Raw genomic sequence first — 54,233 nt, 5'->3', positions numbered from 1 at the left:
CGGCGTACGGGCGGACGTCCGGCCACACCGTCTGCGCCTCGCGCAGGAAGATGTCCGCCCCGGTGGGGCCGATGCCGGGGAACTCGGTGAGCAGCCGGCGCAGGGCGGTCCGCTCACCGTCCGCCTCGCGGTGCATCCGGCGCAGGTCCCCGTGCCAGCGGTCCAGGCAGAGCCGGGCACCGGTGCCGAGCATGGTGGCCGTCCGCTCGTCGTACCGGCGGTAGTGGCCGCGGCCCAGCGCGTCGACCCGGTCCTGCCAACTCGCCGCCTCCATCGCCTGCGGGGTCCGGTAGCCGGCCTTGAAGAGCTCCCGCGCGGCCGCCAGGGCCACCCCGGCCCGGATCCGGGTGCTCAGCAACGTGGCGAGCACCAGCAGCTGGTAGAGCGGTCCCGGGCGGTCGGCCAGCCGGATCCCCGCCTCCTCGGCGTACGTCCGGCCCTGCCGGTCCAGCAGCGCCCGAGCCACGTTGCGATCGTTCCGCATCCCGGGGGTGTACCCGTCCCGGGCCGGCGCAGACACCGGGCGGCGCGGTGGAGCCGGAATGCGCCCGACGGCGGCGGGTAACCGGGAACGGTGCGCGGCCCCACGTCGCGCGCGACCGGAAGGAGAGACCCGTGGTCAATCCGCAGCAGGAGGAGTTCCGCCGCAACAACAAGGGCGCCACGAGCCAGGACAGCAAGGGTCCCCGCGCGACGGGCCATCCGCGCTATAGCGGCTCGTCGAACGGGGACACCGGGCGGCCGGTCCCGAAGGGACAGATCTCGCCGTACGGACCGGCCGCTGAGCCGGTGGCCGACGACGAGAGCGACGTTCGCCGCTAACCACACGGTCAGGATGGCGGTCGTAGCCGGTTCCAGGTGGCTACGGCCGCCATTCCGTACGCCAGATGCGGGATGACGTCGGCCAGCCAGTCCTGCGCCCGCCAGGTACGCGGGTCCGAGATCCGCAGCACCGTGATCGAACTGTCCGTGGCGGCCATGACGCCGCCACCGAGCAGCCCGGCGGCCAGCGGCAGCGGGATCCGGCGGCGGGCGGCGAGCAGGCCGAAAGCGACCCCGCCGGCGATGCCGGTGGCGTACCCGAGAACGGGCCCGAGGCCCGAGCGGCGGGTGGCCGCCCGGTCCTCGGGCCCGAGGTCGACGTGTGCCGCGCCGGCGAGCCGGCGCACGGTCTCCTCCGGGATGCTGCTCGCCGGGCGGGCCCGCACCGCGATGTCGAGGTAGCTGACCACGTTCAGGGCCGCGCTCCCTACCGCACCGGCGATGGCGCCGTCGACCAGGGGCGCGGCTCTCACTTCGGGTCGCCCGGTTCGCGCTCGCCCTTGGGCCCGAACGTCCGTTCCCCCCGAACGATGCCGCGTTGGCCCCGGTCGTCCTGCAGCATCCGGTTGGCCACCTGGTTGGCCTCCGCGTCCGCCGCCCGCCCGGACTGTTCGATCAGATCGCGCAGCCGCGCCCGTTGCTTGTCGTACGCGTTGCTGCCCGGCCGTGGTCCTGGCATCGCTGCCTCCTCGTGTCGGCGTGCCCGGGTCGTCTACCCGGCGGTGCCGGGGTCATTCGTGCCGGCGACGCTCAGGCGGGGGAGCGGACGACGGCGACCGGGCACCCGGCGTGGTGCATGACGCCCTGGCTGACCGACCCGAGCAGCAGCCCGCTCAGTTCACCCCGGCCCTGGCTGCCGACGACCAGCAGTTGGGCGTCGCGGGCGGCGTCGGTGAGCGCGGCGACCGGGCGGCCGTGGACCGCGGCGCGGGTGACGGGCACCTCCGGGTACCGCTCGGTGAGCCCGGTGAGGGACTCGGCGAGCACCCGGTCCTCCTCGCCGCGCAGCTGGTTCTCCTCGTACACCAGGGGTTGCATGTCGCCCGGGCCGCCGGAGACCGGGTGGGTGTAGGCGTGCACGGCGTGCAGCCGGGCACCCCGTAACGCCGCCTCCGCCACGGCGAACTCGACCGCGGCCCGGGACAGCACCGAGCCGTCCACCCCGACCACGACCGGTCCGGCCGCGCGGTCCTCGCCGCGGGCCACCAGCACCGGGCACTGCGCGTAGGACGCCACCTGGATCGCCACCGAGCCGATCACCAGGGAGGCGAAGCCGCCGAGGCCCCGGTCGCCGAGCACGATCATCGTGGCGGTGGGGGACTCGCCGACCAGCACGGCGGCGGCCTCGCCGTCGATGATCTCGCCGGAGACCCGCAGCCCGGGGGCGGCCGCCTCCGCCGCGGCCACCGCCTTGGCCACCAGCTCCTCCGCCTGCCGCCGCAGGCCGCCCGACGGTCCCTCGGCGAGCTGGGACGCCGGCACGCGCAGCAGCGGCCAGATGAAGCCGTGCACCACGCGCAGCGGGCGGTGCCGTCGGGCCGCCTCGGCCGCGGCGAGTCGGACGGCCCGCAGCGCCGGCTCGGAGCCGTCCACGCCCACCACCACCGCCGCGCCGTTCGCCGAGTTCACCGCTGCACCTCCTGGCCGCCGGACGCCCGCGGCCAGTATCGCGGCCGGTGGCGCTCCGCCGGGGCGATACCGCCGGAGCCGAGCCGTGGGTACGCTGTCGACCATCGCCCCAGCAAGGGAGACTCGTCGATGGCCGAGCCCGACCAGCCGAGCATCGCCCGCATGATCGACTTCTGGCTCGGTGGCGAGCACCACTACCCGGTCGACGTGGCCGCGGCCCGTGCCTTCGAGGAGGCGTACGCGCCCTGCGCGGTGATCTTCCGCGCGCTGCGCGCCTTCCTCGGCCGGGCGGTCCGGTCGATCGCCGACGCGGGGGTGGACAGCTTCCTGGTGTTCGGCGCCGGGGTGCCGACCCGGGGCAACGTGCACGAGGTGGCCCCGGAGGCGACCGTCCTCTACACCGACGTCGACCCGGTGACCATCCGGCTCGGCCAGCGCATCCTGGCCGGCAGCGACCGCGCGGGCTACGGGTTCGGCGATGCCACCGACATCGGCACGATCGACCCGGCCCAGTTGCACCGGTTCGTACCGGGGTGGGGGAGGAGGCCGGTCGGGGTGGTCTTCCTCGGGCTGGCCGCGTTCCTCGACGACGAGACGCTCGCGCGCACCCTGGGCGAGCTCTACGAGGCGGTCGCCCCGGGCAGCTTCCTGGCCGTCGACTTCGACGCGGAGGAACTGGCCGCGTACCCTCGGGCCCTGGCCATGATGGGGCCGATGTTCCGGCTGCGCCCGCCGTCGGCGTTCGGTCCGCTGCTCGGCCGCTGGGAGCCCGGCGCGGACGGCATCGTGCCGGTCGCCCGGTGGCGGCCGGACGGCGAGCCGGCCGACGTGCCGGACGCCTTCTTCGGCGCGGTGGCCACCAAGCCCGTCGCCTGACCGGCGCCGCCGCCAGCCGGATCGGACGCGGCCGGGCGCTGCCGTTGTGTGGTCGGTCGCCCGGGCGGAGCCGGGCGTCCGGGGTGTGCGCCGACCTCCGTATGATGCTTGCCCTGTAGCAATAATCGTCCCGGAGGATGCACATGCCGGATGCGGCCGGACAGGTGTCGCGTGCCCTGCGCCTGGCCCCGCCCGACCAGTTGGCGGAGGCCGCCGACCGGGCGATCCGCGCAGCGCTGGGGGCGTCGCGCACCGAGGTGTTCGTGGCCGACTACCGGTTCAGCGGGCTCTGGCCGGTGTTGGACCCGGAGCTGCCCGAGGCCGGTTTCCTCGCCTGCCAGGGCGTGGCCCAGCGCTGCTTCAGCAGCCAGCAGCCGGTGCTCGACGGCGGCGAGGACGGCCGGTGCCGGGTCTACCTGCCGCTGTCGGTCTGGGGCGAGCGGCTCGGGGTGCTGCTGGTCGAGCTGCCCGCCCACCCCGACGCGGCGTCGGTGCGGGTGGCCGGGGACATCGCGGGCGAACTGGCGGTGGCGTTGCGCGCCGCCGACCGGGAGACCGACCGCTACCGGCGCGTGCGGCGGCGGGAGCGGCTGAGCATGGCCGCGGAGATGCAGTGGGACCTGCTGCCGGGGCGCAGCGTCGCGCACGACGCGTTCCTGCTGGCCGGTCAGCTCGAACCGGCGTACACGGTTGGCGGCGACCACTTCGACTGGTCGGTCGACGGCGAGCGGCTCACCGTCACCGTGCTCAACGGCACCGGGAACGGACTGGCGGCCTCGCTGCTCACCGCGGTCACCGTGAACGCGATGCGCAACGCCCGCCGCTCCGGGGGCAGCCTGGTCGAGCAGGCCGAGCTGGCCTCGGACACGATCTTCTACCAGCACCGCGGCGACCGGCACGTGGCGACGCTCCTGCTGGAGCTGGACACCCGGCACGGCGTGGTCCGGGCGGTGGACGCCGGTTCGCCGCACGTGCTGCGGCTGCGCGGCGGGACGGTCACCCCGATCGCCCTGGAGCAGCAGCTGCCGCTGGGCATGTTCGCCGAGACCCGCTACGACGTGCAGGAGTTCATTCTCGAGCCGGGGGACCGGCTCTTCGTGGTCAGCGACGGCGTGTACGCCGCCGAGCCGGCGGGCCAGGAGCCGTACGGCGACCGGGCCATGGCGCGGTCGATGCGCTCCACTCGGCTGCAACCGGCGACGGAGGCAGTTGGTACGGTGATGCGCGAACTGCACGCGTACCACGTCGACGCGGACCTCCGGGACGACGCGGTCGTCGTCTGCCTTGACTGGCGCGGTTCCAGCCGGCCGGGCGACGGGCGTGAACGGTGACCGGAGCGGCGAGGCGAACACGAGCGGGACGATCGCAGGGGAGATCGGGTGGAGCGACCTCCGAATCTTGCCGCGGCCATCGATGCGGCTGCTGAGGCGCTCGTCGGCGTGCTCGACTCGGCGACGTCCCGGCACACCGTCGGCGTCTCGCCGACCCAGCTGCGGGTGCTCTCCCTGATCATGACGCACCCGGACACCAACGTGAACCGGCTGGCCGAGCTGCTGGACGTGGTGCCGTCGTCGGCGAGCCGGCTCTGCGACCGGCTGGAGGCGGTGGGGCTGGTGCGCCGGGCGGCGGATCCCCGCGACCGGCGGGAGGTGCGGCTGATCCCGACGGCGGCGGCGGAGACCCTGCTGCGGGAGCTGAAGGATCGCCGGCACCAGGCAGTCCAGACCGTCCTCGACCGGATGCCCAACCGGGTCCAGCACGAGCTCCTGCTGGCCCTGCTCGCCTTCAGCCAGGCCGCCACGGCGGCGGCGCCGCAGACCAGCACCGACTCGACCGCCCGCACGGCCTGACCTTCCCATCGCCGATGGACGAACCGTTTCACCTGCCCTTCACCGCTCAACTAGTGTCCTAGGATGCCCTACGGGTAGTGCGGGTCCGCACAAAAGCGAGAACCACGCAACAAGGGCACGCGGCACCCGAGCCGGCGCGAGGAAGCCCGATATAGTGGCAGCGCAACTGGCCGGCCCACGACCGACACGGTCGTGGGCCGCATCGGGGGAGGTCCCAGCCCGGGATCGCAGAGGGCGCCGGCGCTGACCGGCCGGCTACGCGCACGTTCCTCCGCCGGCGGCCGATCACCGTCGGCCGCCGGACCGTGCTGCGAAGGGAGGGGTTCGGTGTCGCGTCGGCCGGCTCGCACGGAGCATTCGACTTCCGGCGGTACGACGGCGGTCGTGGGGGACCGCGTCCTCACCCTGCCGAACCTGATCAGTCTTGTCCGGCTGGTCGGCGTACCGCTGTTCCTCTACCTCTTCCTGGTGGTCCGCGCGGACGTCGCGGCCGTCGTGGTGCTCGCGATAGGCGGCACCAGCGACTGGGTGGACGGCTGGATCGCCCGCCGCCTGGAGCAGGTCAGCCGGCTGGGGGAGCTGCTCGACCCGCTCGCCGACCGGCTCTACATCCTGGCCACCCTGCTGGCATTCACCGCGCGGGAGGTGGTGCCGTGGCAGTTCACCGGCGCATTGCTGGCCCGTGAGCTGCTGCTGCTCGGCTCGTTGGCGGTGCTGCGCCGCTACGGCTACGGCCCACCGCCGGTGCACTACGTGGGCAAGACGGCCACCTTCCTGCTGCTGGCCGCGTTCCCGATCCTGCTGCTCGCCGCGGCGGCACCCGGTGTGGCGACCGCCGCCGGCGCGATCGGTTGGGGGCTGGCCTGGTGGGGGCTGGTGCTCTACTGGGTGGCCGGCGCGATGTACGTGGTGCAGGCCGGCCGCCTGGTGCGGGCGATGCGGTCCGGGGGTGCGCCGGCATGAGCGCGGCTCCGCGCGAGGGCCGGGATCCGTCGGCCCGGGTGTACGCGCCGGACTTCCTGACCGACCTGTTCCGCAACCCCTTGGATCCCGGGTACGCGGACGCGGCGGCCCGCCGTCGGCAGGACCCGCCGTCCGCGCTGCGCCGCTGGGCGGCCCGCCCGGTGACGCTGGTGGTGGTGCTGGCGATCGGGGTGCTGTTCGCCGTCGCGTACCGGGAGACGGTCGCGGAGGAGCCCGGCCGGGCGAAGGCCCGCGCGGGTCTGATCGCGGAGATCAAGCAGCGGGAAGCCGAGACCGACCGGTTGACCGCCCGCGCGGACCAGTTGCGCGAGGAGGTGAGCCGGCAGCGGGACGCGGCGTTGAGCGGTTCGCAGGCGTCTCGGTTGCGGAACCTGGAGGCGGGCACCGGCCTGGGCCGGGTGCGCGGCGACGGGGTGGTGGTGCGGCTGGCCGACGCCGCGGCGGACAAGGACGCGGTGACGGGCGCGGACGCCGGTCCGTCCCGGGTGTTGTACTCCGACCTGCAGAAGGTGGCCAATGCGTTGTGGGCGGCGGGCGCGGAGGCGGTCGCGGTCAACGGGCAGCGGCTGACGGCGACGTCGACCATCCGGTCGGCGGGGGAGGCGATCCTCGTCGACTACCGGCCGGTGACGGGTCCGTACGAGGTGTCGGCGATCGGTCCGGGTGCGATGCGGGACCGGTTCGACGACAGCCGGGCGGCGAGTCTGATGCGGGAGGTGGCCCGGAGCACCGGGCTGTCGTTCGGGGTGCGGGAGGCCGAGGACCTCACCCTGCCGGCCGCTCCCCAGCCACGGCTACGCTACGCCGAGCCTTCGGTCAGTCCGAGCCCGTCGCCGTCGGGTTCGGGTGCCGTGGGCTCGTCCAGTCCCGGGCCGGCCGGCTCGGGGACCTCTCTCCGCCCCTCCGGAGGTGTCCGATGATCGCGGTGCTGGCGCTGATCGCCGGTGTGGTTCTCGGGATCTACCTGGATCCGACCGTGCCCGCCGCCCTTCAGCCGTACCTGCCGATCGCTGTGGTGGCCGCGCTCGACGCGGTGTTCGGTGGGGTCCGGGCGAAGCTCGACCGGATCTTCGACGACAAGCAGTTCGTGGTGTCGTTCATCTCGAACGTGCTGGTGGCGGGTTTGATCGTGTATCTGGGCGACCAGCTGGGGGTGGGCGGTCAGCTCTCCACCGGGGTGGTGGTCGTGCTCGGGGTGCGCATCTTCGGAAACGTGGCGGCGATCCGCCGGCACCTGTTCCGGGCGTAGGTTTGTGGCGATGACTGAAGAGCACAGGGAGACCGGGACCGGTTGGCCGGCGCCGGCGGAGCCGGGCCGGCCGGAGGGGCCGGCTGGTGAGCCGGATCCGCGGCCGGACGCGCCGGATTCCGACGAGCTGAGCCCGCTGGCACCGGACGAGCCGGTGGAGCGGGACAGGGACGCGCCGGAGCCCGCGGCGGATTCGGCGGCGGAGCCGGGTGCTGCCACGGTTGAGCCGGGCGAGGTGGCCGAGCCGGGTGCTGCCGCGGCTGAGCCGGGCGAGGTGGCCGATCTCGCGGGGCCGGCGCAGCCGGTGGCGGGCGGGGTGGGCCGGCGGCGGCTGACGTCGGCCGGGGCGATGATCGCGGTGCTGCTGGCGTTGCTGGGGTTCACCCTGGTGGTGCAGTTGAAGACGACGTCGACGGATCCGACGCTCGCGGCGACGCGGGAGGAGGACCTGGTGCGGATCTCGTCGGATCTGGATTCCCGGGAGCGGCGGCTGCGGCAGGACATCGAGGCGTTGGAGGAGAGCCAGCGGCAGCTGCGCTCGGGTGAGCAGGGTCGGCAGGCGGCGCTGGAGGAGGCGACGCGGCGGGCGGACGAGCTGGGCATCCTGGCGGGTACGTTGCCGGCGGTGGGTCCGGGTCTGTCGGTGCGGTTCGTGGGGGGCGAGAAGGCGACCTCGTCGACGCGGATCCTGGACGCGGTGGAGGAGCTGCGGGGCGCGGGCGCGGAGGCGATGCAGATCGCCGGGGCGGACGGCACGTCGGTGCGGATCATCGCGTCGACGTACTTCGTGGATGCCGACGGTGGTGGCCTGGTGGTGGACGGGCGGCGGTTGAGCGCTCCGTACACGATCTTGGTGATCGGTGAGCCGGCGACGATGCGAACGGCGTTGGGCATTCCCGGCGGGGTGGTCGCATCGGTTCGGGATGCCGGCGGTAACGTCTTCGTCGAGGATCGTCCGGCTGTGGATGTTTCGCAGCTGCACGCGCCGATCAAGCTGGAACACGCCCGCCCGGTTTCCTGACCGGGCGCGGCCGGCGCCGGTTCCCCCCGGTGCACCGATGGATGAAGGACGCAGCTGGTGATTCCTGAGGATCTGCGGTATACCGCCGAGCACGAGTGGGTGGCCGGTGGTGACGGCGGTGCCGTCCGGGTCGGCATCACGCACTTCGCGCAGGACGCCCTGGGTGACATCGTGTTCGTCCAGTTGCCGGACGAGGGTGCGGTGGTGGCGGCGGGTGAGCCGCTGGGTGAGATCGAGTCGACGAAGAGCGTGTCGGAGATCTACGCGCCGATCAGCGGCACGGTGGCGGCGCGCAACGAGGCGCTCGGCGACACCCCTGAGTTGATCAACACGGATCCGTACGGCGCGGGGTGGTTGTTGGAGATCGCCCCGGAGGATCCGGCGGCGCTCGAGGGTCTGTTGACCGCTGACGCGTACCGCGAGCTCACTGAGAGCTGAGTGTTGCCCGGGCGGGTGGGGGCGTCGTCTCCGCGCGTCCGGTTGCCCTGCATTTCGGCGCTGGCTAGGCTCGCCCAGTCGACCGAGAACCCAATAGTTGAGCGTTTGTGGAATGCGCCTTCCCGGGCACGGGGAGCCAGCCGCCGGGTGTCTGTTTGCCCGGCGGCCAGACCCGCCATTACCCGACGCCGACCGAACAGATCCGTGAGGTGGTCCCCATGACGCGCCCAGACGACGAGTTCCCCCCACTCGACGTCACTTCGACGCTCAATCTCGGTTCGCTCGACGAAGTGCTGGAGGGTCCGGACACCGATGTGGTGCCGAGCCGGATGTCCGGCTCGTTGCCGCCGGGGATGGCGCTGCTGGTGGTTCGCCGGGGTCCGAATGCGGGCGCCCGGTTCCTGTTGGACCACGATGTGACAACGAGTGGCCGGCACCCGGACAGTGACATCTTCCTGGACGACGTGACGGTGTCGCGGCGGCACGCGGAGTTCCACCGGGACGGCGGTACGTTCACCGTGCGGGACGTGGGCAGCCTGAACGGCACGTACGTGAACCGGGAGCGGGTCGAGGCGGCCACGTTGAGCAATGGTGACGAGGTGCAGATCGGCAAGTTCCGGGTGGTGTTCATCGCCGGTCCGCGCCCGGAGGAGGAGGCCGGCCGGGGGTGAACGAGCCTGCGGCTTCGACGCCGTCCGGGGCGCCCGGGTCCCGCCCGCTGATGAGCATCGGCGAGGTGCTGGCGCAGCTGCGGGTGGAGTTTCCGGACACGACGATGTCGAAGCTGCGGTTCCTCGAGGCCGAGGGTCTGGTGGAGCCGCAGCGGACGGCGGCGGGGTACCGGAAGTACAGCTGGGACGACGTGGCGCGGTTGCGGTTCGTGCTGACCGCGCAGCGGGACCAGTATCTGCCGTTGCGGGTGATCCGTGACCAGTTGGCGGAGTGGGACGCGTCGGGTGCGGCGTCGGGCCGGCAGCGGCCGACGTTGGTGGCGGTCGGTGCCGATGGTGAGGTGCCGGGTCGGGGTGAGCAGGAGCCTGTCGAGTCGGCGGAGGTGCGGCTGGGGCGGGCGGAGCTGGTTTCCCGGAGCGGGATCGACGAGTCGACGTTGGCGGAGTTGGAGCGGCTCGGTGTGCTGGTGTCCGATCCGGCGGGCTGGTTCGACGCGGACGGCTTGATCATCGCGAGTGCGGTGGCGGGGTTGGCGGCGTACGGGATCCAGCCGCGGCATCTGCGCGGGTACCGGACGGCGGCGGACCGGGAGGTCGGTCTGTTCGCGCAGTTGGTGGCGCCGTTGGCGCGGCAGAGTGATCCGGCGGCGCGGTCCCGGGCGGCGGAGACGGCGCGGGAGTTGGTGGCGTTGTCGCAGCAGTTGCACGCGGCCCTGGTGCGGGTGGGGTTGCGGTCGACGTTGGGTCGGTGACGGTGGGTCGGGCGTCGTGGGGGCGCCCGGCCCGGTCCGCCGGTGCGGTGGACGAGCGAAAGATCTGCCCCGGGAAGCGTGTCGTAGGCTTGCCGGGGTAACCCTTTCCGGCAAGGGGCGTGGTGCACGTAGCGCATGGGACTCCCGTGTCGCGGTCCGTGTACCGTGCAGGGAAGGGCGCGGTGCGGGCGTAGGTGACAACGACACGGAGGCGGCGGTGCGCGAGCTGAGCGTGGTCGGAGTTCGGGTGGAGCTGCCCAGCAACCAGCCGATCGTCCTGCTGCGGGAGGTCGAGGGGGACCGCTATCTGCCGATTTGGATCGGCGCGGTCGAGGCGACGGCGATCGCCTACGAGCAGCAGGGGGTCAAGCCGGCTCGGCCGCTGACGCATGATCTGCTGCGGGACGTGCTGGCGGCGTTGAAGGCGCCGTTGCGGGCGGTGGAGATCACCGAGTTGAAGGAGAACGTCTTCTACGCCGATCTGTTGATCGGGGACGGCGTGCGGGTGTCCGCGCGGCCGAGCGATTCCATCGCGCTGGCGTTGCGGGTCGGGGCTCCGATTCGTTGTGCGGAGCAGGTCCTCAGCGAGGCGGGGATCGTGATTCCCGACGAGCAGGAGGATGAGGTGGAGAAGTTCCGGGAGTTCCTGGACCAGGTGCGGCCGGAGGATTTCGCGGGCTGAGTTCCGGTTCCGGCGGGTGTGGTGCCGCTGGCCTGCCGTCACGGTGAGTGACGAGTTGGTGTCGTAGGTGATCTTCCGGGCGGCTGCGCGGCGTGTCGCGTCTGTTCCTCGGTGGTAACTCCTGAGGGCCGCTATAGGGTTGCGGTATCGAGGGGTGCGCGTCCCGGAAGCGACGTGTCACCGCACGGGCGGGGAGGTTGTCCGGATGCACGAGCCGCGAGATCCTGATCCGGGTACGGCGCAGCAGTCGGTCGCGGTGCCGCCCGAGCCGGGCGGTGACGGGGCGGTGGGCTACCGGGGCGTGACGGCGTGCCAGGCGGTGGGTATCAGCTACCGGCAGTTGGACTACTGGGCCCGGACGGGGCTGGTGGTGCCGAGCGTGCGGGACGCGTCGGGCTCGGGGACGTCCCGGTTGTACTCGTTCCGCGACCTGGTGGTGTTGAAGGTCGTGAAGAGGTTGTTGGACGCCGGGGTGTCTCTGCAGAACATCCGCAAGGCGATCGACGCGTTGCGGTCGCGCGGAGTGGAGGATCTGGCGGGGATCACGCTGATCTCGGACGGCACGACGGTGTACGAGTGCCGGTCGCCGGAGGAGGTTGTCGACCTGTTGCAGGGCGGCCAGGGCGTGTTCGGCATCGCGATCGGTGGGGCGTTCAAGGAGATTCAGGGTTCGTTGTCGCACCTGCCGGCGGAGCCGGCGGTGAGCGGTGGCGGGCAGGGGCCGGTGGGGGCCGCGCCGGAGGCGGCGGAGCCGGTGGGTGACGAGTTGGCGGCGCGTCGGGCGCGGCGGCGGGCGGGCTGACCCGTCGGCGGGCGGTGACACGCCCGAGGTGTTTTCGGATCGCGTCGTGGCGGAGGCCCGGCGCGATCTGTCGTTGGTGACTGGCGGTGTTCCCTTGTGGACGGCTGTGGTGGGCTCGCGTGGGTCCGGCCGGTGGGACCGCCGCGGGTGCGGGTGTCGCGGGTGGTCAGGGGGCGTGTTGGGGGCCACCGGGGGGCCGGGTCGCCGGGGGAGTGTCCCGTGCACGGCCACCCGGATCGGTGACGCGCGGTCGCGGTGTGGTGGCGACGGGTGGGGGCGCCGTCCGCGCCGTTCGTCACGCTGGGTGAGCGGATCCTGTCGGGAATCCGATAGGCGGGCCGTGACCGGGACGGCGTCGCGCGCTATGGTCCCTGACGGTCGCTGCTTCGCGTCGATGTGCCGACACGCGCGGCGGCGCGGAGCCGGCGGCCGTTGCCCCTCGCGGCGAGCCCGCGTGACCCTCCCACCCTGGAAGGACCGACCGTGACGGTTACCGAAGAAGTCACCCCTGTCTCCCACTACGAACGCATCGGCGGCGCGAGTTCGGTCAAGGCGGCCGTGGAGCTGTTCTACGACAAGGTCCTCGCCGACCCGGAGCTGGCCGGCTACTTCGCGACTGTGGACATGCCCGAGCAGCGGCGGCACCTGGCGCTGATGCTGACCGTGGTGCTCGGCGGGCCGAACGAGTACGCCGGCCGTGGACTGGCCGAGGCGCACCAGCCGTTGGGCATCCCGGCGGCGCACTACGCGAAGGTCGGTGAGCATCTGGTCGTGACGCTGACCGAGCTGGGCGTGCCGGCGGACATCATCGCCGACGTGCGGACCGTGCTGGGGCAGGTGCAGGACCAGGTGGTGTCCGCGGACGCCGGGGCGGGCGCCTGAGCGTGGATGCGGCACGGCTCAAGCAGAGCTGGGCCCTGGTCGCCGCGAACGGCGACCAGGTGCCGCTCTACTTCTACTCGACACTGTTCCTGGCCTATCCGGAGACCCGGCAGATGTTCCCGACCAACATGGCCGGGCAGCGGGACCGGTTGGTCACCGCGTTGGGGCACATCGTGTCCCACGTGGACGAGGTGGACCAACTGGTCGGTTTCCTGCAGGATCTCGGGGCCGACCACCGCAAGTTCGCGGTGCGGGCCGAGCACTATCCGGCGGTCGGCGAGGCGCTGCTGGCGACGTTGCGGCATTTCCTGGGTGAGGCGTGGACCGACGAACTGGCCCAGGACTGGGCGGCCGCGTACGGGCTGGTCTCGCAGGTGATGATGGACGCGGCGCAGGCGGCGGAGGCGGTGAACCCGCCGTGGTGGGTGGCGGAGATCCTCGCCCACGAGCGGCGGGCGTTCGACGTGGCGGTGCTGACGGTGCGGCCGCAGTACCTGCTGCCGTTCACGCCGGGCCAGTCGATCGGGGTGTCCCATCCGGCGGTGCGGTCGTGGCGGTACTACTCGCCGGCGAACGCGCCGCGCGCCGACGGCACGCTGGAGCTGCACGTGCGGGCCGCGCCGGGTGGGGCGGTGTCGTCGCGGCTGGTGTACGGCTGCGCGGTGGGTGACCAGATCCACCTGGCGGCGCCGGTGGGTGACCGGTTGACGCTGTGGTCGGCCGGGTCCAGCGACCTGCTGCTGTTGGCCGGTGGTACCGGCTGGGCGCCGGTGAAGGCGCTGGTGGAGCAGGTCGCGGCGGAGGGTTCCGGGCGGCGGGTGGCCCTGTACGTGGGGGCTCGTTCGCGCAGCGAGTTCTACGACACCGACGCGGTGGACAAGTTGGCGGCGTCGCACCCGTGGCTGTCGGTGACGTACGTGGTGGGTTCGGATGTGCGGCGGCCGGGGGAGTTCATGCAGGTGGCCGACCGGGCGTTGGCCGACGGTGACTGGCGCTCCCGGCACGTGTACGTGTGCGGCTCGGACGAGATGGTCGGCCATTCGGTCGCGGCGTTGACGAAGGCGGGTTACCACGCCGGTCAGCTGCACCACGAGGGCTTCGGTAAGCAGTGGTACGGGCCGGCGTGGCGGACCGTGACCGCCCCTGAGGATTCCGGAGGTGTCCGGTGAGCGCGACCCCGATCAGCAGGTACGACGGCACGCAGGTGTCCGGCGGTGTGCAGGTGCGGATGACCGCCGACCGGGTGCGCCGCTGGGAGTTCGGCTCGGCGTCGTTCGCCCGGCGCGGCTACGACCACACCGACGTGGACCGGTTCCGGGTGCAGGTGGCCGACGAGTTGGATCTGCTGTCGGCGCAGCTGGCGCATCTGCGGGCGGAGAACGAGCGGTTGACCGACCGGGTGGAGCTGCACCGGCACGGGGTGATTCCCAGCGCGGGTGCGGCGTCGGCGGTGCCGGCGGCGAAGGAGGTCAACCTGCTGTCGGCGGCGCAGCGCGAGGCCGAGCAGATCATCGCGCAGGCCCACGACTACGCCCGGCGGGTCGCCGAGTACGCCCGGTTGCAGTACGAGAGCTACCTGCGCGCCGCGGCGGAGGAGGCGAAGCAGGAGGCCGAGCGGGCGGTGGCGGAGTACCGCAGCAGCGCCGGCACGAACTTCGACGACTCGGTGGCGGCGCGGGAGGCGTTGCGGATCTTCGGCGAGATGATGATCTCGCACATGCAGGCGGCGGCCCGGCATCTCGACGACGGCAGTGAGCAGTTGGCCCGCACGATGGACCGGATCGCCCGGGAGACCTCGGGCGCGGCGCCGGTGGGCGGCGGGCAGCCGCAGAGGGCCCTGCCCCGGCACCAGCGCTGAGGGGCGGCCGGCCCGCCGTCCGCAACCGGCGGGCCGGTCCTTCCTCAGCAGCGCGGTGGGCGGCCGTCGCGGAGGAACCCGCCGGGGCGACGACGGTCACCGGCCACCGGTCGCCGACCCGGGCGCCGGCGAGGCAGCATGGACGGGTGACGGAGACGATGGACGCGTTGGCCGGCCTGGTCGCGGCGGGTGGTGTCGTGGTGTTGAGCGGGGCGGGGCTGTCCACCGAGTCCGGCATCCCGGACTACCGGGGGCCCAGCGGCGCGGCCCGCCGGCACAGCCCGATGACGTACCAGACGTTCACCGGCGACCCGGTGGCCCGGCGGCGGTACTGGGCGCGCAGCCACCTGGGGTGGCGGATGATCGCCCGGGCGGCACCCAACGACGGGCACCGGGCGGTGGCCCGGCTGCAGGACGCCGGGCTGGTCGACGGGGTGATCACCCAGAACGTCGACGGGCTGCACACCGCCGCGGGCAGCGCCGACGTGGTGGAGTTGCACGGCCGCCTCGACGAGGTGGTCTGCCTGGACTGCGGCAACCGCACCTCCCGGGAGGAGTTGGACCGGCGGCTGCGCGAGGCGAACCCGGAGTTCGCCGCCGCCGCCGGGGCGGTCAACCCAGACGGTGACGTGGAGCTCGACGACGCCCAGGTGGCCGGGTTCCGCATCGTGGACTGCACGTTCTGCGGCGCCGGGATGCTCAAGCCGGATGTGGTGTTCTTCGGCGAGACGGTGCCCGCGGACCGGGTGTCGCGCTGTTTCGCGATGGTGGGTGCGGCGCGGCTGCTGCTGGTGCTCGGCTCGTCGTTGACGGTGATGTCGGGACGGCGGTTCGTGCTGCGGGCGGCGAAGCTGGGCATCCCGGTGGTGATCGCCAACCAGGGGCCCACCCGCGGCGACGGGTACGCGGCGTTGACCGTGGACGCGTCGCTGGGGCGGCTGCTGCCCGGGCTGGCCGACCGGCTGGGCGCCGGGCCGGCCGGCGACACCGGTCGGGGTGCGGTGCCGGCGGGTGTGGCCCCGGCCACCCTCTGACCGGCACCCCGACCTGCCCATGATGCTGCCCCGGGGGTACGACATCTGCCGGTGACACCGGCGCTGGTAGCGTTGACCATGCCGGTACCACCCACGCGGGAGAGACCGCCCCAGCAGCATCGGGGCGGCGCCGAAGGGGCAGATTCCTCCCCGGAACCTCTCAGGCAAAAGGACCTCGTGGGCAGGCGCTGTGGAGCGCTTCGCGCGTGACTCAGGGGGAGGCCGACCTGTCGACCTCGCCCCCGCAAGGAGCGCAGCGAACATGACCGCTGAGCAGTTCGCCGACCGTCACATCGGCCCCGACCCGGACGACGAACGCCGCATGCTGGAGACCGTGGGCTACGGCTCGGTCGACGAGCTGATGGACGCGGCGATCCCCGAGGTGATCCGCTGGCACGGCACCCTCGACCTGCCGGCGCCGGCCAGCGAGCGGGAGGCGCTCGCCGAGCTGCGCGCCCTGGCCGCCCGCAACACCGTCGCGGTGTCGATGATCGGGCTGGGCTACCACGGCACCCACACCCCGGCGGTGATCCGCCGCAACGTGCTGGAGAGCCCCGCCTGGTACACCGCGTACACGCCGTACCAGCCGGAGATCAGCCAGGGCCGGCTGGAGGCGCTGCTGAACTTCCAGACCGTGGTCACCGACCTGACCGGGCTGGCCACCGCGAACGCCTCCATGCTCGACGAGGGCACCGCCGCGGCCGAGGCGATGACCCTGGCCCGCCGCGCGTCGAAGAGCAAGAGCCCGGTGTACGTCGTGGACGCCGACGCGCTGCCGCAGACCATCGCGGTGATCGCCAGCCGGGCCGAGCCGCTCGGCATCGACGTGCGGGTGCTCGACGTGACCCGCGAGGAGCTGCCGGCCGAGTTCTTCGGCCTGCACCTGCAGTACCCGGGTGCCTCCGGGGCGGTGCGTGACCACGCCGGGCTGGTCGAGGCGGCGCACGCGATCGGCGCGCTGGTCACCGTCGCGGCGGACCTGCTGGCGTTGACGCTGCTGCGCCCGCCGGGGGAGGTCGGCGCGGACATCGCCGCCGGCACCAGCCAGCGGTTCGGCGTACCGATGGGCTTCGGTGGGCCGCACGCCGGCTACCTGGCGGTGCGGGCGGGCCTGGAGCGGATGCTGCCCGGCCGGCTGGTCGGGGTGTCCCGCGACGCGGACGGCAACCCGGCGTACCGGCTGGCGTTGCAGACCCGCGAGCAGCACATCCGCCGGGAGAAGGCGACCAGCAACATCTGCACCGCGCAGGTGCTGCTCGCGGTGATGGCCGGCATGTACGCGGTCTACCACGGCCCGGACGGGCTGCGGTCGATCGCCCGGCGGACCCACGACATGGCGGCGCGGCTCGCGGCCGGGCTGCGCGCCGGTGGCGTCGAGGTCGCCGACGTCGCGTTCTTCGACACCGTCACCGCGACCGTGCCGGGCCGGGCGGCCGAGGTGGTCGCGGCCGCGGCCGAGCGGAACGTGAACCTGCGGCTGGTCGACGCCGACCGGGTGGGCATCTCCTGCGACGAGACCACCACCGCGGCGCACCTGCGGTCGGTGTGGGCGGCGTTCGGGGTGGCCGGGGTTGACGGCGACGTCGACGCCGCGCTGCCGGCGGCCCTGGCGCGGACCAGTGACTTCCTCACCCACCCGGTGTTCCGCAGCCACCACTCGGAGACGGCGATGCTGCGCTACCTGCGGCGGCTGTCGGACTTCGACTACGCGCTGGACCGGGGCATGATCCCGCTCGGGTCGTGCACCATGAAGCTCAACGCCACCACCGAGATGGAGGCGATCACCTGGCCGGAGTTCGCGCACCTGCACCCGTTCGCCCCGGACGCCCAGACCGCCGGGTACCGGGAGCTGATCGGCCAGCTGGAGGGGTGGCTGGCGGAGGTGACCGGCTACGACGCGGTCAGCGTGCAGCCCAACGCCGGGTCGCAGGGTGAGCTGGCCGGGCTGCTGGCCATCCGGTCCTACCACGCTTCCCGGGGTGCGGGGCACCGCGACGTGTGCCTGATCCCGTCGTCGGCGCACGGCACCAACGCGGCGTCGGCGGTGATGGCCGGCATGCGGGTCGTCGTGGTGGGCTGCGACGCCGACGGCAACGTGGACCTGGTCGACCTCGACGCGAAGATCGACAAGCACCGGGACGCCCTCGCCGCGATCATGGTGACGTACCCGTCCACGCACGGCGTGTACGAGACCGGCATCGCGCAGTTGTGCGCGAAGGTCCACGACGCCGGCGGCCAGGTGTACGTCGACGGGGCGAACCTCAACGCCCTGGTCGGGTTCGCCAAGCCCGGCCGGTTCGGCGCGGACGTGTCGCACCTGAACCTGCACAAGACGTTCTGCATCCCGCACGGCGGCGGCGGCCCGGGCGTCGGCCCGGTGGCGGTGCGCGCGCACCTGGCGCCGTTCCTGCCCGGTGACCCGTCCGCCGCGCACGTCGACGGCCGGCCGGCGATCTCCGCGGCGCGCTACGGCTCCGCGGGCATCCTGCCGATCCCATGGGCGTACCTGCGGATGATGGGCGCGCAGGGCCTGACCCGGGCCACCGGGGTGGCGGTGCTGGCGGCGAACTACGTGGCGGCCCGGCTGCGCAACCACTTCCCGGTGCTGTACGCCGGCAACAAGGGCCTGGTGGCGCACGAGTGCATCCTCGACCTGCGACCGCTGACCAAGGCGACCGGCGTCAGCGTCGACGACGTGGCCAAGCGGCTCATCGACTACGGCTTCCACGCCCCGACCATGTCGTTCCCGGTGGCCGGCACGCTGATGGTGGAGCCGACCGAGAGCGAGGACCTGGCCGAGCTGGACCGGTTCTGCGACGCGATGATCGCCATCCGGGCGGAGATCGACAAGGTCGGGTCGGGGGAGTGGCCGGCCGGGGACAACCCCCTCGCCAACGCGCCGCACACCGCGGCGATGGTGACCGGCGACGAGTGGCCGCACCCGTACCCGCGCTCGGTGGGCGCGTACCCGGGCACGGTGGACCGGATGGCGAAGTACTGGCCGCCGGTGCGGCGGATCGACGGCGCGTACGGCGACCGGAACCTGGTCTGCTCGTGCCCGTCGCCGGAGGCGTTCGAGAGCTGAGGGGGCTGCGCCGGGGCGGTCGTCGTGCCGCCCCGGCCGGTGCGCCGACCTGGGGAGGGTGGGCCCCCGTGCGGGGGACTAGCCTGGGCCGGCGGACACGTTCGGTTACCGAGCGTGGTCAGTTAGGCGACGAGGGCGTGCCGGGCGGGGCCGCGGTGCGGGGCGATGGTGCTGCCGTCGGGGAGCAGCTCACCGGTGTCCTCGAAGACGATGACACCGTTGCAGAGCAGGCTCCAGCCCTGCTCACGAAAGCAGGCGATGACCCGGGCGGCTTCCCGATCGGTCGCCTCGGCGGAGGGGCAGGTGGGTTGGTGCAGGCACATCGGGTTCTCCGGACTGTGGGGGCACTGTGTCATGGTTCACATGACCAGTGACGCACAGTACCAAGGGGAAGCGCGCGGTATCGAGCAGCCATCCGCCTTGTTCACCGGAAATCCACTGAACGGATGAGGAAGAATGGGCCAACCGGCGTGGAAACGCTCCCACCGGTGTTGATCCCCGGGGCGCCGGACGGCTGCCGGGACCGACTCGTCGAGCGGGCCCGGCTGCAGTGGCGCTGCGGTGACGGCGGCGACCCGGCGACGCTCGCGCAGGACTTCCTCACCGGCCACGGCATCGCCGTCACGGATCTGGGCCGCCCGGCCCGCCACGACCCGGACGGAGTCTGCGGCGCCGCCCTGTACCTCTCCGCCGCCGCCGGCGCGCTGCTGGCCGGTGGCGCGCCGGGCACGGCCACCCCGGTGCCGGCGCTGCCGGACCTGGTCGTCGTCGTCTACGACCACGCCGACGGCGCGGCGTCCGGCACCGCCCGCCTGCGGCACCCGCAGGCCGGCCTCCACCCGACGGCCGCCCCGGGCGGGGGCGGCCACCCGGCCGGCGCGCGCACACCCGCCGGGTTCCGCACGGCCGACCGCCGGCCCGGCGGGCCGGCCCCCGCGGCCGGCTGGTGGCGGGGCGAGTGGCGGGAGAGCTGGACACCGCGCCAGCACGCCGACGCCGTCGGGGCGGTCCGCGCGGCCATCGGTCGGGGCGACGTCTACCAGGTCAACCTGGTCGGCCACGCCGCCGCGCCGTACGCGGGCGACCCGCTGCCCGCCCTGGCCCGCCTCGGCGCGCTGCCCGGCGCCCGCTACGGCGGCACCCTGTCCGGCGCGGGCTGGGCGATCGGTTGCGCCTCACCGGAAACCCTGGTCGAGGTCGACGGCGGGCGGCTGGTGACCCGGCCGATCAAGGGCACCCGGTCCGCCACCCCGGCCGGCCGGCGGGAACTCCTCGCCTCCGCCAAGGAACGCGCCGAGCACGTGATGATCGTCGACCTGGAACGCAACGACCTGGCCCGGGTGGCCCGTACCGGGTCGGTGCGGGTCGACGAGCTGTTCGCCGTACGCCAGTGGTGCGACCTGTGGCAGGCGGAGTCGACGGTGTCGGCGGCGGTCGCCGACGGCCTCGGCCTGGCCGACCTGCTGCGGGCGGTCTGCCCGGGCGGATCGGTGACCGGCGCGCCGAAGCTCGCCGCGCTGGACCGGATCGCGGCCCTGGAGCCGGTCGGCCGGGGGGCGAGCATGGGCGCGTTGGGCTGGGTGGGGCCCGGCCGGATCGACCTGGGGCTGACCATCCGCACCGCCGCCGCGGACGCCGACCGGCTGCACGTGTGGGCCGGTGGCGGTATCACCTGGGGCAGCGACCCGGCGGCGGAGGTTGCCGAGGCGGCGGCGAAGGCCGCCCCGGTGCGCGCCCTGCTCGCCGCCGGCTGATCCCGCGCGCCCGGCCCGCGTGCCCTGCGCCGGGCCCGCCGCGCACGGCGGTCGTCGTGGGCGTCAGCGGGGGCGGAACTCGTCCAGCGCCGCCACCACCGTCTCGGTCATGCCATGCCCGGTGCCGTGCCCGCCGCTCTCCACGATCTGCAGCCGGGCGTCGGGCCAGGCCCGGGTGAGCTGCCAGGCGATGTCCGGCGGGCCGCTGACGTCGAGGCGGCCCTGCACCAGCACGCCCGGGATGCCGGCCAGCTTCCCGGCGTCGCGCAGCAGGGAGCCGTCCGGCATGAACCCGCCGTTGGCGAAGTAGTGGGTGACCAGCCGGGCGAACCCCATCCGGAACACCGGGTCGGCGAAGCGCGGGCTGGGTTGGTGGCCGCCGGCCAGGGACACGTGCACGTCCTCCCAGGCGCACCAGTCGCGCGCCGCGCGGTCGCGGACCTGCGGGTCCGGGTCGGCGAGCAGCCGGGCGTACGCGGCCGACAGGTCGCCGTCGCGGTCGGCCTCGGGCACCCCGTCGCGGAACCGGGCCCACTCGGCGGGAAAGATCCGGCCCATGTCGCGGGTCACCCACTCGATCTCCCGGCGGGTGTTGGCCACCACGCTGAACAGCGCCAGCGCGGTGACCCGGTCGGGGTGGTGCTGGGCGTAGGCGAGGGCGAGCGAGGAGCCCCAGGAGGCGCCGTGCAACAGCCAACGGTCGATGCCGAGGTGCCTGCGGAGCAGTTCCATGTCGGCGAGCAGGTGGGGCGTGGTGTTGACCGACAGGTCCACCGCGGGGTCGCTGGCGTGCGGGGTGCTGCGTCCGCAGCCGCGCTGGTCGAACAGCACGATCCGGTACGCGGCCGGGTCGAACAGCCGCCGCCAGCCCGCGGTGGCGCCGGAGCCGGGGCCGCCGTGCACCACGAGCGCGGGCCGGCCGGCCGGGTTCCCGCAGGTCTCCCAGTACACGCGCTGGCCGTCGCCGACGTCGAGCAGGCCGTGGTCGTACGGCTCGATCGGTGGGTACATCCCGGGTTTCCCTCCACGGACCAGATACAACAGCGCTGTTACATTAGCGGACGTGACCGGAATCCCCGACCGCGAGCCGCTGGGCACCCTGCTGCGCCACGTCCTCGAACTGCTCGACGGCGACGTCGCCGCCGGCTACGCCGAGCGGGGCCTGGCCGACTACCGGCCGCGGTTCTCACCGCTGGTGCGGGTGCTGGTCGCCGACGGGCCCCTGGCCATCCGCGACCTCGCCGCCCGGGTCGGGGTCACCCCCTCCGCGGCCAGTCAGAGCGTGGCCCAGATGAGCCGCGCCGGCCTGGTCACCCGCGCCCCCGGCACGGACGCCCGGCAACGCATCGTCACCCTGACCGACCGGGCGTACGCGCTGCTGCCGGTGATCGAGGCGGAGTGGGCGGCCACCACCACCGCGATGCGCGAGCTCGACGCCGAGCTGCCGGTGCCGCTGGCCGACGAGCTGTACGCGGTGCTGGCCGCGCTGCGCCGCCGGCCACTGCGGGACCGGATCGCCGACACCGGGCTGGCCCCGACTGGCCCGCCACCGGCCTGAGTACGACACGACGCCGAGCTGGCTGGTGCGCCACCGGTGTTCATCGCAGGGTGAGCGGGGTCTCGGATTCGACGCGGGTCAGCTTCTCCGGGTTGCGGACGTAGTAGAGGCCGGTGATGCGGGCGTCCTCGACCCGGATCGCCATGATGCCGTCGAGCTCGCCGTCCAGGCGTACGACGAGCGCCGGGTTCCCGTTGACCACGGTGGGGTCACTGGTGAGGGCGCCTTCGGCCTTGCCGAGGCCGCCGATGATGAAGCGGACCACCTTCTCGGCACCGATGATCGGCCGCAGCGCGGCCTGCTTGACGCCGCCGCCGTCGCTCAGCAGGACGACCTGCGGGGCGAGCACGTCAAGCAGGCCCTGCAGCTGCCTGGTTTCGAGCGCGCGCTGGAACGCCGCCAGAGCCGCCCGGGCCTCGCTCGGGGAGACCACCTCGCGAGGGCGGCAGGCATCGACGTGCCGGCGGGCGCGGTGCGCGATCTGGCGGACGGCCGCGGGGCTCTTGCCGACGGCGGCCGCGATCTCGTCGTAGCTGACATCGAAGGCCTCGCGCAGCACGAAGACGGCGCGCTCGGTCGGCGACAGCCTCTCGAGGACGATCATCAGCGCCATCGACACACTCTCGGCGAGCTCGACGTCCTCGGCCACGTCGGGCGCGGTGAGCAGCGGCTCGGGCAGCCAGGGGCCGACATACGCCTCCTTGCGGCGCTTCATGGTGCGCAGCCGGTTGAGCGCCTGCCGGGTCGTGATACGGACCAGGTAGGCGCGCTGGTCGCGCACCTGCCCCACGTCGACCTTGACCCACCGCAGCCAGGTTTCCTGCAGGACGTCTTCGGCGTCGGCCGCCGATCCGAGCATCTCGTACGCGACGGTGAAGAGCAGGTTGCGGTGGGCGACGAACGTCTCGGTCGCCGAGTCGGTGGCGTGGTCGCTCATCTCTCGACCCCTCTCTTTCGCGGCCCCGGCCCCTGCTTGCCGAAGGCCCTCAAGCGTGCACGGCATGCAGCCCAGATCCGTTGATTGTCGACCCGATCGATCATGAATGGCTGGCTACGCTGCCGGTTCGGCGGTGGCCGGCGCCTGGCCGCGCTTGGCCTGCAGCAGCTGCTGGCGCTTGTCATCCTTGGACCAGGCCCAGCTGAGCGAACCGGGCTTGCGTGCCTCGTCAGCCAGCTGCTTGACAGTGCCCCAGCACACGAACTCCTTGAGCTTCGCGCCAGGGCGGCCGCCGAGATAGAGCCGCATCGCGGTGTCGTTCCTGTGGGCGAACTGGAAGATGCCGGCGCGACGACCCAGGCTGATGCACTGGCCGGCGAACCCCAGCTCGATGGGCGCGGGTTGCTCACCCGCGATCCGGCTGAGCACCGTGTCGGCGGCGTGCGCGCCCAGCGGACCCGCGGCCTGGCAGCTCATCCGGAACGGCAGGCCCGACGGCGCCGCCGAATCGCCGGCCGCGACGATGCGCGCGTCGTCCACGCTCGTCAACGTCTCGTCCGTGAGCAGGCGGCCCAGGGCGTCGGTGCTCAGCCCGCTGCGGCCGGCCAGGTCCGGCACGCCGAATCCGGCGGTCCAGATGGTCACCGTGCTCGGCAGCTCGCGGCCGCCACTGAGCTGCACGGCATCGCGGCTCACCGCCGTCACCGTCGCGCCGGGGCCGTCGAGCACGGTCACACCGAGTTTGGCCAGCCGCTTGGCAACCGAGCGTCGACCCCGCGGGTGCAGGTACGGGCCGAGCACCTCGCCGCAGACCAGGGTCACGGTGCGGCCCTCCTCCGCCAGCTCGGCGGCGGTCTCGATGCCGGTCGGACCGGCGCCGACAACCGTCACCGCGGCCGTGGCGGGCGCGGCGTCGACGACCGGCCGCAGCCGCTGCGCCTCCTCCAGGCTGGCGATCGGGTACGCGAACTCGGCCGCTCCGGGCACGCGCGGGTCGGCGCTGCCACTGCCCACCGCGTAGATCAGGTAGTCGTAGCCGACCGTGCCGCCCGTCGCCAGCGTCACGCTGCGCTCGGCAGCGTCGATCCGGGTTACCGTGTCGACGACCAGCCGAACGCGCTCGGCCAGGACTTCCCGGTAGTCGACGACCGCGTCGTGGGACCCGCCCACCAGTTGGTGCAGGCGGATCCGCTCGACGAAGGTCGGGCGCGGGTTGATCAGGGTCACTGTCACGTCGTCGCGCTGCGTCAGGCGATTGGCCGCCATGACGCCGGCGTATCCGCCGCCGACCACGACCACGTCGGTGTTGCCAGTCATGGTGTCTCCTTCGTTTTAAGGGGTTCGGCCTCAAGACACCGCGTGACCGGTCGTTGTGACAGCGCATGAGGCAGATCACTTCACAGGCGTGGGCGTGGCACGCGAGTCCTCAGGGTGGGAGCGTGGCGCCGTACCGTACGGCGTACGTACGGGCGTCGGTACAGTCGGCGGGTGACCACCGAGTACAGCGGCACCGGCGACCCCGCCCGCAGCCTCGCCCTGCTCTGGCGGACCCGGGAGAGGCCCAGCCGCCGGGGCGGTGACCTCAGCGTCGACCGGATCGTCCGGGCGGCCATCGAGGTCGCCGACGCCGAAGGCCTCACCGCGCTGTCCATGCGCCGCGTCGCCGAGCGGCTCGGCGTCGGCACGATGTCGCTCTACACCCACGTGCCCGGCAAGGGTGAGCTGCTCGACGTCATGCTCGACACCGTCTACGGCGAGACCGCCCGACCCGAGGACGTCCCCGGTGGCTGGCGCGGCCGCCTGGCGCAGATCGCCCGGGAGACCTGGGCGCTGTACCTGCGCCACCCGTGGCTGCTCCAGGTCGCCACCACCCGCCCACCCTTGGGCCCGAACCTCATCGCCCGGTACGAGTACGAGCTGCGCGCCGTCGACGGCATCGGCCTGACCGACGTGGAGATGGACTCCGTGATCACCCTCGTCGGCGGGTACGTCCACGGCGCGGTGCGCGGCGCGGTGGAGGCCGCCCAGGCGGCCCAGCGCACCGGCATGACCGAGCAGCAGTGGTGGCAGGCCCACGCCCCGTACCTGGAGAAGGCGATGGATCCGCACCGGTTCCCCCTCGCGGCGCGCGTCGGCACCGCCGCCGGGCAGGAGTACCAGGCCGCCGCCGACCCGGCCCGGGCTTTCGAGTTCGGCCTTCACCGCCTCCTCGACGGCATCGAGGTGCTGGTCCGCAGCCGGCAGGCCGGCGGCTGAGCGGCGGGTGCGCACACCGGTTGCCGTAACGGACGGATAGCCTTTCGGGCATGACTATGCGCCCGATCCGGATCATCGGCGACCCCGTGCTGCGCACCCCGTGCGAGCCGGTGACGAGCTTCGACGCCGACCTGCGCGCCCTGGTGGGCGACCTGATGGACACCCTGCTCGGCGCGCCCGGCCGGGCCGGCGTGGCGGCCCCCCAGATCGGGGTGAACGCGCAGGTCTTCGTCTACGACGCGGACGGCCACTGCGGTCACATGATCAACCCGACCCTGGAGCTGTCCGAGGAACTGCAGGACGACGACGAGGGCTGCCTGTCCATCCCCGGCCTGTACTTCCCGACCCCGCGGGCGCTGCACGCCACCGCGCACGGCTTCGACCAGCACGGCCAGCCGCTGAGCATCTCCGGCACCGGGTTCCTGGCCCGCGCCCTGCAGCACGAGACCGACCACCTGGTCGGCCGCCTCTACGTGGACACCCTGCGCGGAGACACCCGCCGCAAGGCGCTGCGGGAGATCCGCGCCGGCCGCTTCGACTCGCCCAGCCGGGGACGCTGACCCGCGCCACGACCCGGACGCGGTGCGGGGTGGCCGACAACGGCCACCCCGCACCCGGGAACGTCACCTCACCCGCGGCCGGTCACTTCGGCGGCGGCGCGACCAGGCAGGTCGCGGTCGAGGAGTTGCCGAAGTCGTCCACGCCCGTGATCACCGCGTCGCCGCGCAGCGTCACCTTGTAGTCGATGTCCCCGACGCCGTCCTTGACCCGGGACTGGGCGCCCGGCGCCTGCATCAGCTTGATCTTCGTGCCGGCCGGGAACGGTCCGAACTTCACCGACGGGTCGGCGGCGTCGGAGATGAACACGTCGACCGTCGTGTCCACCACGTCGGTGGAGGCGAGCTGGTAGTACCCGTCCGGGTTGTACGAGCCGGGAGTGTTGTCGCCGCTCGGGTTGTTCGTCGGTACGCACAGCGTGACCGGCGCGGTGGTGTCGACGACCCGCATCACCGCGGTGTCACTGCCGGTGTTGCCGGCCGCGTCGGTGGCGGTGCAGGTGACCGTGGTCGCGCCCAGCGGGAAGGTGCTGCCCGGCGGCGGCGCGCAGGTCGGCGTCAACGGCCCGTCGACGTTGTCCGTGGCGGAGGCCGGGTAGCTGATGACCGCGCCGGCCGGGCTGGTCGCCTCCACCGTCTGGTCGTCGACGACCACGGTCGGCGGGGTGACGTCGTTGACCGTCACGCTGATCTGCTCGACGAACGCCGGCCCGCCGGACAGGCCGTTGAGCAGGAACTCCACGGTGCAGTGCAGGGTGGTGCCCTGGGCGGCGTCACCGGCCACGGCGATGGTCTCGGTGAACGGCACGTCGGTGCCGCTCTGCTGGGTCCGCGACGCGGCGTCGAAGCTGACCGACAGCCCCGGGTCGCAGGTGGTCACCGTCGGGGCGACGGTCACGTCGAGGTCCCGCAGCCCGCTGAGGATCGCCGCGGTGACGGTGTCCGGTTCGCTGCCGACCACCTGCCCGTCGGTCGCGCCGGCGACCGTGGTGGCCTGACCATCGGCGTCCAGCCCACCGCCGCCTCCGCTGACGTTGACGGCCAGGACCCGCGCGTCGTCGGCCTGCAACGCCGCGGCGGCCTGGGCCAGGGTGTGCCCGGCGCTGGGGTCGTGGCTGGGGGCGTCGCCGACCAGCACCACGATCCGGCTGCTGCCGGAGCGGTACCCGATCGCCCCGTCGGAGACCTGGAACAGCCCGTTGACCCACGCCTCCGGCACGTCGCCGCCCCCGCCGGCGCTGAGCCCGTCGACGGCGGTCTGCAGCGCGCTGGCGTCGCCGGTCAGGTCCTGCCGCACCCGGAACAGCTCCGGCCCGTCGCCCTCGTCCCGGTAGGACGCGACCGCGAACTCGGCGCTGGGCTGCGCCGTGCGCACGTTGGTGATGACCTGCTGCAGGTTGGTGCGGACGTTGGCGATCGCCGGGCCCATGCTGCCGGTCGTGTCGACCAGCAGCACCACGTCGGGTTTCGGCGGGATCGGCGGCGTCGAGACAACCTTGTCGATCCCGATGCTGGCGCCGGGGTTCGCGGCCCGGTCCACGGTGGCCGGAGCGACCCCGGGCGTGGCCCACGCCGGTGCCGCCACCGCGGTCACCATCGCGGTCACCGCGGCGACGGTCACCGCCCTGCCTCTTCGCCCCCGCAATGTTGCTGTGAAACCCATCGTGACTCCTTCAGCTCCGCCGCGCCTGATGAGCGCGGCCTCTGCCAGGAGACGCTAGGGGCCCGGCGGGCCGCGGTCGGTCCGACATATGCCCAGTTCACGGTCGGGTTGTTGACCTGGCGTGGCGGCTGGACGACTCAGCGTGCAGGGCGCCTGCCGTCACCGGCGGTGGCGAAGGCCGCACTCGACGAAGTCGGCCACCCGGGTGAAGCCCAGCCGGTCGTAGAGCCGCAGCGCCGCCCGGTTGTCCGCGCGCACGTTGAGCGTGACGTGGTCGACGCTGTCGCGCAGCCGGGCGCAGAGCGCGGCCACGGCAGCCCCGGCCAGGCCGCGCCCCCGTGCCTTCGGGTCAGTGGTGACGTTGCCCAGGGCGGCCACCCGGAAGGCCGGCGACCAGACGTGCACACCGGCGACGGCGACCAGCTCACCGGCGGCGCGGATGCCGACGTACTGGCCGGTGTCCAGCATCCGCGGGTCGAACCAGTTGCCCGGGTACGCGGCGGCGTAGAGGTTGAGCAGCTCGGGCAGGTCGGCCGGGCCGAGTACCTCGCCGGCGGGGGCGACCCGGGCCAGCCGCGCCGGGTCGGTCAGCGCCATCCGGTGGTGCGGCGCGGCGTCGCTGACGTGGAACCACCGCGCCAGGGTCGCGTCCAGGCCGGGGGACAGGTGCGCCCACGACCGGGCCGGCAGCAGCGGCGCGACGTCGGTCAGCAGCGCCGCCAACTCCGCCACCCGCGGCGGGGCCGCGAACGCCAGCAGCGTCGGCAGCTGCACCCCGTGGTACAGCAACGCCACCTGCTCACCACGGCGAAACCACGAGGTGTACGGCCAGAAGAAGTCGTCCAGGTCGCCCAGCTGGTACGCGTGCAGCACCGGGTCCCGGCTCAGCAGGTCGGCCAGGACGGCCCGGTCGTGTTCGGCGCGTACCGGCATCCGACGATGATCACACAGCGCCGGTCAGCAGCCGGGGCGGCCTGCCGGTTCGACGGGCAGGTTCTCGTGGGCCCAGCGCGCCAGGGCGTCCAGGGCGGGCACCAGCGCCGCGCCCCGCTCGGTGAGCTGGTAGCTGACCCCCAGCGGGGGCCCCTCCCGCACGGTCCGGGAGACCAGCCCCACCCGGGCCAGTTCGCCGAGGCGGTCGGAGAGCACCGATTCGCTGATCCCCGGAAGTGCGCGGGTCAGCTCGGCGAAGCCGGCCGGTCCGTTGGCCAGGGTGCCCAGCAGCACGCCGTTCCACCGCTTGCCGAGGAACGCGAAGGCGCGGGCGATCCCCCCGTCGCACGCCCGCGCTGTGCCGCCGACTTCCGGCCTGGCCCTCATACCTCGAGGATACCGGCCGCGCCGACACGACACGGCACTACTAAAAAGCTAGCTGCTACTGTTGCAGTAGGACCCCAATCAGAGCGAGGATCCCTGATGACCGACCTGATCACCCTGCACCCCGAGGCGCGGGCGCAGCTGTTCACCGACGCCCGCACCGCCAACACGTTCACCGACGAACCCGTCAGCGACGAGCAACTGCGGGCCATCTTCGAACTCGCCAAGTACCCGCCCACCGCCGCGAACACCCAGCCGCTGCGGGTGCTCTACATCCGCGACGGTGAGCCCCGCGAACGGCTGCTCACCCACATGAACGAGGGCAACCGGGCCAAGACCGCGTCCGCACCGGTCGTCGCCGTGCTGGCCGCCGACACCGACTTCCACGAGTTCATCCCGCGGGTCTTCCCGATCCGCGCGCAGATGCGCGACGCCCTCGCGGGCGACGTGCAGGCCCGCGAGCGGATGGCCCGGTTCAACGCCACCCTGCAGATCGGCTACTGGCTGCTCGCCGTGCGGGCCGCCGGGCTGGCCGCCGGACCGATGGGCGGCTTCGACGCCGACGGCCTCGACAAGGAGTTCTTCGCCGACAACGGCTGGAGGTCCGTGCTCGTGGTCAACATCGGCAAGCCCGGCCCGGACGCCTGGTTCCCCCGGCTGCCCCGGCTCGACTACGACGACGTCGTCCGACACGCCTGAGCCGACGCCCGCCGCCGGCCGGTCAGGCGACCCACCGGCCGGTCAGCTGGCCAGCCACTGGTCGTAGCCCAGCTTCCCGACCAGGGCCAGCACCACCACCAGCAGCACCACCCGCACGAAACCGGCGCCGCGCCGCAACGCCATCCGCGCGCCCAGCGCGGCGCCGGCGACGTTGCACACCGCCATCGCCGCGCCCAGCAGCCACCACACGTGCCCCGTCCACGCGAACACCACCAGCGCGCCCAGGTTCGTGCCCGCGTTGACCACCTTCGCCATCGCCGAGCCGTGCACGAAGTCCGCACCCACCAGCGCGGTGAACGCCAGCACCAGGAACGTGCCCGTCCCCGGGCCGATCAGCCCGTCGTACAGGGCGATGCCCAGCCCCGCCACCGCCACCGCCGCGACGACCCGGGCGCGGGTCCGCCGCGCCGGCTGCGCCACCACCCCCAGCCGGGGGCGCGCCAGCACGAACACCGCCACCGACACCAGCACCGCCAGCACCACCGGGCGGTACGCACCCGCCGGCACCCAACCCGCCAGCGCCGCGCCCACCCCGGCGGTCAGCACCGCCAGGCCGGCCGACGGCCCCGCCACCGCCCAGTCCAGCTTCGTGCGCCGCGCGTACGTCACCGCCGCCGTCGAGGTACCGAAGATCGCCGCCAGCTTGTTCGTACCCAACGCCGTGGCCACCGGCACCCCCGGCGCGGCCAACAGCAACGCCGGCAGCAGCAACAACCCGCCCCCGCCGACCACCGCGTCCACCCAGCCCGCCATGGCGGCCGCGGTCAGCAGGGTGGTCAGCGACAAGGGATCCACGGGCGGCCATTCTTCCCACCCGCGACCAGCCGACGAGACCACCTGTGGCCAGGCTCACCACCCGGACAGGCGGCCGCCGCCGGGCCCGCCCCGCCGCCGGGCGTCAGCGACCCCGCCGCCGGCGCAACCACAACCCCACCGACGCCACCGCCACGAACACCAGCACCGAACAGACCAACGCCTTGAGCACCCGGCAACTGTGCCACGGCGACGTAGGGTGTGCAGGTGCGCCTGGCCACCTTCAACCTGCTGCACGGGCGATCCCTCACCGACGGACTCGTCGACCCCGACCGGCTCACCACCGCCGTCGCCGCCATCGACGCCGACGTCCTCGCCCTACAGGAGGTCGACCGCGACCAGTCCCGCAGCGGCAAGCTCGACCTCACCGCCATCGCCGCCCGCGCCCTGGGCGCCCCCGAACACCGCTTCGCCGCCGCCGTCGTCGGCACCCCCGGCGAACAGTTCCGCCCCCTGACCCACGACGACGACGGACACGGCGAACCCTGCTACGGCATCGGCCTGGTCAGCCGGTACCCCGTACGCTCCTGGCAGGTCACCCGGCTGCGACCCGCCCCCGTACGGTCCCCGATCTACGCCCCCGGGCCCGGCGGCGGCCTCGTCCTGCTGCGCGACGAACCCCGCGTCGTCCTCGCCGCCCTGCTGGACACCCCGCACGGCCCGCTCACCGTCGCCGCCACCCACCTGTCCTTCGTGCCCGGCTGGAACATGCTGCAACTGCGCCGGGTCGTCCGCGCCCTGCGCACCCTGCCCGCCCCGCGGATCCTCCTCGGCGACCTCAACCTCCCCGCCGGGCCCGCCGCCCTGCTGTCCCGCTGGCAACCCCTCGGCCGCCGCCCCACCTACCCCGCCGGGCAGCCCCGCGTGCAACTCGACCACGTCCTCGCCGACCGGCAGGGCCTCGACCGGCTCCCACCGGTCACCGCCGTCGACACCCCGCTGTCCGCCATCTCCGACCACCGGCCGCTCATCGTCGACCTCGGCTGACCGGCGCGCGGCGCCGGCGAGCCGGGGCGGCCCCGTCGCCGACCGGCCCACCGCCACCGCGACCGGCTCAGCCCAGCCCGGCCGCCCGCCGCGCCGCGACCACCGCGTTGCGGAACAGCATCGCCACCGTCGTCGGCCCCACCCCACCGACCCGCGGCGTGATCGCCCCCGCCACCTCGGCAACCGACTCGTCCACGTCCGGCAGCAGCCGCCGGCCCTCGTAGCGCACCCCGCCGCCGACCACCACCGCACCCGGACGCACATGCTCCGGCTGGATGATGCCCGGCACCCCCGCCGCGGCGATCAGGATCTCCGCCCGCCGCGTGTAGCGCGGCCAGTCCGCCACCCCGGTGTGCACCACCGTCACCGCCGCGTTCGCCGTCGGCCGCTTCTGCGCCAGCAGCATCGCCAACGGCCGACCCAGCGTGGCGCCCCGACCCAGGATCACCACCTCCCGGCCCGCCACCGGCACCCCGTGGAACGCCAGGAGCGCCTCGATGCCCGCCGGCGTGCACGGCAGCGGCCCCGGCAGACCCAACGCCAGCCGCCCCATGTTCACCGGGTGCAGCCCGTCGACATCCTTGTCCGGATCCAGCACCTGCAACGCCCGGTCGTAGTCCAGATGCCCCGGGATCGGATACTGCACCAGCACCCCGTGCACATCCTTGTCCGCGTTGAAATCCTCCAACACCCGATGCAGATCCGCCTGGGAGCTCGAGGCCGGCAGGTGCACGTGCGGCGAAGCGAACCCCAGTTCCGCCGCCTGCCGCTGCTTGATCCGGATGTACCCGGCGCTGGCGTCGTCGTCACCCACCAGCACCGTCGCCAACGCCGGCGTCACCCCCGCCGCGCGCAGCGCCACCACATCATCGGCGACCTCCGCCAGCACCCGCTCCGCCACCGGCCCACCCGGCAGCAACCGAGCCGTCGTACCCGAAGAAGACATGCCACACCTCGCCCCGCGGAGGCCCAGGCGGTCGACCCCCGCGACGAGCTCCCCGATGGTTACAGCCATCCCCGGTGCCGCCAGTCGCGTCAACGGTCAGCCTGCCACACCCCACCCGCCGACCGCACCCGCCACCACCCCGGCAACCCGCCCGCCGCCGCCGCAGCGTCGCCGACACCACCCCCAGATCCGCCCAGGTCAGCGCCGTGACCTCCAACAACACCCCACGGTGGCGGAACTTGCCCAGCTTGCCCGCCGGCTCGTCCCGCACCAGCAACACGTCCACCTCCGACGACGCCGGCAGCACCGCGTCGTCCGGCAACCCGACCGTCGAGCCGCTGAAGAACGCGCCCCGCACACCCGGCTCCCACCGCGCATGCTCCCGCACCCACTCCACCGCCACCGCACGCGCCCGGCCCACCCGCATCCGGCACATCGTGCCACCGCCCCCGGCCCTACGCCGTCACCCGCCGGTCAACTGAACCCGCATCCGGGCGGCCAGCGTGGTCCGAGACGCACCAGCCCCGGGCCGTACGCCGATACGCTGGACACCGGGACGGACGCCGGCGCCACCGGCCGGCACAGCACCAGGAGGACCGCGACATGCCGGACAGCGAACGCGAGGCCGAGCTGTTCGACGCCGAACGCCGCCTCCAGGCCGCCCAACGGGCCGGCGACGTCGCCACCCTCGACCAACTGCTCCACGACGACCTGATCGCCATCGGCCCCGACGGCGGCCGGCACACCAAGCAGGACGACCTCGCCGCCCACCACGACGGCACCTCCGTCATCGACGAACTGGCGCAGGAAGACCTGGAGCTGATCGTCGCCGGGTCCACCGGAGTCACCTTCCTCCTCGCCCGGGTGACGGGGACGTACGCCGGCGCCCCGTTCGCCGCCCGCCTGCGCTACACCCGCACCTGGACCTACGACGACGAGCAGGGCTGGCGGATCCTCGCCGCGCACATCAGCCCCGCCTGACGCCGACCACGCCGCCCGCCGGCACCACAGCCGCCAACCCCAGCCACCCCGCCAACGCCGCCAGCTCCGCCCGCACCGCCTGCGCCATCGCCGCCGTGAACGGCACATCCTCATGCACGGCGTCCACCTGCAGGACCGACGCCTTCCGGTCGGCCGACGCGTCCACCTTGCCGACCAACGCGCCGTGGTGCAGCACCTGCCCGCACTGCGCGTTCTCCGGGCACCGTGACCTGGTCGCGGCCGCCAACATCGCCACCCGCACCCCGGGTGGTGGACCCACCACCCCGACGGCCGTCGTGCTGCCGCAGGTGGTCACGCACCGTCGAGCCGGCCGGCACCTACCCGGTGCCGGGCGGTCCCGACGCCACCCCCGCCGCCCACCCCGGGCGGCGCGAGGATCAGTTGGCCCGCGCAGGCCCGCCCCACCAACCGGTGGGGAGTCGCTCGCCCCACGGCGAGGATCCACAACACCCACCGCAAACCCGGTGAACGTTAGTGGACACCGCACTAGCCCCGAGGCCCGACAGGCCGGCCACCCGCCAACCCGGCCAACGCGCGATTGGTCCGGTTGGACCGCACCGCCGCCCGCTGCTGACCCGCCGTCACCTCGATGTACGTCTGCGACGACGCCAACGACGCATGCCCCAGCAACCGCATGATCTCCGCCGCGCTCGCCCCGTCCTCCGCCAGCCGGGTGGCGAAGGTGTGCCGCAACGCGTGCAGCCGCGCCCCGCGCGGCACCCGGTCACCAACGCCCGCCCGCCGGTAACACGACTCCACCAGATACTGCAGACCACCCCGACGCAGCGGCTCACCGCGCCGGTCCACCAGCAGCGGCGAGTCCGGCCGCACGCTGCGCGCCCCGAACCGGCGCCGCCGGCTGTCCAGGTAGTCCGCCACCACCCGGTCCAGGTCCGCCTCGATCGGCACCACCCGGGGCCGCCCACCCTTGCCGGCCACGTCAACGCGCCGCTCACCGTCGCGACCCGACAGCGACGCCACCCGCAACGCCAGCAGCTCGGACAGGCGCAGCCCGGCGCACAGCGCGAGCGCCAGCACCGCCACGTCCCGCTCCGGCCACGGGTCGCGCTGCCGGCCGTCCTCGCGGGCCACCGCGGCGAGCAGTTCCTCCGGGGTGTTCTCGCCGCGCAGCGGCTTGGGCTGGGGGAGCGGGGCGCGGGGCCGTCCGACCGCCGGCATCGGATTTCCCGGTACGACCTCCTCGGCGACCAGGAAGGTGAAGAAGCTGTTCCAGGTGGACCAGGCCCGGTGCACCGAGGCGGCGGCGCGGGGGGCCGCGTACCGGGCGAACGCCGCCCGCATGACCCGGGGGGAGAGGGCGGTGATCATCAGCCGGTCGAGGGGGAGAGGAGGGGTCGAATCCTCACCGACCAGGGTGGCGATGCCCCGCAGGTCCCGGCGGTACGCCTCGAGGGTGTGCGGGGAGGGCTTGCGGGTGGCCCGGGCCGTCAGGAACTCCTCGATCAGCGCCTCTACCGATTCGTCCCGTTTGTCATGCATAAGGGATATTATGCATGATTTTCACGTCAGGACAACGGTGGGGAAGTGCAGTGGCATACGGTTCGCCCCGAGCAGCGGTCCACACGAGGGAGGAACCTGGTGGGTGACCAGGCGCGGCGGTACGTCCTGACCGGAGCGCCCGGGGCGGGCAAGACCACGATCCTGGAGCAGCTACGACTGCGCGGTCATCACGTCGTCGCCGAGGTCGCCACGGAGATGATCGCCCGCCGCCAGGCCGACGGCTGCGACGAGCCCTGGACGCGGGACGACTTCCTCGACCTGGTGGCGACGGAGCAGGGCCGGCGTCAGCGGGCGCAGCCACCGGCCAAGGTGCAGGTGTACGACCGGTCGCCGCTGTGCACCCTGGCCCTGGCCCGGTACCAAAAGCGGCCGGTGACGGCCGCGCTGGCCGAGGAGGTGAAGCGGGCCATCCGCGACGCGATCTACCAGCGGCAGGTCTTCCTCATCGGACCGCTGGGCTTCGTGACCCGCACGGCGACCCGCCGGATCAGCCTCGCCGAGGCACTGGTCTTCGCCCGTACGCATGAGCAGGTGTACCGCGAACACGGCTATGAACTCGTCGTCGTGCCACCCGGCCCGGTCGGCGACCGGGTGGCACTTGTCGAGTCGCACCTGCGGTGACCGCCCCATGGGAGGGGGCCCCGATCCGCTTACTTGACATAATGTACATTATCGAATGTTATTTGACGGGCACCACCAGTCGGCTCATTCGCCGACGATCTGCGGAGCGGCTGTCGTTTCTCATTCATCCTGAGCCATTCTCAACAACTTGAGCCATCTCTCGAGTCTTCTCACTGACGTGAGCCACGGTGGGCACCGCGTGGGATCCTGTCCCCTACGCTGCGTGACGAACATGGGCTACTCAGCCTTCGCTTCCGCTGATCGACGCTCATGGCTGGAGGGACAGATGTCCCCCTGCCGCCCGCCCGCAAGGGCAACATCACCGTCCGGGCCGGCAAGAACCGCAAATACCGGGAGATCACCGTCCACACCGGCCCGCACGAACACTGTCCCCCGCGCTGCCGGGCCGGCCTCGACGTCGGCCCGGCAGCGCGGGGACAGTGCCCTGGAACAACATGGTGGAGTCGTGTGGACCACCGGTGGGATCATGGACGTCGAGCCGATGTGTAGAGGACGGACATGCCCGACGAGCCGATGGACGATGGCCCTCAAGACGAGGACGAGCAGGCCAGCAGCGACGAGACGCTGCCCGACCGGACTGTCCCGTTACGCGGCGGCGCTGGCCTCTACCAGCAGGTCCAGCGCGCGCAGCTCTTTCTCAACAGCCCGGGTGTTCGGGCGGCGTTGGCGCAGGCTGACGCGGTGCAGCGTTCTGGTGCACTCGCCCGCGCCGCCGCGATCACTTCCCGCGTGACGGCAAGCGGATTCGCCCTACAGAACTTCTCGACCCTCGCCTCGGCCACTACCGAGTGGGGGAAGGCAACCAACAGCCTCCGCCAGCTGGTCAGCGCCCTCTCCGTCCCGCGACTCACCGCTTGGGCGGAGGCCGTCCGCCTTCTCCGCTATCCGCCGAACTGGCCCGACGGCATCTTCATCCGGGAAGTCAAGGAGCTTGCCGACGACGAAGGCATTCCGCTGTGCTGGGTGCCGCGGGCCGAGGTGATCGACGCGCTGCGGAAGGCCGAGCCGGGCCGCCGGCGGGCCATCCTCCTGGAGCGTCGTGCTGAGGTGCTGGACGATTGCGACCAGGCGCTGAGCGAGGTGACCGCCCCCGAGTTGAGCAAGTATGCCAGCGCTGCTCGGAAGGTTGTGGCCGCTATGCGGGACGGCCACGACGAGCCGGCGCAGGCGTTCGCGATGAACGTGGTGGATTCGACCCTGCGCGGGACGCTGTTCGCGAGCGTGCCGCAGAACCGCTTCTACAAGCCGATGGTGATGCAGATTGAGGAGTCCCGCGACTGCCTCATGCAAGACTTCCGCCAGTCGGTAACGCTGTGGCCGCTGCTGCGGGTGTTCGACACCTTCCACCCCGGCAAGGGTGACCCGGTTCCGTCCAGGGCGAACCGGCACGCCACCGCCCACACCGTGGCCGACGTCCAGTACACGCCAGTGAACGCGCTGATCGCGACGATGCTCGCGACTTCCGTCGTTCGGGAGGTGCAGGAGTCGTTGACCATGCAGGAGTCCGACGAGCTGTCTGCTGCCGCCGAACAGGCCACATCCAGCGACCAGGCAGGGACGCTGGCACCATAGGATTTATGGAGTCGGTCCCCGCGTACGCCGCCCCCGCGGGAACTTGCGGGAGGCGGCGTTCGCACTCAGCGACTGCCTCGCGGGCGACGTCCAGGCCGACAACCCGGACGCTCTAACCGAGGTACTACTGGATGACGGCCGACGACATGGCCGGTATCTCAACGACCGCGCTGGTCGCCGGCTGGTCCCGAACATCGAGCTGGCCCCGGACTCGGGCAACGAGGCGACCATGGCGCCCCGCGAGCTGGACCTGAACTGCAACTACGGCGTCGAAACCGGGTATCGGCGGCCGCCGCACGACCCACGGGGCCCGGTGGTGGTGGATCTGGGCAGCTCCATCAAGAAGAAGGAGACGGTCAGGTTGGTCTGGACCCACCTCGGCGCCGGCGACGGGCTTCCGTGCCGAATCTGTGAAAGGGCGCGTTCACCCGTGACGAGCACGGACGGGTGTGCCACAAGGTGTGCGCGGAGGAGGAAGCGACGGAGCGGCAGACCGGTGAGGGCGGCTGAGTCATACGGCGGCCGATCGGCGGAGGCAGAGCTCCCCAGGGGGCCACTACCCACGGTCGCTTGTCCGTGTCGCCTGGCTTACTGCCGCGGGTACTGCTGGGGCGGGTACTGGTGCGGTGGCTGCGGCGGGACTGCGGTCACCGTGGTCGTCGAACGGCTCTTGGACTGCGCGAACCACCAGTGGACGATCCACACCGCCCAAAGGACGCCGCAGGTGAAGATGCCACCGACCGCGTAGAGCACGTGCATCCAGCCGGGGATCCCTCCAGACGCCACGGTGGTCTGCCGGAAGCCCATCGGCGGCGGGTACCCCTGGGGCGGGTACTGACCATGTGCCGCCTGCGGCGGCGGATACTGCGGGCCGCCCTGGGGTGGCGGCGGGTACGCGCCGGGCTGCGGCGGCACAGGCGGCTGCTGGCGCTGGGTCGGGTCGTCCGGGTACATCGGGACAGCGTATGGCCACGCTGCGTTGTAGGCGGTCCCGCAAGACGTCGGGCGTCCAGAATCGAGCCGAGTGGTGGGCCCGCGGACGGCCGATCTGGCCATCGCCGTTGGTCCGGACAGGCCTCGGCGGGACGGCCCCGCAGTGGCCTGCTGAAGCTGTTGCTGCAGGTCACGCGCGCCCACTCCGATCAGCTCAGGCAGAACCTGGGCGTCGTGAACAGCACGTAGACGCGGGTGAAGCCGTACGGCCAGCGGGCGACCGCGCCAGCGGCACGGGCGTGAGTGGTCGTCTTGGTCGTCTCTCTTCAGAGGCCGACGCCGGTGAGGGCGTTGGAGGTCACTCGGTCAACGTCTTCCATGTAGCCGGCGAGAGTGGGAGATCCGTCCTTCCACCCGCCGTGGCGGCCAATCCGGATTTGGTCGTGACCGGCGCGGCGTGCCTCCGTGGCGAAGCCCCGGCGCAGAGAGTGGCCGCTGAACGTCGACGCGGCGTCGAGACCAGCTGCGAGGGCGGTCCGCTGGATGATGATGGCGACGGCCTGCCCGGTGATGCGCCCGTCGGCCGAGCCGCGTCCGTGCGGGGCGCGGCCGAGCTCGCCGTGCTTGTCGATCCGCCGGTAGAGGGCTCCGCCGGCGACTCCGCGCTGCCCGAGGGCGGCCAGCCATGCTCGGGTGGTCCGGACCGGGCAGGTCTGCTCATTGGTGCCGTACGGCACGTGAACCTTGCGGCCGGTGGCGTCCTTGTCGGTCTTTGACCGGCGGATGGTCACCTCGAGGCCGTGCTCGTTGAAGTCCAGGTCCTCGATGTCAAGAGCGGCGATCTCGGATCGGCGCGCGCCGAGGGCGAACCCGAGAACGAGGACGGACCGGTTGCGCAGGCCGGCCAGCCTGTCCAAGTCCAAGGTGTCCACCATGAGGCGAAGGTTGGAGACGAGGAGCGGCTTGGCCTTGCGTACCTTCCGGCCGTCGTCCGCGCTGTCCCGCCGATAGGTACGCAACACGGCCCGGGCCGCGTCGGTGGCAAGCCGTCCGGCGCCGGCGGAGCGGTGGGCGACCGCGACGGCCGCCAAGGCACGGTCGATGGTGCTGGGGGCCTTGCCTTCCTCGGCGAGGTGGTTGACGTACTCGGCAGCCATCGTGTGCAGCTGGCCGTACCGCTCGAGGAGGGCCGCGAACGCCGCGGCGTTGAGGGCGTCGTTGATCGGGCCCCGGTCGGTCGGGGTGAGGTCGGCGGGGATCATCTTCTCGGCGCCAGCCCAGACGAGCATCCGGCGGAGGTCGCCTCGGTACGCGCGGAGGGTGGAGTCAGCCTTGGCGCGGCGGAGCCGGTCGAGCGCGGACTCCGACAGGACGAACTGGCGGGGGTTTGCGAGGCCGTTCGGGTTGCTCCCCCGGATCTCAATCTCATTCACGAGAAGGAACGTTATCGTGAATGAAGCCGTCACGAGCTGCGCCACGCGGTGACCGCACCTAAAACCGACTCTCGGTCGTCGGACGGTGCGAGGATTCGCGCTGGCGGCACTGGCCGACCCTCCGCATACCCTGCCGGTCGCACCTGGTTGATCTTTTCCTACGCGCCCGGCGGATCAAGAACACCAGTGGCGCACGCGGACCCGGCACCACACGGGCCGACTTCAACCTGATCGTGGACTGCCGGCCCAGCCCATACCAGGTCGCCCTGCGCATCAAGAACGCGACCGACGAGGCGCGCCAGTACCGGCTGGTAAAGCAGCGCGGCGAGGAGCTGACCGGCACAGCGCTGCCTGGCAACACCTACATCACTGAGGACTGGGTGAAGCCGACCGACCGATGGGTACTCGAGATCGTGGGATATGAATACGTCCGCGTTGTCAACGAGCCAGCGCTCTGCAACGCGCCATCGCCCACGCCAACCGTCTCTAGCGCGCCTTCCTCAACGCCCACGCCGTCGACCGCCCCCACGACCACGGTGGCGCCCTCGCCCGCCCCGACGCAGACGGTGGCGCCGCCTGCCGACCCGACCGGCCCCGCTCCGACGCTGGCTCCGGTTTCCAGCGTCTCCGGTCTGGACTCTGGAAGCGGAGTGCTCGCCGGTGGGTTGGCCGGCCTGTTGGTCGGCTCGGCGTTGGGCATCGTCGCCGCCTTCCGGCTCCGCCGCAGGACGGAGTAAAGGCTCATCTGAGTGCTCGGGGGGGTCCTGCGGGATGCCCCCCGAGTCATAGCGCGACTGTCAGCACTACGCCGCATACTCGATATCGTCCCCCGTGGACCGCGACGCGCCCTCTCGCGAGTCGGATTCACCGCCGCTTTGACGACGCCTCTACCCTGCGGCCATGACCAACGATGCGCGCCCGGCCGGCGACAGTCGCGCGATCCGAAGCCAGAGCTCGACCGCTGCCAACCGCGGCGAACTCATCCACTTCTCCGGGTGGGCGGAGGTGGTCGTCGTCTTCATCGGGGTGGCCATCACGAACGGCCTGATCGGCAACCTGGCGACCGACGCGCTCAAGGCGACGTTCGGTCGGCTCCGGCGCCGCGAGGTGCCCCCCGACCCGAGGGCACCCGACCCCGACATCGTGTTCCTCGCCCGGACAGTGTTGAACGCGCGGTGCGCGCAGCTCGGCATCGAAGAGTTGGCTGGCGATGACGTCGACGCCTTCTGCATGCCGACGTCCGACGGCCTGGAGGTCCTGTTCCGCGGCCGCGGCCGCCGTCGTTGGGCCACGGCCTCCGTGCAGCTCTCGGTCGACGAGCAGCGGGCGGACGTCAGGGCTGAGGTTCGCCTGCCGGAGACACTGGTCAGCCGGAGCCGTGAGGTGGACGACGACGCGGAGGCTGTGGGGGTGCTCGGGGCCGCCGAGGGGTGGGAGCCTCTACCGCCCGAGTAGCTCGGGCCTCTGCAGGATCCGCATCGCGTACCGGATCTCGTCGAGCCGCGGCCCGCCGAGCCGTCGATACCTCGAATACGACGAGGCCCGGGCGGCCGGCGGCGGGGAGGGCCTTGCTGGCCTCTCCCCCGCCAGCCGGGCCGGTCATGATCGTCTCGGCCGGATTCGGTCCACGCGATCCTCGAGCCGATACCGCAGGCGCAGCCACCACACCGGCCGCGTCGGGTCGATCCAGCGGTACGGACCATCGTTGTCCCGGCGGATCCACTGGAGACCATTGGCGTCGGTGAAGTGGATGACGGTCTCGATGCTGGCGGCCGGGTCGAGGTCGTCTGTCCATGGCAGCGTCGGCTTCAACGGCTGGGTCGTGGTTACCGACTGGCTGGGGCCGAGGATTGGAAAGTACTCGCCGGGTGCCTCCTCGGCGCGAGAGTGGTGTCCTACCCCAACCCAAAGGTTCAGAATCGGAGCGGCGCTGTAGTTAGTGATCGTCGTCTCGGCCGCGGTCGCCGTCATGGCGGTCATGCTGATGCCCGGCTTGGCTGCCTTCGTGATCGTGACGACCGTGCGGGCCTGCCCAGCTTCGGCGTCGCGACGGTCCCGGTTGCGAGAGCGCACCTCGCGAAGAAGGCCGAAGCCGGTAATGACCAGGGCAATCCCCGCGATCCAGTTCTGTGCCTCCGCAGCGTTCACGACGGCAGGCTAGTCGTCGGGCGCCAGCGGACGGTATTCGTCATCGCGGACTTCGCCCCTGGCGGTGGTCCTGTCCCCCACGATGACCTGGGGGGGGCGAAGATGAGAGGCGTCCACAGCCGACGCGGGCGGTGAGCCCGGCCCGGCACCGGGCCGGGGCAGTGGACGGCCCGGTGCTGCGTCGGCCGGTCGCACCGATGCTCGCCGCGCCGGTCGACCAGGTACCGGAAGGCCCGAACCTGATCCACGAGCCAAAGTTCGACGGGTGGCGCGGGATCGTCTTCCGCGAGCGCGACGGCGTCTACGTCCAGTCGAGGGCCGGCCGGAACCTCACCACCTACTTCCCCGACATCACTTGCGCCCTCCGGACCGCGATGCCGGCTGGTGTGGTGCTCGACGGTGAGTTGATCGTGTGGGAGCGCGGGCGGACGAACTTCGCGCAGCTGCAGCGGCGGGTCACCGCCGGCCGCGACCTCCTCCGTCTCGCGCAGGAGTGCCCGGCCCACTACGTGGTGTTCGATCTCCTCGCGGACGCCGGCGGCGAGGTGATCCTCAACCTGCCGCTGTCCGAGCGGCTACGAGGTGACGTGCTCTACGCCCTATCGCCATGCCCTGCAGCCTCGAAACCCCACACGACCAGTCGACGAGCCATCTCAGCGCCGATCGCAACACCGGTTGCAGTACTAATACGAACAGGTGACTCCGCAGTGGCTGGCCCGACGGTGCGGGCTCCAGCGTTGATTCTTTCAGGTGATTCGCAGGCACGCGAGACGCGATTGGCTAGGGCCGGATCAGCCGTGGCCTGTGCCGCAGTACCAACGGAGGCATCGTGAGTTCAGCGATCGAGCATCGGATAGAGACAGCCAAGGGTCATCTGTGTGTCGACGAATACCGCGGTGCGGGTCCCGCGATCCTGATGACGCACGGGTATCCCGACGACTCCCGGATCTACCGGCGGCTGCTGCCGGAGCTTGCCGGGCGGCACGTGGTCACCTTCGACTTCCTCGGGTACGGCCGGTCGGGGCGCGAGGCCACATGGCCACTCGGTCCGGGCCAGCGCGAGTCCGAACTCGCCGCGGTCATCGACGGCCTCGGCCTCGACCGGCCCGTTCTGGTCGGGCACGACTCCGGCGGTCCGGTCGTCACGAACTACACGTTGAGCAATCCTGAGCGGGTCGGTCGGCTCGTGCTTCTGAACACCTACTTCGGCCAGTCGCCCACGCTCGCCTTTCCCGAGTTCATCCGCCTGCTCGCAGATCCGGCTTTCACGCCGCTGGCCGATGCGGTCGTCGCCGACCCGAAGATCCTGGGCTGGATGCTCAATTTCACCGATCGGCGGTTGAATCCCGGGCCGGCCGACCCTGACGGAGTGGGAGCGACGGCGATCCTGCCGCAGTTCTACGGCGGCGCGGGGCAGCCGGACTCGATCGCGTCCGTCCGGGCCTGGACCGCCGAACTGTTCACCGATATCGGCTTGCAGGAGGCGCGCATCGCGGCGGGCGACCTGGCCAAGCTGGATGTTCCGGTTGTCGTGGCCTTCGGCGCACATGATCCTTTCTTCAACCCCGGCGTCGCTACGCATCTCCAGTCCCTGTTCGAACGGGCGGAGCGGCACACGTTCCAGGATGCGGCGCACTGGCCGCAATGGGATCAGCCGGCCGACGTCGCCGCCGTACTCACCAGCGTCTGACACTGGAAAGGTTCGAGATGCCCACTCGTATCAGCCCGTACCTGAGCTTCAACGGCGATGCCCGCGAGGCGATGACGTTCTATCAGTCGGTCTTCGGGGGTGATTTGGAGATCGCGACGTTCGCGGACATGCGGTCGGCGGAGGATGCCTCACAGAACGACCTGGTCGCCCACTCGATGCTCAAGGGGGCGACCGGAACAGTGCTGTTCGCCGCGGACACGACCACGCCTCCGGAGGGCGCTGCCGCAGGCGCCTTCTCGGTCGCCTTGGGCGGGGACGACGAGGCAGAGGTCACCGGCTACTGGGAGCGGCTCTCCGCAGGCGGCACCGTGACGACGCCGTTCGCCAGGTCGCCATGGGGTGCGCTCTTCGGCCGATGCGTCGACAAGTACGGCATTGCCTGGCTGGTGAACATGATGCCGGCCGGACCCGCCTGACCGTGACTCAGGCGGGGCAGTCGCCGAGTTCGTGGGCGAGGGAGAACTCCCCTGACCGGATGGGCCTGCCGCACGCCTGGCAGAGCACCTCGGCGACGAACACCTGGCCGCAGACGTCGTGGATGAAATCGACCGGCGGCACGTCGTCCTCGCGGTAGGTGTCGCCCCATCGTTTGAGCACGAGGATGACCTGCCCGAGGTCCTTGCCCTTCTGGGTGAGCTCGTACCCCGCGGTCGCGCCGTCCTGCGCCGATCGGGGACGCAGGATCCCGGATTCGGTGAGCTGGCGTAGCCGCGAGGAAAGGATGTCTCTCGGCGCCCCGACGGCTCTGAGGATCTCGGTGTACCGCGAGGCACCAAACGCCAGCGCTCGCACGATGTGCAGCGACCACCGGTCGTCGACCGCGTCGAGGGCGACGGACAGCGCATCCCGAGGCGGTTTGATTTTCAAACCAGACGCGGTAGCCTTCTTTTGGTTGGACATTCAAACCACTCTAGTCGAGGAAGTACTCATGTCGTCACCCGATCCAAGCCCTACCAGGCCCCGAACCACCGAGCACGCGGCCTGGCTGGCCCTGGTCATCACCGGATTGATCATTGGCAGCGCGTTCATCGCTGTCTACGTCGGGCTCCAGCGGGATCCCACTCCACGACACTTGCCCATCGCGGTGGTCGGATCCCAGCTCGCGACCGCGGCTCAGTCCGGCCTGGGAGATTCCGTCGAGGTAACCGAGGTCGCGAGCCTCCAGGACGGCGCCGCCATGGCGCGTGACGGGGACGCCATCGGCGTTCTCGGCGCCACCTCGCCGACGACACTACGTTTCGAGTACGCCGGGGCCAGCGGCTTCAGTGAGAGCGGCGCCGCCCGGCAGCTCGTCTCCGGCCTGGCCGCCCACGCCGGACTCACCGTGCAGGAAACCGACATCGTGCCCCTGGCGGACTACGACAGCCGTGGCCTGTCGGCCTTCTACGTCGTCTTCGGCGTCACCCTCTCCTCGTTCGTACTCGCGCAGGGCCTCACCGGTGCCGTCGCGAAGGTGCGCCTTCGTCACCGGTTGTACGCTATGGCCGGGTTTGCGGTCGCGATCGGTCTCGGTGCGGCCGTCATCGCCGGTCCCATCTACGGCTCGCTGACGGCCCCGCTCCCGCTGCTGGCACTCTCACTTACTCTCCTGTCGGCCGCCAGTGCCTTCAGCACCAAAGCCTTGGGTGCGTGGCTCGGACCGGCCGGCATCGGCCTGGCCGTCCTGGTCCTCACCACCGTCGGCAACGCGACCAGCGGGGCGACCATCGGATACGACCTGCTTCCCCGGTGGGCGCAGGCGGTCTCCGCGATCCTCCCGCCCGGCGCGGCCGTGCGAGCAGTGAACGAATACGGCTACTTCGACGGCTCCCACGCCGCATGGTCCCTGGTCGTTCTCGCCATCTGGTTCCTCGCCGGGCTCGGCCTGGTGCTGCTCCGGCAGCGACTGACCGACCGGCGGCCCGCCACGGGCACCTCGATCCGAAGCTCGTCCGGCCCGAACTGACAACCCAGGAGGCATGATGACCGTCATCGAGGACTTGACCCGGCGCAACGCCGACTTCGCCGCCCATCGGTTTATTCCCGGGCTGCGAATCAATCCCTCGCGCCGCACGATGATCATCGGGTGCGTCGACCCGAGGGTGGATCCCGGCGTCGTCCTGGGGATGGAGCTCGGGGAGGCGGCGATCATACGCAACGTCGGCGGCCGGGTCACACCCGCGGTCTTCAAGACCATGGCGATGCTCGGCCGGGTCGGCAAGGCTAACGGCGGCGGCCCGGGCAGCGACTGGAACCTCGTCGTACTGCACCACACCGACTGCGGCATGACCGACCTCGCGGCCTTTCCCGACCTGCTCGCCGAGTACTTCGAGATCCCCGCCGACCTGCTGCCGGACAAAGAGGTCAGCGATCCGCACGCCTCGGTCAAGGTCGATACGGCCCTGCTCGCGGCCCCGGGATCGCCGGCACACGGGTGGCAGGTCTCCGGCCTCGTCTACGACGTCGAAACCGGGCTCGTCAAGGTCGTCGCCACCGATGTGTGACAGCGGCGACGACCATGGGCCCGTCGCCGCAGCGGGTCCACGGCCGGCCGACGGGCCGGCCGTGGACCCGATCCCGCTCGCACCGGTCGACGAGGTCAGCATCACCACGCTGGTCGACAACGTCTACGACGCGTTGCTCGAGAGCGACGACCGGGCCGTCCGCGCTCCATTCAAGGCCGGCGTCGCGAGCGCGCCCCAGTTCGAGACGGGGTCGACGACCGTCGGGCTACGTGCCGAACACGGCTTCGCCGCGCTCGTCACCGTCCGGCGATCGAACAGCACGACGACGTTGCTGTTCGACACGGGCTTGTCGCCCGACGCGATGGTCGTCAACGCCGAACGCCTCGGCGTCGACCTCACTCGGATCCAGGCCGTCGTCCTCAGCCACGGCCACTTCGACCACGCCGGCGGCCTCGCGGGCCTGGCCGCCAGACGCGGCACCCGGGCACTGCCGATGGTGCTCCACCCACGGGTCTGGGCCCGCCGGCAGCTCGCCCTGCCCGGCGCCCCCGCCCAGGAGCTGCCCACGCTGAGCAAGCGCTCCCTGGCCGGCGAAGGATTCGAGGTGATCGAACGGCGCGAGCCGTCGCTGCTCGTCGACGGCAGCGTCCTGATCACCGGCGAGGTCGACCGCACCACCGACTTCGAGCACGGCATGCCGCCCGCCCACCAGGCGTGGAACGGCTCCGCCTGGGAGCCCGACCCGCTGGTCGTCGATGACCAGGCGCTCGTGGTCAACCTGCGGGCCCGGGGCCTGGTCGTCCTCACCGGGTGCGGCCACGCCGGGGCCGTCAACATCGTCCGCCACGCCCAGCGCCTTACCGGCACGCCGCGTCTGCACGCCCTCGTCGGTGGGCTCCACCTCGGCGGCAGGGCCTTCGAGCCGATCATCGGGCGTACGGTCGAGGCGCTCCGCGAGGCGGGCCCTCGTCTTCTCGTCCCTGGGCACTGCACCGGCTGGCGGGCCCAGCTGGCGCTGGCCGCGGCACTGCCCAACGCGTGGGTCCCGAGCAGCAGCGGCTCGACCTACCGGCTCACCGCATGAGCGCGCACGTCGGCGAGTCAAGGCCGCGATGGCGGCCGGCGCCGCTCGGCGCCGGCCGGCCGATCTCAGCTCTTGATGAAGTCGAGGAGCTCCTGGTTGAAATCCTGCTCGAAACGGCCCACCAGGCCGTGCGGGGCACCTGGGTGAACGTGCAGGGTGGCGTTAGGCAGCAGCTTGATCGAGCGCTCCGACGAGGCCTGGATCGGCACGATCTGGTCGTCGTCGCCGTGCGAGAGCAACACCGGCACGTCGATGCCGCGCAGGTCCCTGGTCATGTCGGTCTCGGAGAACGCGGCGATGCAGTCGTACGCGGCTTTGAGCCCGACTGTCATGCTGATCAGCCAGAACGCGTCGCGTACACCCTGCGAGACCTCCGCGCCGGGCCGGTTGTTGCCGTAGAACGGCTCGGCTAGACCGCGGTAGAACTCCGAGCGATCGCCGAGCCCGGCCCGCAGCTGGTCGAAGACCGCCATCGGAGCGCCGCCCGGGTCCTCGGCCGTGCCCAGCAGGTGCGGGACGACCGCGCCGCGCAGCACCACCTTGGCGACGCGGGAGGTGCCGTGCCGGCCGAGGTAGCGGGCGACCTCGCCGCCGCCGGTTGAGTGTCCGACCAGCACGACGTTGTGCAGGTCGAGGGTGTCGATGAGCGCGGCGAGGTCGTCGGCGTACGTGTCCATGTCGTTGCCGGCCCACGTCTGACTGGAGCGGCCGTGCCCGCGACGGTCGTGCGCGATACCCCGGTAGCCGTGGTCGGCCACGACCTGGAGCTGGTTGTCCCAGATATCGGCGTTCAACGGCCAGCCGTGGCTGAAGACCACCGGTTGCCCGCCGCCCCAGTCCTTGTAGAAAATCTCGGCGCCGTCGGCGGTGGTAATGGTCGGCATGTCGGTTTCCTCCCGTAGCGGTGTGCCGTTTCAGCAAACCGCGACGGGCGCGCGGGCGGATCACCTGACCGGATCAGGGCGTGCCTGCGGCCGGGCCGGAAGACCGCGTCGGAGGCTAATCCATCCAGATGAGCAGGACCTGCCTGAGCAGCTCGTGACGGAAGTGCAGACGTTCCCCGTCGTCGGCGAGGAACCCTTCGCGTACGAGCCGGGCGAGCGCGTGACGGTCCGGTGGCGCGCCGAGCGAGTCGACGGTGGACGAGGGCCCGAGCGCCGCGGCCGTGCTGAGCAGCTTCATGGCGGCCGGCGGCAGCGCGCTCAGCATGTGTCGCACCGCTTCGGTCAGCCGTCCCTGCGCCAGCGCGACAGCGAGCAGAGGATTTCCACCCGCCCCGGCCACGGAGAGCGGCAACGGGCCGAGGGGGATCGCGTGCACCGCGACGTCGTCCGCGAGCGCGTCAATGGGCAGCCGGCTGGAGAGCAGCCAGGCGATGGGCGAGCTGACGAGCTGAGCGGGCAGGACGCGAAGGGCGTACCGGGTGACCGCGTCGGCCCACTGGAGGTCTTCGACGCAGATGAGGATCGGGGTCACGGTGGCCCGTGCCCGCAACTGGTCGGTGAGCCGGTCGACGAGCCAGATCGGCAGAGCGGCGTGTGCCGCGAGCGCGCCGAAGTCGGCCTGTGACAGCACCGGCGCCGGCCCCGAGCGTAGAGCGGTGAGCAGGGGCGCGAGCGGCGCGATGTTGCCGGATTCCTGGGCTGCCTCGTGCCCGGTGGCGAAGCCGTCGCCGGCCGCCCACTGCCGGAGCTCCGTGATGAGCGCGGTCTTGCCAATGCCCGCCTCACCCGTGACCGCGATGACCGCGCCGGTCCCTGTGGCTCGAGTCCGGCGCAGAATTGCCCGAGCGGCGCCGAGTTCCTCGCCACGTCCGAAAAAGTTGGGCACCTCGTTACGTCCTGGAAACATGCTCCCAGCAGATCAGGGCCCGCTTTGCCGGGAATCACCTCAACGGATCAGCCGGTGGCGCGACCGCGGCGATCGCTGGCCGGTGGCCGCCTCCACGGCTTCATCCGTTCGCGTCGTGAGCTGGAGTAATGTGCAGCCATGAAGCGCTCGTCCGTCGGCCATCTGCCCTGCTCGATCGCCCGGTCCCTCGACGTCGTCGGCGAATGGTGGACGCCGGTGATCCTGCGCGAGATCTTCCACGGCCATCGCCGCTTCGAGCGGATCCTCGACCGGACCGGGATCAGCCGCAGCATCCTGACCGAGCGGCTCGGTGTGTTGATCGACGGTGAGGTGGTTCGTCAGGAGCGGTATCAGGACCGCCCGGCCCGCTTCGAGTATCACCTCACCGAGCGCGGCCAGGAGCTGCTGCCGGTGCTGGTGGCGCTGATGCAGTGGGGCGACAAGTGGATGCCCGGCGAGCCGGAGCAGGTCGCCGTACACGGCGCGGCGCAGCACGCGGTGCGCGCGGTCCTGACCTGCGTGGAGTGTGGTGAGGTCGAGCCCACGGACGGCCGCTTCACGGAGTCGGTCTCGTAACAAGACTGATAAGGTCAGCGCGTGGCGGGGATCGAGCTTGAGGGGCGGGGCGCCGAGCTGTCCCGGGCCATTGCGGCGCTGCGGGCAGCGGCGCACACCGGGCAGGGCACGATCATTTTGGTCACCGGCGAGGCCGGGATCGGTAAGACGGCGATGCTGCAGGCGATCGCCGAGCAGGCCACCCGGCAGGGATTCGCGGCGGGGTTCGGCAAGGCCGAGGAGATGGACCAGATCGCGCCAGGCGCTCCGCTATTGGTGGCGCTCCGCTCCGGCTCCCGTCCCCTGCTCGACAGTGACGGATTCAACGGGCTCGCGGATCTGTACGGCCAACATCTGTGGCTGGTCGACCGCATCGCGACTCTGCTGGAGGAACTGGCGACACGAGGTCCGGTGCTGATCGCGATCGACGACGCACAGTGGGTGGACCGGCTGAGCCGCTTCGCGCTGCGCATCCTGCCCGGGCGGCTCGCCGGTTCCCCGGTGGTATGGCTGCTGACCAGCCGCGAGGCACACGGGCCCGCGATCGATGAGCTGACCTCTTCCGCCGTGGACGGCGTCCACGTGCACCGGCTGGAGCTCGGTCCGCTGGCACCGGGTGACATCGAGAGGATGGCCGTCGCGCGCCTCGGTGAGCTGCCCACCGGTCGGGCGTACGAGCTGCTACGCGGCGTGGGGGGCAACCCCTTCCTGACCGTGCAACTGCTCGACGGGCTAGCTCAGGAGCAGGCACACGGCCGGATGGAAGGCAGCGTGCCCACCGGGCTGATCATCAGCACCCGGCGCCGGATGGCCGCGCTGCCGGCCGACGTGAGCGAGCTCGTGCAGCTCGCTGCGGTCCTCGGCCGGCCGCTGCCGGTCGAGGATGCCCCGCGACTGGCCACCCAGCGGCTCCGCGCCGGCTGGCTCGATCAGGTCGTCGCCACCGGGCTGATGGCCGAGTCCGAGACGCGCGTCACGTTCCGGCACGACCTGGTTCGCGAGTCGGTCTACGCCGACCTGCTGCCCTCACACCGGCGATCGCTGCACCGACGCTGCTGGCATTACCTGCTGACGTCCGGCCACGGACCCATCGCCGCGGCGCCGCATGTACAGGCCAGCGCCGAGCGAGGAGACCACGAGGCTGTCGAGGTGCTGCGACAGGCCGCTGCCCAGAGCTCCCCGGAGACCGCAGGAGACCTGCTTCAAAAGGCCCTACGCCTGCTCGACCCGGCCGATCGGGGACGGTGCGAGGTCGGACTCGAGGCCGTGGAAGCCCTGGTGCGCGCTCAACGTCCGGCCGAGGCGATCTTCACCGCCGACCATGTGCTGGCCGAGACGCCCAACGTCGACGGCAAGGCCCGGATCCAGCTGGAGATCGCCCGCGCGCTGTGGCCCATGGGACGGCTCGCCGACATGGTCCGGCGCATCCGGGAAACCCTCGCGCTGCCCAATGTCTCCGTCAATCTGCGAGCCCGGCTGACCGCGGCCGAGGCGCTGACCATGACCCGCGCCGAGCCGGCATCGGTCGCGCTGGCCGCCGCCCGGGCCGCCCTGACGGAGGCGGTGCGGCTCGACGACCGTCCCGCCGAGGAACTCGCCACCGAGGTACTCGGCGAGGTCGCCCGCAACGAGGGCCGGCACGCGGAGGCGCTCACCCATTTCCGCCACCTGCGCGAGCTGGCTGGCACCCGCTACCTAGGCGAGGAGATCACCGCCCTGCAACTGCTGGACCGCTACGACGAGGCTGAGAAACTGCTCGCCGCCGCCCGGCTCAGCGACACCCTGCCGCCGTCCGTGCTGTTCGCTCAGATGTGGCAGGACTTCAACCTGAGCCGCTTCGACGACGCCGAGGCCGATGCGCTGACTCTGGTGCGCCTCGGTGACGAGTTGGGCAACCACACGTACGCGATCGAAGGCTGGATGATCCTGAGCTCCATTTCGCTCAGCCGCGGCGACCTGGACAAGGCGTACGAGTACCTGGCTCGCGCCGAGCGACACAGCCAGGCCGGCGACGACGTCGAGATGCCGGGCCTGGTGCTGATGCGCGGCTGGCTTGCCTCGGCCCGCGGTGACGTCGCTGAGAGCGTACGCATCCTGAAGCCGCACCTGATGTCCGCGCGAGAGTCCCGCAGCTATTGGCCCTGGTGGCCGGGGTGGATGCGGGTCTTCACGCAAATCGGCCGGGCGGCCGGGGACGCGGAGTTTGTCGCCGAGGCGGTGGCGCTGGCTGCCATCGGCGCCGAGCGCAATCCGGGCGTGCGCAGCTTCGCGGGGCTGGCGCTGCAGGTGCGCGGCGTCATCGACGGCGATCTGGCAATGCTCGCCGAGGCCGTCGAGATCCTGCGCGCGGGACCGCGGCCGATGCTGCTGGCCAGCGCGCTGGTCGACCACGGCTTCGCTCTGCTGGACGTCGGCCAGCACCGGGAGGCCGTTGGCCAGCTCGGCGAAGCGTGGCACTTCTTCGACAAGGCCGGCAACAAGCCGGCCCTGAGTGCGCTGCAACGAGGACTGCAGGCGGCGGGCAGCCGCCGCAAGCCCGGGGCGGCGACCCGAGCCCGGCCGGTCAGCGGCTGGGGCGCGCTGACCGACAGCGAGCTGCGGGTGGCCCGGCTGATCGGCGCGGGCCGCACCAACAGGGAGGCCGGCGCTCAGCTGGACCTTTCGCCCAACACCGTAGCGACCCACCTGCGAGCCGTCTTCGCCAAGCTCGGCGTCCGCTCCCGGGTGCAGCTGGCCAACGCCATGCACACCCTGAACGATTCTTCCGATGTGTCTCACGACACGGCCGCCGGACCGCTGCCCGAACTGGGCCGCTAGAAGCACTCCGAGCTGCGGGAACACGGTTCCACTGACCTGTTCGGGTGAGGCTCCCGCCCGGTATGCGGCGACGGGCGCCCGGACAGGTGATCTGTTTCGAGGGTCCGGTCCCCGGCTGAGGCTGGTGTTCTGCGAAGACACGCGGCGCCGAGCACGGCGCCCACTCGTGATAAGGAACACGATGAAACTCTCCCTACGCAAGGCCGCCCTCGGCTTGGCCCTGACCGGTGGTGTCGCCGCGCTGATCCCCGGTGTAGCGGCCGCGTCGACCACCCATGGTCCCAAGCCGACCGTGGTGCTGGTGCACGGCGCATGGGCCGACGGCTCGACGTGGAGCAGCGTCACCGAGCGCCTCCAGCGCGACGGCTACACCGTCACCGTGGTAGCCAACCCTCTGCGCGGCGTCGCCAGCGACTCGAAATACTTGGGTGACTTCCTCGCCACGATCGACGGCCCGGTGGTTCTGGCCGCGCACTCGTACGGCGGCTTCCTCATCAGCAACGCGGCACGCGGCAACACCAACGTCAAGGCGCTGGTCTACGTCGACGCGTACGTCCCGGCCGAAGGCGACTCCCTGCTGAGCCTCACCGAGCTGAATCCGGGCAGCCAGGTCGGCCCGGCCATCAGGACCGTGTCGCCGACGGACGGGTCGGGCTCGTACACCGACACGTACATCCAACCGGACCTATTCCCGGAAATCTTCGCCAACGACGAGCCCAAGAAGAAGGGTGCCATGCTGGCCGCCGGGCAACGCCCGCTGAACGCCTCCGCGCTGGGCGAACCGTCCGGCCCGCCGGCCTGGACCTCGATCCCCACCTGGGACGTAGTCGGCACAGTCGACAACGTCATCCCGGCGGCGACCCAGCGATACATGGCGAAGCGGGCCAACGCGCACACCACCGAGATCAAGGCCGCGCACCTGTCCATGGTCTCGGAGCCCGAGAAGGTGGAGCGTGTAATCGTCGAGGCAGCGCGCAAGACCTCCTGATCGACCTCTCAGAAGGGGCCGGGGACCAACCCGGCCCCTTCGCCATGTCAGGTGATGCTGGCTCAGCAAAGTTATCGGGGGTTGAGGTGTCCTCGGGTTCGTCAGGTGGTGGCGCAGCGGGTGCGTAGTCGCTGGTTTACGAGGTTGCGGACGCCGTAGGCTGTCGCGGGCGACCGTCTTGATCCTCGGTTGGTGCCCTCGGAGCCGGCGTTGGTGATTCCGGTGTGTATGAATGCGACGATCTGGGGCCACCAGGTCTGCACGGTGGTGGCCAGACGCTCGAGTTCGGGCAGGTCAGCGTTCGCGCAGCGGCGGTAGAAGCGGTAGAGCAGCGCGGTGACGCGTTCACGGTCCGGGTCGGTGCGAGCGCGTGTCCTGCGATCGCCCCGGCCGCCTCGCCGCCGCCGGCGTCCCTGAGGAGACCGGGCGGAGCACTTGCTGGCGACCGGCCTGCAACTGCCGGTCGGGGCGTTCATCGTCGTCTGCGACGTCGGCGCGGGCGCGGAGGTGCCGGTGCTTCGCCGCGACCCTGCCGGGTTTGAGGTCCTCTCGACCCTCGCTGACCCTGCCGCCGGCGGCACCGCCGTCGACCGAGCCTTGATGAAGTGACACGCGATTCGCGATTCGCTATTTTGAAGCGGTGGACCTGGATCGGGTTCGGCGGTTTTCGTCTGGCTTGTTTGGGCATCGGTACCGACTCGAGTTGCTTGCCGCGCTGGTTGCGGCTGGCGAGGGTGGAGTGTGTGTTACCGACCTAGCGATGTCGCACCGTGTGCCGGGCAGCGTGTTCTACCCGCCGCTGCGCTCGTTGGTGGAGTTGGGTCTCGCCCGGCGTATGCCCCCGCGCTCGGACCGGCGGGTGTTCTATACGATCACCGGCGCCCGAGCTTGGGCCCCGCTTCGGCACGTGGTGGACATGCTTCAGGTGGAGGACAGCGACGAGGGGGCGGTGGCATGAGTGTTGCGGTAAACCTGGAACGGTTCGCCGGCGCCATGCCGCAGGCCCCACCGGGTGGGGTCACCGTCGCCCGGGTCAACGTGTTCGATAGCCGAGCCTGGATTGCGTACCGGCGGGACGAGGATCAGGGCCGACTGCGCCACCGCCATGGCATTGAGCCGATTCTCGGGCTCGACGTCCTCGACACGTTGATGGATCTGCCGCTGGGTCTTCCCGTGCCTGTGGACGCGTTGTCTGCGGCCGACCGTGGTCGGCTGCGTCGGCTTCCCGCGGGCGCCGTGCTCTGGTCAGCAGCGACGGTGACGCGTCGGGTTGCCCCACCTGTGACACCCACCTTGGCGATGGTGCGCAGCGCCGATTGGATGGGCGGCTTACGGGCCGCGTCCCGGTTCGCGGTGTACTGCCCGCGCATGGTGATCGTTGCGGCTTTG

The 54,233-nt window shown here is 72.0% G+C and carries 63 protein-coding genes, 1 pseudogene and 2 riboswitches (2 of these 66 running past the window's edge); of the genes and pseudogenes, 42 read left to right on the top strand and 22 right to left on the bottom strand.

Going from position 1 to position 54,233, the window contains the following annotated elements:
* Positions 1–484, bottom strand: the 5' portion of a protein-coding gene (locus tag I8N68_RS24145) for a hypothetical protein (protein WP_200214454.1). The gene continues 170 nt to the left of window position 1, outside the view; the window shows 484 of its 654 coding nt (coding positions 1–484); the start codon lies at positions 482–484; its stop codon lies off the left edge, out of view.
* A gap of 131 nt (positions 485–615) precedes the next feature.
* On the opposite strand from I8N68_RS24145, the gene I8N68_RS24140 reads away from it, so the two are divergent.
* Entirely contained in the window at positions 616–822 is a 207-nt protein-coding gene (locus I8N68_RS24140; RefSeq protein WP_200214452.1) for a hypothetical protein, read from the top strand.
* Between the two features lie 8 nt (positions 823–830).
* Here I8N68_RS24140 and I8N68_RS24135 read toward each other — a convergent pair whose 3' ends face one another.
* The 3 genes from I8N68_RS24135 to I8N68_RS24125 all read right to left on the bottom strand — a co-directional run bounded on the left by I8N68_RS24135 (position 831) and on the right by I8N68_RS24125 (position 2,451).
* A complete protein-coding gene (locus I8N68_RS24135; RefSeq protein WP_200214449.1) occupies positions 831–1,295 on the bottom strand; it encodes a hypothetical protein in 465 nt (154 codons plus the stop codon).
* Positions 1,292–1,501 (bottom strand): phosphatidylethanolamine-binding protein, encoded by a 210-nt coding sequence (locus I8N68_RS24130; RefSeq protein WP_200214446.1) that lies wholly within the window; start codon positions 1,499–1,501, stop codon positions 1,292–1,294. The genes I8N68_RS24135 and I8N68_RS24130 overlap by 4 nt, the downstream gene beginning before the upstream one ends.
* 71 nt (positions 1,502–1,572) lie before the next feature.
* A complete protein-coding gene (locus I8N68_RS24125; protein WP_200214444.1) occupies positions 1,573–2,451 on the bottom strand; it encodes a universal stress protein in 879 nt (292 codons plus the stop codon).
* 129 nt (positions 2,452–2,580) lie between these two features.
* On the opposite strand from I8N68_RS24125, the gene I8N68_RS24120 reads away from it, so the two are divergent.
* The 17 genes from I8N68_RS24120 (at position 2,581) to gcvP (ending at position 18,635) form a co-directional block, all read left to right on the top strand.
* Positions 2,581–3,327: an SAM-dependent methyltransferase gene (locus I8N68_RS24120; RefSeq protein WP_200214442.1), complete on the top strand. Its 747-nt coding sequence runs from the start codon at positions 2,581–2,583 to the stop codon at positions 3,325–3,327.
* A gap of 143 nt (positions 3,328–3,470) precedes the next feature.
* Complete coding sequence (locus I8N68_RS24115; protein WP_200214441.1) at positions 3,471–4,658, top strand: PP2C family protein-serine/threonine phosphatase; 1,188 nt, start codon at positions 3,471–3,473, stop codon at positions 4,656–4,658.
* Between the two features lie 48 nt (positions 4,659–4,706).
* Positions 4,707–5,177, top strand: coding sequence for a MarR family winged helix-turn-helix transcriptional regulator (locus I8N68_RS24110; protein WP_200214440.1), 471 nt, complete (start codon positions 4,707–4,709; stop codon positions 5,175–5,177).
* 327 nt (positions 5,178–5,504) lie between these two features.
* Positions 5,505–6,140: a cardiolipin synthase ClsA gene (clsA, locus tag I8N68_RS24105; protein WP_372433828.1), complete on the top strand. Its 636-nt coding sequence runs from the start codon at positions 5,505–5,507 to the stop codon at positions 6,138–6,140.
* Positions 6,137–7,081 (top strand): DUF881 domain-containing protein, encoded by a 945-nt coding sequence (locus I8N68_RS24100; protein WP_200214438.1) that lies wholly within the window; start codon positions 6,137–6,139, stop codon positions 7,079–7,081. The genes clsA and I8N68_RS24100 overlap by 4 nt, the downstream gene beginning before the upstream one ends.
* On the top strand, positions 7,078–7,410 hold the full coding sequence (locus I8N68_RS24095; protein WP_200214437.1) for a small basic family protein: 333 nt from the start codon (positions 7,078–7,080) through the stop codon (positions 7,408–7,410). The genes I8N68_RS24100 and I8N68_RS24095 overlap by 4 nt, the downstream gene beginning before the upstream one ends.
* A gap of 10 nt (positions 7,411–7,420) precedes the next feature.
* A complete protein-coding gene (locus I8N68_RS24090; protein WP_200214436.1) occupies positions 7,421–8,431 on the top strand; it encodes a DUF881 domain-containing protein in 1,011 nt (336 codons plus the stop codon).
* Positions 8,432–8,488: 57 nt separating this feature from the next.
* Entirely contained in the window at positions 8,489–8,869 is a 381-nt protein-coding gene (gene gcvH, locus I8N68_RS24085; RefSeq protein WP_200214435.1) for a glycine cleavage system protein GcvH, read from the top strand.
* Positions 8,870–9,087: 218 nt separating this feature from the next.
* Positions 9,088–9,540, top strand: coding sequence for an oxoglutarate dehydrogenase inhibitor Odhl (gene odhI, locus I8N68_RS24080; RefSeq protein WP_007071101.1), 453 nt, complete (start codon positions 9,088–9,090; stop codon positions 9,538–9,540).
* A gap of 50 nt (positions 9,541–9,590) precedes the next feature.
* Entirely contained in the window at positions 9,591–10,292 is a 702-nt protein-coding gene (gene ftsR / locus I8N68_RS24075; RefSeq protein ID WP_200214494.1) for a transcriptional regulator FtsR, read from the top strand.
* Between the two features lie 217 nt (positions 10,293–10,509).
* Positions 10,510–10,974 carry a bifunctional nuclease family protein gene (locus I8N68_RS24070; protein ID WP_200214433.1) on the top strand — a complete coding sequence of 155 codons (465 nt, stop codon included), beginning with the start codon at positions 10,510–10,512 and terminating at the stop codon, positions 10,972–10,974.
* Between the two features lie 205 nt (positions 10,975–11,179).
* A complete protein-coding gene (locus tag I8N68_RS24065; RefSeq protein ID WP_200214431.1) occupies positions 11,180–11,776 on the top strand; it encodes a MerR family transcriptional regulator in 597 nt (198 codons plus the stop codon).
* Between the two features lie 483 nt (positions 11,777–12,259).
* On the top strand, positions 12,260–12,658 hold the full coding sequence (locus I8N68_RS24060) for a group I truncated hemoglobin (RefSeq protein WP_200214429.1): 399 nt from the start codon (positions 12,260–12,262) through the stop codon (positions 12,656–12,658).
* Between the two features lie 2 nt (positions 12,659–12,660).
* The gene (locus I8N68_RS24055; protein ID WP_200214426.1) at positions 12,661–13,827 is read left to right on the top strand and encodes a globin domain-containing protein; all 1,167 of its coding nucleotides are present in this window, start codon (positions 12,661–12,663) and stop codon (positions 13,825–13,827) included.
* Positions 13,824–14,516, top strand: coding sequence for a DivIVA domain-containing protein (locus I8N68_RS24050; protein ID WP_200214423.1), 693 nt, complete (start codon positions 13,824–13,826; stop codon positions 14,514–14,516). Before I8N68_RS24055 ends, I8N68_RS24050 begins: the two co-directional genes overlap by 4 nt.
* A gap of 158 nt (positions 14,517–14,674) precedes the next feature.
* Positions 14,675–15,550, top strand: a complete 876-nt coding sequence (locus I8N68_RS24045) for an NAD-dependent protein deacetylase (RefSeq protein ID WP_200214492.1) — start codon at positions 14,675–14,677, stop codon at positions 15,548–15,550.
* An 86-nt stretch (positions 15,551–15,636) separates the two neighbouring features.
* A riboswitch (glycine riboswitch) is annotated at positions 15,637–15,736 on the top strand.
* 76 nt (positions 15,737–15,812) lie between these two features.
* Positions 15,813–18,635: an aminomethyl-transferring glycine dehydrogenase gene (gene gcvP / locus I8N68_RS24040; protein WP_200214420.1), complete on the top strand. Its 2,823-nt coding sequence runs from the start codon at positions 15,813–15,815 to the stop codon at positions 18,633–18,635.
* Between the two features lie 122 nt (positions 18,636–18,757).
* Here the strand turns inward: gcvP and I8N68_RS24035 are convergent, their stop codons facing one another.
* Positions 18,758–18,958: a DUF5999 family protein gene (locus I8N68_RS24035; protein WP_200214490.1), complete on the bottom strand. Its 201-nt coding sequence runs from the start codon at positions 18,956–18,958 to the stop codon at positions 18,758–18,760.
* Positions 18,959–19,081: 123 nt separating this feature from the next.
* On the opposite strand from I8N68_RS24035, the gene I8N68_RS24030 reads away from it, so the two are divergent.
* On the top strand, positions 19,082–20,389 hold the full coding sequence (locus I8N68_RS24030; protein ID WP_200214417.1) for a chorismate-binding protein: 1,308 nt from the start codon (positions 19,082–19,084) through the stop codon (positions 20,387–20,389).
* Between the two features lie 63 nt (positions 20,390–20,452).
* Here the strand turns inward: I8N68_RS24030 and pip are convergent, their stop codons facing one another.
* Positions 20,453–21,400: a prolyl aminopeptidase gene (gene pip, locus I8N68_RS24025; RefSeq protein ID WP_200214415.1), complete on the bottom strand. Its 948-nt coding sequence runs from the start codon at positions 21,398–21,400 to the stop codon at positions 20,453–20,455.
* A gap of 52 nt (positions 21,401–21,452) precedes the next feature.
* Between pip and I8N68_RS24020 the strand changes: the two genes are divergently transcribed.
* Positions 21,453–21,947 (top strand): MarR family winged helix-turn-helix transcriptional regulator, encoded by a 495-nt coding sequence (locus I8N68_RS24020; RefSeq protein WP_200214412.1) that lies wholly within the window; start codon positions 21,453–21,455, stop codon positions 21,945–21,947.
* 40 nt (positions 21,948–21,987) lie between these two features.
* On the opposite strand, the gene I8N68_RS24015 is transcribed toward I8N68_RS24020, so the two are convergent.
* Together I8N68_RS24015 and I8N68_RS24010 are read right to left on the bottom strand one after the other, a co-directional pair.
* A complete protein-coding gene (locus I8N68_RS24015) occupies positions 21,988–22,884 on the bottom strand; it encodes an RNA polymerase sigma-70 factor (RefSeq protein WP_200214410.1) in 897 nt (298 codons plus the stop codon).
* Between the two features lie 114 nt (positions 22,885–22,998).
* Complete coding sequence (locus I8N68_RS24010; RefSeq protein ID WP_200214407.1) at positions 22,999–24,201, bottom strand: NAD(P)/FAD-dependent oxidoreductase; 1,203 nt, start codon at positions 24,199–24,201, stop codon at positions 22,999–23,001.
* 171 nt (positions 24,202–24,372) lie between these two features.
* Between I8N68_RS24010 and I8N68_RS24005 the strand changes: the two genes are divergently transcribed.
* Positions 24,373–25,140, top strand: coding sequence for a TetR/AcrR family transcriptional regulator (locus I8N68_RS24005; protein WP_200214404.1), 768 nt, complete (start codon positions 24,373–24,375; stop codon positions 25,138–25,140).
* Between the two features lie 50 nt (positions 25,141–25,190).
* Positions 25,191–25,700, top strand: coding sequence for a peptide deformylase (gene def / locus I8N68_RS24000; protein ID WP_200214402.1), 510 nt, complete (start codon positions 25,191–25,193; stop codon positions 25,698–25,700).
* 82 nt (positions 25,701–25,782) lie between these two features.
* Here the strand turns inward: def and I8N68_RS23995 are convergent, their stop codons facing one another.
* The 3 genes from I8N68_RS23995 to I8N68_RS23985 all read right to left on the bottom strand — a co-directional run bounded on the left by I8N68_RS23995 (position 25,783) and on the right by I8N68_RS23985 (position 28,680).
* Positions 25,783–27,318 (bottom strand): VWA domain-containing protein, encoded by a 1,536-nt coding sequence (locus I8N68_RS23995; RefSeq protein WP_200214400.1) that lies wholly within the window; start codon positions 27,316–27,318, stop codon positions 25,783–25,785.
* 201 nt (positions 27,319–27,519) lie between these two features.
* Positions 27,520–28,293 (bottom strand): GNAT family N-acetyltransferase, encoded by a 774-nt coding sequence (locus I8N68_RS23990; protein WP_200214398.1) that lies wholly within the window; start codon positions 28,291–28,293, stop codon positions 27,520–27,522.
* A gap of 24 nt (positions 28,294–28,317) precedes the next feature.
* The gene (locus tag I8N68_RS23985) at positions 28,318–28,680 is read right to left on the bottom strand and encodes a winged helix-turn-helix transcriptional regulator (RefSeq protein WP_200214396.1); all 363 of its coding nucleotides are present in this window, start codon (positions 28,678–28,680) and stop codon (positions 28,318–28,320) included.
* Between the two features lie 96 nt (positions 28,681–28,776).
* Here I8N68_RS23985 and I8N68_RS23980 point away from each other — a divergent pair, with 96 nt between their 5' ends.
* On the top strand, positions 28,777–29,376 hold the full coding sequence (locus I8N68_RS23980) for a malonic semialdehyde reductase (protein ID WP_109805492.1): 600 nt from the start codon (positions 28,777–28,779) through the stop codon (positions 29,374–29,376).
* A gap of 42 nt (positions 29,377–29,418) precedes the next feature.
* Here I8N68_RS23980 and I8N68_RS23975 read toward each other — a convergent pair whose 3' ends face one another.
* Positions 29,419–30,192 carry a sulfite exporter TauE/SafE family protein gene (locus I8N68_RS23975; protein WP_307812950.1) on the bottom strand — a complete coding sequence of 258 codons (774 nt, stop codon included), beginning with the start codon at positions 30,190–30,192 and terminating at the stop codon, positions 29,419–29,421.
* 225 nt (positions 30,193–30,417) lie between these two features.
* Here I8N68_RS23975 and I8N68_RS23970 point away from each other — a divergent pair, with 225 nt between their 5' ends.
* Positions 30,418–31,197 carry an endonuclease/exonuclease/phosphatase family protein gene (locus I8N68_RS23970; RefSeq protein ID WP_200214394.1) on the top strand — a complete coding sequence of 260 codons (780 nt, stop codon included), beginning with the start codon at positions 30,418–30,420 and terminating at the stop codon, positions 31,195–31,197.
* 67 nt (positions 31,198–31,264) lie between these two features.
* Here I8N68_RS23970 and I8N68_RS23965 read toward each other — a convergent pair whose 3' ends face one another.
* Positions 31,265–32,143: a bifunctional 5,10-methylenetetrahydrofolate dehydrogenase/5,10-methenyltetrahydrofolate cyclohydrolase gene (locus I8N68_RS23965; RefSeq protein WP_200214391.1), complete on the bottom strand. Its 879-nt coding sequence runs from the start codon at positions 32,141–32,143 to the stop codon at positions 31,265–31,267.
* A gap of 14 nt (positions 32,144–32,157) precedes the next feature.
* Positions 32,158–32,241: riboswitch (ZMP/ZTP riboswitch) on the bottom strand.
* Positions 32,242–32,382: 141 nt separating this feature from the next.
* On the opposite strand from I8N68_RS23965, the gene I8N68_RS23960 reads away from it, so the two are divergent.
* Positions 32,383–32,625: a hypothetical protein gene (locus I8N68_RS23960; protein ID WP_200214388.1), complete on the top strand. Its 243-nt coding sequence runs from the start codon at positions 32,383–32,385 to the stop codon at positions 32,623–32,625.
* Between the two features lie 121 nt (positions 32,626–32,746).
* Positions 32,747–33,124, top strand: a complete 378-nt coding sequence (locus I8N68_RS23955; protein ID WP_200214385.1) for a nuclear transport factor 2 family protein — start codon at positions 32,747–32,749, stop codon at positions 33,122–33,124.
* On the opposite strand, the gene I8N68_RS23950 is transcribed toward I8N68_RS23955, so the two are convergent.
* Both I8N68_RS23950 and I8N68_RS23945 read right to left on the bottom strand, forming a co-directional pair.
* Positions 33,111–33,404 carry a DNA glycosylase AlkZ-like family protein gene (locus I8N68_RS23950; protein WP_200214383.1) on the bottom strand — a complete coding sequence of 98 codons (294 nt, stop codon included), beginning with the start codon at positions 33,402–33,404 and terminating at the stop codon, positions 33,111–33,113. The genes I8N68_RS23955 and I8N68_RS23950 overlap by 14 nt on opposite strands.
* 227 nt (positions 33,405–33,631) lie before the next feature.
* Positions 33,632–34,645 carry a tyrosine-type recombinase/integrase gene (locus tag I8N68_RS23945; protein ID WP_200214381.1) on the bottom strand — a complete coding sequence of 338 codons (1,014 nt, stop codon included), beginning with the start codon at positions 34,643–34,645 and terminating at the stop codon, positions 33,632–33,634.
* Positions 34,646–34,744: 99 nt separating this feature from the next.
* Here I8N68_RS23945 and I8N68_RS23940 point away from each other — a divergent pair, with 99 nt between their 5' ends.
* Entirely contained in the window at positions 34,745–35,287 is a 543-nt protein-coding gene (locus I8N68_RS23940) for an AAA family ATPase (RefSeq protein ID WP_200214373.1), read from the top strand.
* Positions 35,288–35,806: 519 nt separating this feature from the next.
* Positions 35,807–36,880, top strand: a complete 1,074-nt coding sequence (locus I8N68_RS23935; protein ID WP_200214370.1) for a hypothetical protein — start codon at positions 35,807–35,809, stop codon at positions 36,878–36,880.
* A 588-nt stretch (positions 36,881–37,468) separates the two neighbouring features.
* Here the strand turns inward: I8N68_RS23935 and I8N68_RS23930 are convergent.
* Both I8N68_RS23930 and I8N68_RS34005 read right to left on the bottom strand, forming a co-directional pair.
* Positions 37,469–37,834, bottom strand: coding sequence for a hypothetical protein (locus I8N68_RS23930; protein WP_200214369.1), 366 nt, complete (start codon positions 37,832–37,834; stop codon positions 37,469–37,471).
* A 305-nt stretch (positions 37,835–38,139) separates the two neighbouring features.
* Positions 38,140–39,246, bottom strand: a complete 1,107-nt coding sequence (locus tag I8N68_RS34005) for a site-specific integrase (RefSeq protein WP_200214368.1) — start codon at positions 39,244–39,246, stop codon at positions 38,140–38,142.
* A 233-nt stretch (positions 39,247–39,479) separates the two neighbouring features.
* Between I8N68_RS34005 and I8N68_RS23920 the strand changes: the two genes are divergently transcribed.
* Positions 39,480–39,983 carry a hypothetical protein gene (locus I8N68_RS23920; RefSeq protein WP_200214360.1) on the top strand — a complete coding sequence of 168 codons (504 nt, stop codon included), beginning with the start codon at positions 39,480–39,482 and terminating at the stop codon, positions 39,981–39,983.
* A gap of 163 nt (positions 39,984–40,146) precedes the next feature.
* Positions 40,147–40,701, top strand: a complete 555-nt coding sequence (locus I8N68_RS23915) for a hypothetical protein (RefSeq protein WP_200214358.1) — start codon at positions 40,147–40,149, stop codon at positions 40,699–40,701.
* Positions 40,702–40,845: 144 nt separating this feature from the next.
* Here I8N68_RS23915 and I8N68_RS23910 read toward each other — a convergent pair whose 3' ends face one another.
* Positions 40,846–41,394: a hypothetical protein gene (locus tag I8N68_RS23910; RefSeq protein ID WP_200214356.1), complete on the bottom strand. Its 549-nt coding sequence runs from the start codon at positions 41,392–41,394 to the stop codon at positions 40,846–40,848.
* 197 nt (positions 41,395–41,591) lie between these two features.
* On the opposite strand from I8N68_RS23910, the gene I8N68_RS33120 reads away from it, so the two are divergent.
* From I8N68_RS33120 to I8N68_RS23895, 3 genes are read left to right on the top strand one after another with little or no spacing between them, the layout of a single operon-like run.
* Positions 41,592–42,227, top strand: coding sequence for an ATP-dependent DNA ligase (locus tag I8N68_RS33120; RefSeq protein WP_234040465.1), 636 nt, complete (start codon positions 41,592–41,594; stop codon positions 42,225–42,227).
* Complete coding sequence (locus I8N68_RS23900; protein WP_200214353.1) at positions 42,224–43,084, top strand: alpha/beta fold hydrolase; 861 nt, start codon at positions 42,224–42,226, stop codon at positions 43,082–43,084. The genes I8N68_RS33120 and I8N68_RS23900 overlap by 4 nt, the downstream gene beginning before the upstream one ends.
* A 17-nt stretch (positions 43,085–43,101) precedes the next feature.
* Positions 43,102–43,521 carry a VOC family protein gene (locus I8N68_RS23895; protein ID WP_200214352.1) on the top strand — a complete coding sequence of 140 codons (420 nt, stop codon included), beginning with the start codon at positions 43,102–43,104 and terminating at the stop codon, positions 43,519–43,521.
* 7 nt (positions 43,522–43,528) lie between these two features.
* Here I8N68_RS23895 and I8N68_RS23890 read toward each other — a convergent pair whose 3' ends face one another.
* Positions 43,529–44,005, bottom strand: coding sequence for a winged helix-turn-helix transcriptional regulator (locus tag I8N68_RS23890; protein ID WP_200214351.1), 477 nt, complete (start codon positions 44,003–44,005; stop codon positions 43,529–43,531).
* Between the two features lie 28 nt (positions 44,006–44,033).
* Between I8N68_RS23890 and I8N68_RS23885 the strand changes: the two genes are divergently transcribed.
* The 3 genes from I8N68_RS23885 (at position 44,034) to I8N68_RS23875 (ending at position 46,633) form a co-directional block, all read left to right on the top strand.
* Positions 44,034–45,050, top strand: coding sequence for a hypothetical protein (locus I8N68_RS23885; RefSeq protein ID WP_200214350.1), 1,017 nt, complete (start codon positions 44,034–44,036; stop codon positions 45,048–45,050).
* 16 nt (positions 45,051–45,066) lie between these two features.
* On the top strand, positions 45,067–45,588 hold the full coding sequence (locus I8N68_RS23880; RefSeq protein WP_200214348.1) for a carbonic anhydrase: 522 nt from the start codon (positions 45,067–45,069) through the stop codon (positions 45,586–45,588).
* A gap of 61 nt (positions 45,589–45,649) precedes the next feature.
* Positions 45,650–46,633, top strand: coding sequence for an MBL fold metallo-hydrolase (locus I8N68_RS23875; RefSeq protein WP_200214346.1), 984 nt, complete (start codon positions 45,650–45,652; stop codon positions 46,631–46,633).
* A 65-nt stretch (positions 46,634–46,698) separates the two neighbouring features.
* Here I8N68_RS23875 and I8N68_RS23870 read toward each other — a convergent pair whose 3' ends face one another.
* Both I8N68_RS23870 and I8N68_RS23865 read right to left on the bottom strand, forming a co-directional pair.
* Positions 46,699–47,517 (bottom strand): alpha/beta fold hydrolase, encoded by an 819-nt coding sequence (locus I8N68_RS23870; RefSeq protein WP_200214344.1) that lies wholly within the window; start codon positions 47,515–47,517, stop codon positions 46,699–46,701.
* Positions 47,518–47,632: 115 nt separating this feature from the next.
* Positions 47,633–48,463, bottom strand: a complete 831-nt coding sequence (locus I8N68_RS23865; protein ID WP_200214342.1) for an ATP-binding protein — start codon at positions 48,461–48,463, stop codon at positions 47,633–47,635.
* A gap of 159 nt (positions 48,464–48,622) precedes the next feature.
* On the opposite strand from I8N68_RS23865, the gene I8N68_RS23860 reads away from it, so the two are divergent.
* The 3 genes from I8N68_RS23860 to I8N68_RS23850 all read left to right on the top strand — a co-directional run bounded on the left by I8N68_RS23860 (position 48,623) and on the right by I8N68_RS23850 (position 52,844).
* Complete coding sequence (locus tag I8N68_RS23860) at positions 48,623–49,060, top strand: winged helix-turn-helix transcriptional regulator (RefSeq protein WP_200214340.1); 438 nt, start codon at positions 48,623–48,625, stop codon at positions 49,058–49,060.
* 21 nt (positions 49,061–49,081) lie between these two features.
* The gene (locus I8N68_RS34000) at positions 49,082–51,856 is read left to right on the top strand and encodes an ATP-binding protein (protein ID WP_200214338.1); all 2,775 of its coding nucleotides are present in this window, start codon (positions 49,082–49,084) and stop codon (positions 51,854–51,856) included.
* Positions 51,857–52,037: 181 nt separating this feature from the next.
* Positions 52,038–52,844: an alpha/beta fold hydrolase gene (locus I8N68_RS23850; RefSeq protein WP_200214335.1), complete on the top strand. Its 807-nt coding sequence runs from the start codon at positions 52,038–52,040 to the stop codon at positions 52,842–52,844.
* Between the two features lie 101 nt (positions 52,845–52,945).
* Here I8N68_RS23850 and I8N68_RS23845 read toward each other — a convergent pair.
* Positions 52,946–53,227, bottom strand: a pseudogene (locus tag I8N68_RS23845) (transposase); the annotation flags it as partial.
* A 52-nt stretch (positions 53,228–53,279) separates the two neighbouring features.
* Between I8N68_RS23845 and I8N68_RS23840 the strand changes: the two are divergent.
* The 3 genes from I8N68_RS23840 to I8N68_RS23830 all read left to right on the top strand — a co-directional run.
* Positions 53,280–53,453, top strand: a complete 174-nt coding sequence (locus I8N68_RS23840; RefSeq protein WP_200214497.1) for a hypothetical protein — start codon at positions 53,280–53,282, stop codon at positions 53,451–53,453.
* Between the two features lie 151 nt (positions 53,454–53,604).
* The gene (locus tag I8N68_RS33115) at positions 53,605–53,802 is read left to right on the top strand and encodes a hypothetical protein (RefSeq protein ID WP_234040462.1); all 198 of its coding nucleotides are present in this window, start codon (positions 53,605–53,607) and stop codon (positions 53,800–53,802) included.
* Positions 53,799–54,233, top strand: the 5' portion of a protein-coding gene (locus tag I8N68_RS23830; protein WP_200214330.1) for a hypothetical protein. The gene runs 183 nt beyond the window's last position; the window shows 435 of its 618 coding nt (coding positions 1–435); it begins with the start codon at positions 53,799–53,801; its stop codon lies beyond the right edge, outside the window. Before I8N68_RS33115 ends, I8N68_RS23830 begins: the two co-directional genes overlap by 4 nt.

Source organism: Micromonospora coerulea (assembly GCF_016598485.1).
Classification (GTDB): Bacteria; Actinomycetota; Actinomycetes; order Mycobacteriales; family Micromonosporaceae; genus Micromonospora; species Micromonospora coerulea.
Note: the sequence above shows the minus strand (reverse complement) of the source record. Positions and strands in the feature narration are given on the sequence as shown.

Excerpts from the sequence above, each read along its gene's own strand:
- I8N68_RS23895 (WP_200214352.1), top strand. The coding sequence starts at position 43,102 with ATGCCCACTCGTATCAGCCCGTACCTGAGCTTCAACGGCGATGCCCGC.
- I8N68_RS24130 (WP_200214446.1), bottom strand. The coding sequence starts at position 1,501 with ATGCCAGGACCACGGCCGGGCAGCAACGCGTACGACAAGCAACGGGCG.
- I8N68_RS23945 (WP_200214381.1), bottom strand. The coding sequence starts at position 34,645 with ATGCATGACAAACGGGACGAATCGGTAGAGGCGCTGATCGAGGAGTTC.
- I8N68_RS23990 (WP_200214398.1), bottom strand. The coding sequence starts at position 28,293 with ATGCCGGTACGCGCCGAACACGACCGGGCCGTCCTGGCCGACCTGCTG.
- I8N68_RS24030 (WP_200214417.1), top strand. The coding sequence starts at position 19,082 with ATGAGGAAGAATGGGCCAACCGGCGTGGAAACGCTCCCACCGGTGTTG.
- pip (WP_200214415.1), bottom strand. The coding sequence starts at position 21,400 with ATGTACCCACCGATCGAGCCGTACGACCACGGCCTGCTCGACGTCGGC.
- I8N68_RS23870 (WP_200214344.1), bottom strand. The coding sequence starts at position 47,517 with ATGCCGACCATTACCACCGCCGACGGCGCCGAGATTTTCTACAAGGAC.
- I8N68_RS24045 (WP_200214492.1), top strand. The coding sequence starts at position 14,675 with ATGGACGCGTTGGCCGGCCTGGTCGCGGCGGGTGGTGTCGTGGTGTTG.
- I8N68_RS24120 (WP_200214442.1), top strand. The coding sequence starts at position 2,581 with ATGGCCGAGCCCGACCAGCCGAGCATCGCCCGCATGATCGACTTCTGG.
- odhI (WP_007071101.1), top strand. The coding sequence starts at position 9,088 with ATGACGCGCCCAGACGACGAGTTCCCCCCACTCGACGTCACTTCGACG.
- ftsR (WP_200214494.1), top strand. The coding sequence starts at position 9,591 with ATGAGCATCGGCGAGGTGCTGGCGCAGCTGCGGGTGGAGTTTCCGGAC.
- I8N68_RS23930 (WP_200214369.1), bottom strand. The coding sequence starts at position 37,834 with ATGTACCCGGACGACCCGACCCAGCGCCAGCAGCCGCCTGTGCCGCCG.
- I8N68_RS23880 (WP_200214348.1), top strand. The coding sequence starts at position 45,067 with ATGACCGTCATCGAGGACTTGACCCGGCGCAACGCCGACTTCGCCGCC.
- def (WP_200214402.1), top strand. The coding sequence starts at position 25,191 with ATGACTATGCGCCCGATCCGGATCATCGGCGACCCCGTGCTGCGCACC.
- I8N68_RS24035 (WP_200214490.1), bottom strand. The coding sequence starts at position 18,958 with ATGTGCCTGCACCAACCCACCTGCCCCTCCGCCGAGGCGACCGATCGG.
- I8N68_RS23915 (WP_200214358.1), top strand. The coding sequence starts at position 40,147 with ATGACCAACGATGCGCGCCCGGCCGGCGACAGTCGCGCGATCCGAAGC.
- gcvP (WP_200214420.1), top strand. The coding sequence starts at position 15,813 with ATGACCGCTGAGCAGTTCGCCGACCGTCACATCGGCCCCGACCCGGAC.
- I8N68_RS24100 (WP_200214438.1), top strand. The coding sequence starts at position 6,137 with ATGAGCGCGGCTCCGCGCGAGGGCCGGGATCCGTCGGCCCGGGTGTAC.
- I8N68_RS33115 (WP_234040462.1), top strand. The coding sequence starts at position 53,605 with ATGTCGCACCGTGTGCCGGGCAGCGTGTTCTACCCGCCGCTGCGCTCG.
- I8N68_RS23885 (WP_200214350.1), top strand. The coding sequence starts at position 44,034 with ATGTCGTCACCCGATCCAAGCCCTACCAGGCCCCGAACCACCGAGCAC.
- I8N68_RS23850 (WP_200214335.1), top strand. The coding sequence starts at position 52,038 with ATGAAACTCTCCCTACGCAAGGCCGCCCTCGGCTTGGCCCTGACCGGT.
- I8N68_RS23965 (WP_200214391.1), bottom strand. The coding sequence starts at position 32,143 with ATGTCTTCTTCGGGTACGACGGCTCGGTTGCTGCCGGGTGGGCCGGTG.
- I8N68_RS24065 (WP_200214431.1), top strand. The coding sequence starts at position 11,180 with ATGCACGAGCCGCGAGATCCTGATCCGGGTACGGCGCAGCAGTCGGTC.
- I8N68_RS24090 (WP_200214436.1), top strand. The coding sequence starts at position 7,421 with ATGACTGAAGAGCACAGGGAGACCGGGACCGGTTGGCCGGCGCCGGCG.
- I8N68_RS24015 (WP_200214410.1), bottom strand. The coding sequence starts at position 22,884 with ATGAGCGACCACGCCACCGACTCGGCGACCGAGACGTTCGTCGCCCAC.
- I8N68_RS24115 (WP_200214441.1), top strand. The coding sequence starts at position 3,471 with ATGCCGGATGCGGCCGGACAGGTGTCGCGTGCCCTGCGCCTGGCCCCG.
- I8N68_RS23935 (WP_200214370.1), top strand. The coding sequence starts at position 35,807 with ATGCCCGACGAGCCGATGGACGATGGCCCTCAAGACGAGGACGAGCAG.
- I8N68_RS23980 (WP_109805492.1), top strand. The coding sequence starts at position 28,777 with ATGACCGACCTGATCACCCTGCACCCCGAGGCGCGGGCGCAGCTGTTC.
- I8N68_RS24010 (WP_200214407.1), bottom strand. The coding sequence starts at position 24,201 with ATGACTGGCAACACCGACGTGGTCGTGGTCGGCGGCGGATACGCCGGC.
- I8N68_RS33120 (WP_234040465.1), top strand. The coding sequence starts at position 41,592 with ATGCTCGCCGCGCCGGTCGACCAGGTACCGGAAGGCCCGAACCTGATC.
- I8N68_RS23955 (WP_200214385.1), top strand. The coding sequence starts at position 32,747 with ATGCCGGACAGCGAACGCGAGGCCGAGCTGTTCGACGCCGAACGCCGC.
- I8N68_RS24095 (WP_200214437.1), top strand. The coding sequence starts at position 7,078 with ATGATCGCGGTGCTGGCGCTGATCGCCGGTGTGGTTCTCGGGATCTAC.
- I8N68_RS23860 (WP_200214340.1), top strand. The coding sequence starts at position 48,623 with ATGAAGCGCTCGTCCGTCGGCCATCTGCCCTGCTCGATCGCCCGGTCC.
- I8N68_RS23890 (WP_200214351.1), bottom strand. The coding sequence starts at position 44,005 with ATGTCCAACCAAAAGAAGGCTACCGCGTCTGGTTTGAAAATCAAACCG.
- I8N68_RS23985 (WP_200214396.1), bottom strand. The coding sequence starts at position 28,680 with ATGAGGGCCAGGCCGGAAGTCGGCGGCACAGCGCGGGCGTGCGACGGG.